Origin of the sequence: Desulfuromonas sp. TF (assembly GCF_000472285.1) — a bacterium.
Classification (GTDB): domain Bacteria; phylum Desulfobacterota; class Desulfuromonadia; order Desulfuromonadales; family ATBO01; genus ATBO01.
This window is the reverse complement of record NZ_KI421416.1, coordinates 93,214-145,810: the sequence shown is the minus strand read 5'-3', so window position 1 is coordinate 145,810 and position 52,597 is coordinate 93,214. Positions and strand designations below refer to the sequence as shown.

The window sequence follows — 52,597 nt, the reverse complement described above, 5'->3', positions numbered from 1 at the left end:
CCCCCCCGCCGTTACCACGGTCTTCTGGTGGCCGCTCTTCCGGCCCCCTCCGGCCGGGTGGTCATGCTGGGGCAGGTGAAGGAAACGCTGCGGCTGCCCGGCGGCGCCGGGATTCCTCTAACCTGTGAGGAGACCGACCCCCGCCAGGCCTCCTTCCCAGGCCAAGGCTGTCTGGAGGAATTCCGTCTCGAGGACGGTCTCCCGGTCTGGCGGTTCACCAAGGCGGGATTCGTTCTGGAGAAGCGCATTCTCCTTCCGCACAAGCAGAACACGGTCATGATCCTTTACCGGCTGCTGGAGGGGGATTCCGCCGTCCAGCTGGAACTTCGACCCGCCCTTCATTTTCGTCCCCATGAGGAATCCGTCGATTTCCCCCTTGACCATCCCTATGTTCTGACGGTCATCGGCGACCGCTACGAGGTCTCCGGCCGGCCCGGCCTGCCCCCGCTGCGGCTTAAACTTCAGGCGGAAAAACCGACCCTGACTGTTGAAGAGGATTTCCGGCGCGAGATCTTCTATCGGGTGGAGGCCGAACGGGGGTATGAATCCCTGGGCAGTCTCTGGAGTCCGGGGTATTTCTTCACCGAACTGCATTCCGGCGGCTCCGCCGCCCTGGTCGCCTCCACCGAGCCCTGGTCCATCATGCTCTCGATCAGCCCGGAGGAGGCCCTGCGGCTGGAGGAGGAGCGCCGTCATCGCCTGCTTCTTTCCGCCGGTCGCCAAGTGCGCGAAGATTTCGCCCGGGAGCTTGTCCTTGCCGCGGATCAGTTTTTGATCACTCCTACAACGCGCCCCGAGGAGGCGGCCCGGGCCGCGGCAGGAGGCGACGAAGTGGGGACGATCATCGCAGGATATCACTGGTTTACCGACTGGGGCCGGGATACCATGATCAGCCTTGAGGGGCTTACTCTCACCACCGGCCGCTACCGGGAGGCCGGCTGCATCCTGCGCACCTTCGCCCACTACATTCGGGACGGGCTCATCCCCAACATGTTTCCGGAGGGAAAGAGCGAGGGACTCTACCATACCGCCGATGCCACGCTCTGGTTTTTCCAGGCACTCGACCGCTACTTTCAGCACACCGGCGACCGGCTCACCCTGCGAAACATCCTTCCGGGGCTGCTGAGCATCGTCGAGCACCACATGAGGGGCACCCGCTTCGGAATCCGGGTCGATCCGGCCGACGGACTGGTGCGGCAGGGGGAGGCCGGCTATCAGCTCACCTGGATGGATGCCAAGGTGGGGGACTGGGTGGTGACTCCCCGTCGGGGAAAAGCGGTGGAGATCAACGCGCTCTGGTACAATGCCCTGCGTCTGCTGGAGGGATGGATTCGGGAGGAGCAGGGGGAGGAAGCCGCCCGTCCGCTGGCTGAAAGGGCTGAGCAGACGCGGCAGTCCTTCAACCGCCGTTTCTGGAATCCGCGGCGGAAATTCCTGTTCGATCTGGTGGACGGCGAAAACGGCGACGATCCGGTCTGCCGGCCGAACCAGGTGCTGGCCATCTCCCTGACGCATCCTGTCCTCGACGAAGAATACTGGGAGCCGGTGGTGGCTGCGGTCAAGGAGCATCTGTTGACCCCCGTCGGACTGCGCTCCCTTGAATCCGGTGCGCCCGATTACAAGCCCCGTTATTTCGGGGATATCCACGCCCGGGACGCCGCCTACCATCAGGGGACGGTCTGGGGCTGGCTAATCGGTCCCTTCGTCGACGCCTGGCTCAAGGTTCATCCGGAGGACAGGAAAGGCGCACGGCGGTTCCTGGAGGGGTTCGTCTCCCACTTCGAGGAGGCGGGCGTCGGCTCGATCAGCGAGATCTTCGATGCCGATCCCCCCTTTACCCCGCGGGGGTGCATCGCGCAGGCCTGGAGCGTGGCGGAGGTGCTTCGCTGCTGGGTGAAGACGGGGGAGTGAGAGGAAAATTGCCGCCGGCAGCGTCATCAGCCTTCTGAATCATCCCAGGCGGAGCCGGTGCAGGCTGGCCCGCGCCTCCCCTCCGCCGGTCTCCGGGATGATGATCAGTTCAAGGGCTCTGACGTCGCTGAGGTCGACCTGGAAATCCTCCTCCTCCCGGGTCGTCCCTGGCGGACTGAAATGATACTGCTGGCGCACGATCTCCCGGTAGGATCGGCCGTCCGACCAGCGAAGGACGAACTCCTGGTGGCGGGTCCGCTCCTCTTCCTGGAAGGACAGTTGAATCCTCCGCAGGCGCAGGGGCTGATCGAACAGCAGGCGGATGGCCTGCTTCCCCGCTTCTCCGGCCCGCCAGCCGCCGTTTCCACCAGGGGTCAATGCGGCTTCGATGGGATGCGCGGCGTCTTCCGAAGTGATTTCCACCTCCGCCAAATGCTCCAGGTCCAGCCAATCCTTGTCCTCGGGGCGTTTTGCCGTTCCGGCATGCAGAATCCGTTTACGCATGGGTGTTCTCTCCTTTTTCCCACCTGAAGTAATCATGCTTCCTTCGGACAGTCTAGCAGCGGAGGGCAGAACTTCCACCCGATCGCTGTAGAAGGGGGCGGCCGCGCTCCGAGGGAGCAGGTGGATTTTGCTACGCTGCCGTCCCCCGCTGCAAGGATTTCTCCTGCTTCTCCGGCGCCAGCCGCCGGCAAAGGAGGCGGAAGAGAGAGGGATAGAGGACGCTGGCGAGAAGGGCGGTGAGGATGAGGGCTCCGGCGGTGTCGCTGTCGATGATCCCCATCTTCTGCCCCAGGGTTCCGGCGACCACGATCATCGAAAGCGGCGCCGAAAGTAGCACCGACATGCCGGCGGCCTGCAGCAGGGAGAGCCGCAGGGGAGCGGCCAGCAGCAGCGGATAGAAATTGCTCAACAACACGGCGGCAGTCAGGAGCAGGGCGGTGGTTACGGTCTGCGGCGTGGTCAGCAGAACGGGATCGAGCTGGGAGCCGACGCCGATGAAGAAGAAGGGGATGAGGAAGCCGAAGCCGAGGGCATTGACCTTCTCCTCGAAGCGCCCTTTGCTCTTGAAGACATGGCTGAAGATCATGCCGGCGAGGAAGGAACCGAGGATCGGCTCGGCCCCGGCAAGGGCGGCGAGAATGCCTCCGGCAAAGGCCACGGTGACCACGGCGCGGATCCCCTCCTCAACCGGGTCCTCGCTCTCCATCACTTTCTCGACCCGCTCCGGGTTCCACCAGGCCAGCAGATAAAGCACCTTGAGGACCAGCATGGCCAGACCGAAGAGGAGCGTCAGCTTGACAAGCTCCAGACCGGCGTGCCAGGAGAGGCCGTGCTTGTGATAGGCGTCTAACAGGGTGAGCACCAGGATGGAGAGGAGCTCCCCGGTGAGGGCGACGCCGATGATGTCCCGCCCCAGCGGGGTGCGGCTGAGACCCAGTTCCTTGAGCACCGGGATGACGATGCCGGCGGAGATCATCGCCACCGCGACGCCGAGGAAGAGCGGCTGCCCCAGGCTGACGAAGAGCAGAGGCGTGAGGGTCAGGGAGAGGAGGCTGACCAGGACATACCAGAAGGTCTTGCCGCTGCGGCGAATGGCCTGCAGGTCGAGTTCCATGCCGGCGATGAACATGAGGTAGATGAAGCCGATCTGCCTCAGCAGCTCGAACCAGTCGGGGCGCTGGTGGAGCAGAACATTGAACAGCAGCATGCCATAGACGATTTCCAGGGCGGCGGAAGGCACCCGGATGCGCCGGGCCAAAAAAGGAATGACCGCGACGCCGAGGAGAATCAGGAAGAGTGCGATCTGCTGATCGAGCATGCTATATGACTGCCTCCAGCGGCGGGATGAGGAGTGTGGAAACCGGCGATTTTCGAACCACGTGCCAGGGAACGTCGGGCTGCAGCAGACTCTGCCAGAACTTCTTCTCCTCCCAGCGGCCGATGTCATTCACCGACAAGTTATAGCCGGGGAGGGCGGAGAGGACCGTTTTTATCGGGTTCCCCTCGAGCTCGACGGTTCGGATGCTGGTTTTATAGATGAGACTCATGTCCGCCACCGTCTCCCGCATCCGTTCGAACTCCTGCGTCTGTTCGTCCGAGGCGATGTAGCGCGAAAGCCGAGGGAAGAGGGCGCTGATTTCGTAGTTGAGCGCCACCGACATCTCCAGTGCCGTCTCCGTGGCGTGCTGCAGTCCCTGCAGCTGCAGACAGGGGACGGCGACCCGCTCGTAAGGGAAGGTGCCGGCCGCCAGGAGGATCGGACAGGCGGCGGCTTTGGCCAGCTCAAAAAGGTAACGCCGGCGGCGGCCGGCAAAGGGAATGGTTTTCGCCAGAGCGGACCGCGACAGGACGATGATGCCGGGACGCCGGCCATATTCGCGAACCGTTTCGAGCAAGGCGGGGAACATCTCCTCCGAGGTCACCTCCGTCAGCGCCTGCTTGAACTCGTACTTCTCCACCATCTCGGCGATGCGCGCGGCCAGCCCCTTGCGATCCAGATGCAGGAAGATGAGCTCCTCCAGCGGAAAAACGCTGAAGAGATAAGCGATCTCCTCGAAAAAGGCGTCCGGCTCCTCTCCCTCGACATAGGCCATGATCGTATCGCCGTATTCGAGGGGGAAGTGTTCGAAGCGGAAGGAGAGCATCTCGGCTACCGTCTTGAGCACCGGCGGATCGCCGAGGATCACCACCCGGTCGTTGGGCTTGAGGACCGTCTCGCCGCGGGGGACGATGAGATTTTCATCGCGGTAGACGATTCCTACCCGCCAATTGATGGGATTGATCGAGGCGAGGGTCTTGTAGGCCAGGCGGGAGTGGGCGTGGACCTCGACCTCAAGAATCTCGTTCTTCCCCAGACCGATGCCGTGCACCGTCTTGGTCTTGAGCTCGAGGCGGTTGCGCAGGCCGGTGGCGCTGACGGCGAAGATCCTCTCCACTTCGACGTCGAGCTTTTCCAGTTCATCGATGCCCTTCTGGGTAATGCCGACGGCGATCACTCGCGGCACGGTGAAGTGGTCGCACAGAACCCGCGCCACCTCGATGTTGACATCCTGCGAAGTGGTGGTAATAACGACCGTATCGGCCTCGTTCACTCCCGCCTTCTCCAGCACCAGGCGGCTGGTGGCATCCCCCTCGATGGTGAAGGTCGATTCGCCGCGCAGTTTCCGGACCGTTTCGAGAATTTCAGGATTTTTGTCGATGCAGACCAGTTCGAAATCTTTGGAAAGCATCTTGACCAGCGGCAGGCCGATGTTGCCGAGCCCGACGATGACGTACTTGCCTGAAGGCATGTGCCATCCCCCCATACATGAGAACAGCTTCGGGCGGCAAAAAAAGTCCGCCCGTCGCCAATGATCTAACAATATACCTGACATCCTTGAAAACAAAAGGCCCGGTTCGCCACCTGGCGACCGGACCTGTCTGCTCCCCTGACGTCGCTTGCCCGCCGGGTATTGCTATTTTTTAGTGCTCGCCTTCTCCAGATTGACCCGCTGGATCTCGGCCGTCTCCAGGGCTTTCCGTGATGCCTGATGCCGGGGGCTGAAGGCCTGGATCATTTTCCATGTGCTGATTGCCTCGTCGAGATCACCGGCCCGATAGGAGGCCAGGCCGCGTTCCATCAGCTGTCCGGCGCAGTCCTCGATGCCGGCGAGAATCTCGGAAGGTGTCAATATGACCTTCCTTGCCACTGCCTCCGTTTTCGGAAATCGGTCGTGGGCGCACCGGAACAGCTCTCCGGCTTTATCCGGCAGTCCTTGTTTTCTATACAGCTCCGCCTTGGCGAGGATGCCGTTGATTGTTTGACCGTATTCCTCGGCAATGGCCGCTTCCGGCAGCCCTCTCTTGATTTCCTTGCACAGCAGGTTCAGGGCGGAGCGGTAACTTTCCGTCTCCAATTGCCGATGGATCGTCGGCCGAAGAGTCGCCGTCCGCTCCGGGATGGAGGGGGCCGGACTTTCTGAGGACGCCGGACGCTTGGGCGGCTCTACGTGACGGACCTCCGCCGGGGCGCCGGCGCGCCTGGGAAAATCGACCGTTCCGCAGGCGGTCAGGCCAAGCATAATCGCCGGCAGAAGGAGACCGCCGCACCAATGCGTTCTCACAGGGTGCCTCCCATAAACGACAATTCTTCCTCCGTCTCTTCCTTCAAGGCTTCAATGAACTGATCCGCAACCCGGGGTGCGAACTGTTTCCCCCGGTAAGCCCTGATCTCCTCGATCGCCTCCTCCAGCGAGCGTCCCGGCCGATAGGGGCGGGACGAGGTCATGGCGTCGTAGGCATCGGCGATGGCAACGATCCGGGCAAAGAGCGGGATCTCCTCGCCTCGAAGTCCCTTGGGGTAGCCGCTGCCGTCATGCCATTCGTGATGGTGGAGCACCACCGGCACGTACTTGTGAAGGGATTGGGCAAGACCGATAATCTCCGCTCCGTGCTCCGGGTGAAGGCGGATGAGGCGGGCCTCTTCCGCATCGAGGGGGCCGGGCTTGTTGAGAACGATATCGGGAACGCGGATCTTTCCGATGTCGTGGAGAAAACAGGCTATCTCCAGATCCCTCAACTCATTCTGCTCCAGACCGAGCCGACGGCCGACGCGCAGCGAAAGCGCCGCCACCCTGGCTGAGTGGTTCAGGGTATAGTTGTCCCGCGCATCGAGGGCCGCCGCCAGGATGTGGACAGTTGAGATGTAGGCTTCCTCCAGCTCGCGGGCGGAGCCTTCCAGGCTTTCCTTCTGTGCTCCGATGGTTCGGGCCATGGCGTTGAAGCTGGTCGTCAGCTCGCCGAGCTCGTCCCGGGAAATGGTCTCCACCTGCACGTCGTAATCGCCGCCGCGGATGCGCGCCACCCCTGTGGCCAGCCTTTTGATCGGCTGGGTGAATCTGGTGACCAGCAGCAGGGTTCCACCCAGGCCGACTCCCATGGCCAGCAGGGAGATCAATGTCATCCGGTTGCGGGCTGAAGCCTTGGCGGCTCGATAGGGTGCGGAGTCGATCCCGACCACCACCTCCCCCAGCCGGCGGCCGGCGAAACGGATCGGAGCCAGGAATTCGAACGTCGACCGGCCGTCCCTCTTGACTTTCTGCACCGAAAAGTCGGGAGTCTCCGTTACCTCTCTTCCGGACAGGCTCTCGAAGCGACCACCCGCGGCCTCCAGGCGATTGTGGGCCAGCACCGTCTGCTCCTGGTCGAGAATGGCCAGGTAGATCACGTCTTCCTGCGCCTCGGTGAGTTTGGCGGCCAGGTTGTCGAGAGCCAGGATGTCGCCGGAAAGAATGCTGTAGCCCGCCGGCGTCGCGGCGCCGACAGCCAGGGAACTCCCCCGCTGCACCAGCGAGTGCAGCAGGGCTTCATCAAGGATACGGATGGCGACAAGGGAGGATCCGGTGGTGATCAGAGCAATGAGCGACAGAGTGAGGAAGGCGAGCTTGAAGCGAATCCCGCCGGGGAGTTTTTCGAACCAACGGTTCAGCGTCGACCGGAGCCCTCCTCGCGACCCCTCTTCTTCTGTCGATGACGGATAATGTCCCTCGTTGCGAAGGTATTTATGCCATTGCATTTTCTTCCAGGCGGGCGAACAGCGGCCCCGCACCCCTTTTGTTTTTGCAATCCATTCGGGCGGTTTTTCCGATGACCGCTGTAACATGCCATATCTTCAAAAATTTTTCTACCTGGTAAAACGGTTCATTCCATTGACTCCAGCTTACTATGCGAGATTAAACTATTTTTTCGACACCATATTTTCCCGGCCCGCACTTGGTATCAGACCGCGGAAAAAGAGAGAGATCCGATCCAATGTCCTTTAAAGCGGAATCAGGGGCGACAACAAAAAGGACAGAGCACCCGAAGTGACCTGTCCTTTTTGATATAGCCAGTGCTTTCGCTAAATATTTTCTTCTTATCTGACCTTATGCGGGCTATTCCTTGACCATGAAAGCCAGCAGGTCGATCACCTCCCGGGCATTGTAGGTAACTGGAACAACCTGCGGCTTTTCCCCGAAATAAGCCTTGATCTTCACTCGGGCGCCGACTCCTGTCAGCAGGCGGATACCTGTTTTCTCCACCCGGTCGTCTTCAATGGCGAAATAGTCGAACTTGTGCAGCAAGGTCGTCTCGGCACAGCGGTAGAGCAGGTAAGTTTGCACCCGGTCGCGGGAGACTAAAGGTCCTCCCTTGAACTCGACAGTGAAAGTATTGCGGTCGATCTGTTCTTCCCGGTAGCCGCCGCCGAAAATTCCCTTCTTCGGAGTGTAGGAGGTGGTACATCCTGAAAACACCAACAGAAAAGCGAGACTGAATGCCGCCCATGCGTATTTCATAGACTTCCTCCTTTGGATGGGAAGCGACCCGATATCGCTTCACTGCCGTGGAGCGTTCATCGTTCCCAGGCTACGGCCAGGGATTCCATCAGATCGAGAGCCAGGTCGCGGCCCGTGATATAGGGATCCTCCCCCTGAGACTCGAAGCCGTGGGAGGTTTCCTCATAATGATGACTCCGCATCCTGTTGTCCGGGTAGAGAGTCGTGGCGTTGGCAACGATCCGGCCGCTCTGCACGTCTTTCACAGATACCTTGAACTCATAATTACCTCCCGTCTGATAACGGTTGGCGACCAGGATTTCGACCAGCAGGTCGGCATACTCTTTAAGGGCCGCCATTTCGACCTGCTTCACCGCCGTCTGAGCATCACCCCCTTGACCGGCTGCGGTCAGCCGCAGAATCGTGGCCCGGTCGACCAGCCTGGACCCGGCGGTAAGGAAAGGCTGGGAGAATCCGTCCTCGAATGCCCAACTCCATGTTTCGGGTCCGGTCGATCGCGCCGCATCCTCGACGTGGACCTGTCGGGAAGCGCTGATCTCCCCGGCGGCAGCATATTTCCCCTCCAGGGTCCGGGTGTCGGCTTGCGGATTGCCGTCGGCGCCGATGACGATCAGATCGCCGCTGGGCCGCTCCCCGGTCGTCGATCCGGCCAGGGCTCCCTGGGCCTTGACCTGGCTGGCCACAACGATTCGCTCATTGGTTTTCCATTCGCGCACTTCGTCGCTCAGAGCGCGGTTGAGATAGAGGGCGATCCGCGGCTGGCGCGCCTTGTCGTACGCCTTCCGGAACCGCTCGGCCACGTTCTCGGCCTTCTCCTGCCCTGTGGCTGCGGTATTCGCCTGATAGGCTCCCTGCAGCCCTTGTTCCACTCCCGGAGGCGGCATGACTCTGGCCCGGGGAACGGCGCCGGCCGGGGTCTCCTGTTCCAGGTAGACCGTCTTGACGCAGCCGCCGAGGATGAACAGAAGAAGAGCCGCCAAAGCCGCTGTGATCGAGTTCTTCATTTAGCGACCCTCCCGAATTTCGATATAGTAGAAGGCAACTTCGTCCATGCGAGTGGACAGCTCCTTGTAGGCTGCCACTCCGTTGGGAGGAAGCATCACCCGGCGCCAGGCGGTCGGCTTCTCCGCAGGAACCTCATACTGATCAAAAAAGGTGGTGCGCCCCTCGATCTGCAAAGGGTAATCGGTTCGGTTGCGCAGCACTCCCCAAACCTCGAGAGTGCCCGTGGGAGTGCGACGGCTGTTGGTGGACTCAACGGAGATCTTGCTCCACCGCTCCGATTCCTTTCCCTGCCACTTCTGCAGGCCGTCGTCGATGATCTGGACGGTGTTGAGCCGGATTCCGGCTTGGGGAGCTTTTTCATCCTGCACCCGTACCCCGGGAGCCGCTCCTTCCCGGACGATTGTATTGCATCCGGCAAGGACTGCCGCCAGCAGTCCGATGGTCAGCCAGTAGCGCATGATCTACCTCCGTGTAATTGCAATCTCGTTAATGATGCCGGAGCGGGAACGAGCCCAGATGAGACGGCTCCCTTCGACATCGGACTGCGGCGTGAGGCCGATAAGAGGAAGATCGACCTGAGTTCCGTCCATGGTGGTAAAGACCGGCTCCAATTCCTCTCCCCCGGTGCCGCTCAAGGTGGCGACATGGATGATGTCCGGCAGATTCTTCCAGTATCGGGTGTCTGCGTGGGGCTTGGCGTTGATGGCAATGATGGTGACCACACCTCCGGCGGCACCGATCGCCGCCCCGACGTTAGCCATGGAGTTGGAGTGGCTGGTCAGCACGGTGGAGCCGAGGATGACGCCGGTCGCCGTGTCGGTCAATGCCGTTCCGATATCGAGGCCTCTCTGGAGAAAAACGGCCTTTCCCTCGAGAATTTTATCGATCGGGCGGCCGCCGCGAGTGCGGGCCTGGTAGAAAATGTCCTCCATCGGATACGCCGAGAAGGTCTCTCCGCCCCGTTTGAGAATCACCCGTTCTTCCCTGATCTGCTTACCGCGGCGGTATTTCAGCTCCGCGTGTCCGACCCCGTCCGCGATCTTGCGCGGGGCCGTTCCGGTCTCGATCAGGACCAGGGTATCGTGGTCGGGTGCCGGCCGCACGAAATCGGGACGGAATTTTTCCAGCTCGGCGTAGGCGGACTCGGCCAGATGACTGTCTCCCAGGCGCTGGGAGGTCCAGCCCTCCAGAAATAGAAGCAAGGCGAAATCGCACTGGCTCTGCTCCTCTTCGGCGAAGGCATCCTGAAGGATGCCGCTCTTGAAGCAGGCTCGAGCGTTTTCATAGTCGCCTTGCCGGATATACAGGAGGCCACGGTAGTAATAGGCCATGGCTCGCTCGTAGGGCTCCCCCTTGAAATCCTTGGCCCCTTCCTCGTGCCATAGGCTGCGGGCTCTGGCGGCCTCCTCGTTGTTGGCATAGACCGATTCGATGTGCAGCAGCGCTTGATCGAAGGAACTTTCGGCCAGCGCGTAGTCGCCGATCTCCATGGCCGCCAGGCCGGCCTGAAGGTAGTTGAGCACCTGGTTTCCCTTCCCCTCGGTAAGCACCTTGGCATACATGCCGCGCAAGGGGGCGGGCTTGTCACTCAGATACTGCTCGAGAACCTCGGGCGGCACTTCGGGGACGGTCCTGCCGCCGGTCGTTGCGCAGCCGGCCGTGAAGAGCAGGATGAAAAGCAGGAGAAGGGAAAGGCGTGCCTTTCCCTTCTCCCTAGCGGTAAACGACATCGTCCTGTGCCGACTTCTTGAATTCATACATGCCGCTCCAGACGATGATCCCCGTCTCGAGATCGATCATTTCGAAGGTGATCAAATGATAACGTGAGGCCATTCCCGAAGAGGCGCGTACCGCATCCTGGGTCGTGATGCGGCCGCCCAGGCGGAAGTCGGCGCCTGCCTGCGCCTTGGCACTTCCGATGGTCCCTTCGGTCACCATTCCCTCACGCTTCAGTTCGCGCTCCTTGGCCACCATGTCTGAAAAATGCCGCCCGATGAAGACCATCCTGCCGTTCGCGGACCGGTTCAGGTCGATGCGCATGCGGTCGGTGATCATGTTCTTGTTGATGCGGGTAGAGCCTTCATTGTGGAAGTACTCGGCATCGACGATGACCCGGGGGGCCGGGTTGCGCCCGGCGAGTATCGGGTTGGACAGCATATCCCGCACCATCTGGTCCGTCATGCTGGTGATGTCCTGGGATTCCATACCGATCCCGGCCACGGCGCCTGTGGAGGTCGTGTCCTCGTAAATCGTCGGCCGGCCGGCGGCATTGTTCACCCGCGTGGTGTAGGTGCACCCGGTCTGAATCAGCACCGTCGCCGCAATAAGCAGGATTGCAAGCTTGTTCATCGTTGTTCCCTTATCATTCTGTGTTTCGGCTTATCGGATTCCTTTTGACGCATTCGCCAGGGCGACATAGTAGCGCTGCTCGAGTTGGGGATAGATGCCGAAGCTGGCCTTCAATGCATCCTGGTAATGCTCATGGCTGGAGTGCTTGACGTAGAGGTAGACGGCCATGTCGTCCAGACTGTTGAAGGAGAGGTCTGAGGAATTGCAGATGAAGTCCATCCCCCCGGCGCATTTGATGGCGATTTCCTTGCCGATCTTGTTGCCCACCTTCTCACCGAGAATGCCGCCGATCAGGGGAACCTGCTCCAGGGCCTTGGTCCCCGCATAGGCGCCAATGGCGCCGCCGATCTTGCCCGCAGCCCGGGCCTTGATCGCATTGTCGACCCATTCGGCCAGGACCTCATCCGAGGTGTAGGGGGACATGTACTTGCCGGTGTTCCCTACGACCGGCTCGGGAGCGGTCAGTTGGTCGGGGCGGGCCATGTGGGGGGCGCAGCCGGCGGAGACCATCAGAAGGACGACGGCTGCCAAGCCCAGGAGCATCTTTACAGTTTTGGACGCTTTCATGATTCTCTTCCTCCTTGCAATCGAATAAAAATACGGGAAGCCGGGGAAATCCCTTTTTCCCAGGTGAACAGGGCAGGAGCCGCTTCAGACGACGACCCGCCCGGGACAGTTATTTACATGCCGCCGGTCCACTTGGGGGCGAATAAGAAAAGCCGCTTATCAGCAATCTGCTGACCAAAGCGGCTTTTTGAGACGTATCCATCTTACCCACCCATGCAAAAGCCGATCTCCGGCGATTCAATCAAAGGTCATTAAACAATGAAAATTAAACGGATTAATAATTATGAAATTCGGAGGGGGATGTCAAGCAAAAATATGGCGAGAGTTGATTTTAGTGAGATAATCATCGTCCTAGAGGTAAACCTCGTTCAGTCATTTATCGGGGGCCGGGAAAACCGCTCGCCGTAATCGGTGAACTCCCTGAGGGCTTCTTCCTCCAGGCGGATGCGTTGCCGCAGGACGACGAGGTTGGCCAGAGAGAAGACGACCAGGGTGAGGGGGGCGCGCATCAGCAGGGGGATGACGGCGAATTCGAGGGTCACTGCCAGGTAGTTTGGATGGCGCAGGAAACGATAGGGCCCGCGGCGACTCGCCTCGGCTCCGGGAACGAGGATGATGCGGGTGTTCCAGTATTCGCCCAGACTGACGATGCACCAGTAGCGCAGGCTCTGGAGGAAAACCAGGAAGATCAGGCAAAACAGAGTGAGAGAGTCGAGGGGCACCCGCCAGGGGAAGGACTCCGCCAGCAGAGAGGCGAAGAAGAGGGTATGGAGCAAAACGATGGTCCGGTAGCTTTCGGGGTGGAATTCCCTTCCTCCCCGGGCCACCAGCCGTCGCCGGTTTCTTCTTGCGAGAAGGAGTTCCAAGAGGCGCTCACCGAAATAAAATCCGAATATCCACCAGAGGGACATTGTTCACACCCTGAAGAGTACGAGTTCGGCGGAAAATCCGGGACCGAAGGCCGACAGCAGGCCGTGCCCCGGTCGGCTCGCCCGCGGCGAGTTCAGCCATTTCTCAAGAATGACCAGCACCGTCACCGACGAGATGTTGCCGTGACGGCGCAGGACCTCGGCGGAGAACTCCAGTTCCTCCGGTGCGAGCGAGAGGCTTTCCCAATAGGCATCGAGGACCTTGGCCCCTCCCGGATGGGTGACGTAGTGAACCAGGTCGCAGCGTTGCAGGCGCTGTTCCTCCAGAAAACGATCGATCAGGGCCGGCAGGGCCTGCTTCACGATCGATGGGAGTTTGGGGGAGAGAACCAGCTGCATCCCGTCGTCCAGAAAGTCCCAGCCCATAATCCTGTAGCTGTCGGGAAAGAGGTGGGAGCCGGTGGCCAGAATCTCCGGACCACTCAGGTCGACTTCGTCGCCGACGACGAGGACCGCCGCCGCGCCGTCGGCAAAGAGCGCTGTGGCCACCAGGTTCTTCTTGCTCAAGTCTCCTTCGCAGAAGGTCAGGCTGCAGCATTCCAGGGCGCTCAGCAGAACCGCGTCCCGGGGATGGGCCCGGCAGTGGTCGAAGGCTCGGGCGAGTCCCGCCGCTCCGCCCGCGCATCCCAACCCCCAGATCGGCAGCCGGGTGGTGGAGGGGCGCATGCCCAGCACATTGATCAGCCGGGCGTCGAGGGTGGGGGTGGCGTGTCCGGTGGAGGAGACGAAGATGAGGTGGTCCACCCGGTCCGGACTCATGCCGGCCGCGGCCAGGCAGTTCCGGGCCGCCCGGTCCAGCAGCTCCATCCCATCCTCCTGGTAGACCCGGTTGCGTTCAGAGGGGGTTCTGGCAGCCAGGTACCATTCGAGGGGGCGCATGAACTGGCGCTCCTCGATCCGGCAACGGTCGAAAAGCGCCAGGAGCTTTTTCAGGTTGGCGATTTTCCCGGTAAAAAGGTGCTCCGCTGTTTTTCGGACCTCCTTCTGGGAGACGACGTGAGGCGGCAAGGCGTGGCCGGCAGCGATGATTCTCGGCATTCAGCGGGTCCTTTCTCGACGGTCCGTGGGCTTCTCCGGTTTTCTGACAATTTCGAAGACGGTGATTTCCGGGGGGGCGAGGATGCGCATCGGCGGTCCCCAGGTTCCGGTTCCCCGGCTGGTGTAAAGGTGGCTGCCCCCTGAAAGGCTGTAGAGACCATTCTGCATGGGGTATTCAAGGCCGGTCAGAAAGTTGAAGGGGAAAATCTGGCCTCGATGGGCGTGGCCCGAGAGCTGCAGGTCGAACAGGCTTTGGGATTCTTCCTCCAGAACCGGACGGTGCTTGAGGAGAACGGTAAAAAGGTTCCCTGGGACGTTTTTCAACAGAAATGTCTCGTCCTGCGGGGAGCGGGCGGCGGGATCGTCCACGCCGACCAGGGCCAGGGTGTCCCGAAGCGTGGCGCCTTCGTTGCGCAGAACGGTGAAGCCGCTTCTCTCCAGAAAGGCCAGACTCTGTTCAAGTCCGGCATAGACTTCGTGGTTGCCGATCACGGCGTACTTGCCGAGCGGCGGATCGAGGCGCCGCCACAGGGTGCTCAGACCGTCAAGATGGCTGATCTGAGCATCGACCACGTCACCGGTCGCCACCAGGAGGTCCGGCTCAAGTTCGCTGATCAAAGCGGCGATGGGGGCCAGGGCCTCTTCCCGGTGAATGAGGCCGAGGTGAAGGTCGGAGATCTGGACGATGCGCAGCTTTTCCACATTGGCGGGCAGCTTGGCGCTTTCGAGAGTTACTCTCTCGACCCGCCGCGCCGATGCTTCGAAGAGGCCGTACAGACCCGCGGCAAGCACCGTCACCAGGACCAGCAGAGAGGTCACGGCGCCGTAGAGCGATACGGCGTGAATGGCGAGATAGAACCGGGCCAGCGACCAGATCAGCAGCTCCCAGACCCCAAGCAGAGCAAAGAGGCTGAAGGCCAGGAACAGAAGGCCCATCCAACTGTAGCCGACCCATGCCAGGGCCCGGGCGAAAAGAGGGTGGCCGTGATGGTCGAGGACGCGGCACGCCACCGGAGCGACGATCATGGCGCCCATCCAGAGGCCGGTGAGAGTCGGCAGGGCAGGATGACCTGAGAGCAGGGGGTAAAAGCCCCAGAAGACCAGTGCGTGCATGGCCGAATAGATGGCCAGGAATGTCAGCGCGAAGATCAGCATGTGTTTGCATCAGCTAGGGGGAGTCGGTTTCGGAAATCCATGGGGATTCCGAAACAAGTTCATGGAAGCACAGGACGATTATAACAAAAAACCCCCGACCGTACGGCCGGGGGTTCGATGCTGATGCGAGAAGGAGTTACTCGACAATGATTTTGGCATCCTCGACGATGACGGCGTACTGATAGCCGTATCCGAAGTCCTTGTCGGTGTTGAGGACACCGCTCACCAGGACCGTATCGCCGACATTGACCGTGGAATCGGTAGTGACGGTCAGGTCGTTGCTGCCGTTGTCGCCGGTGCCGTCCTGAAGGTGAATCCAGTTTTTGCCCATGATCTGAGGGCTGAACTTGACCACTTTACCGCGTACGGTTACTTCTTTTCCGGCCAGTTCGCTTTTAGCCGAAAAGATCTCGGAGACGGTATTGCCACCCTCAGCTTTTTTGATGCCGGAAACGTCCACCCCGTTCCCTTCAGCTGCGGTGATGGGGGGATGCCCTTCGGGCATGGTGGATTGACCGGCGGCAGCCTGCTCTCCGCCCACCATGACGGAGTCGACGAAATAGACCACCTCGAAATCGCGGTTGAGAGTTTTACTGTGGTAATTGGCCATGGGCATCCCTTCGGGGACCACAACCGGGTCTCCCACCTTCACCGGGAATTCGGGTGCGGCGGCCCAGATCTTCTCCGTGCCGGTGTCGACCTGAAGGTAGGTGTATCCACCGGAGTTCATGGTTTCCACGACTGTCCCGGATTTACCCTTGGCGGCCGGAGCGGTCGGAGCGGCTGCGGCCGGTTTCTGCTGTTCGGTGACTTCGGGGGTTTTTTCCTTGCACCCGGCGGCCAGAGCGAGGGTCATCAGGCCGGCCAGGATAAGAGTGAGCTGCTTTTTCACGGTTGTCCTCCACACAGGGTAGTGGGCGAATCTTCGCCCGTTTATGGTTTAGGCGTGATCAAAATCTGACCGATGCGTACCTTAACATATCTTTAGATAGGGATTCAAGGGGGTTTTGATTATCCTGCGAGAAAGGAGGGCGTTTCCTCCCAGGGGATTCGTCCGTAGGTGCGGCACATTCCGGCGAGGCGCTGCCGCAGCTCTTCGGTCAGGACGTTGGGGAGATAGCGCCAGCTCCAGTTTCCCGCCGAGCTGCCGGGCGCATTCATCCGGGCACTGGCGCCGAGGCCAAGGACGTCCTGCAGAGGAAAGATGCTCAGGTCGGCAACGCTGAGCATGGCCAGGCGGATGAGGTCCCAATGAATATCCCTGCCGTCCGTGCCAAGATAGGAGCGCACGGCGTTCTTTTCGTCTTTGCTGAGATCCTGCCACCATCCGGGAGTCGTGGTGTTGTCGTGAGTCCCGGTATAGATGACGCTCCTGCGCTCCAGGTTATGGGGGAGATAAGGATTGCCGGGGTCGGGATCGGGGCCGGAGCCGAAGGCGAACTGCAGCACCTTCATTCCCGGAAAACCGAACCGGTCGCGCAGTTCTTCAACTTCCGGCGTGATCAAACCCAGATCCTCGGCGATCACCGGGATTTCTCCCATGACCTCGACCAGCGTCAGAAAAAGCTTTTCCCCGGGCACCGGTGTCCAACTGCCGTTGACGGCCGTCTCCTCGGAAACGGGAATGCTCCAGCAGGCCTCGAAGCCTCGGAAATGGTCGATACGCACCATGTCCGCCTGGGAAAGGTTCCAGCGGAAGCGGGCAACCCACCAGGAGAATCCGCTTTCAGCCATGCGGTCCCACCGGTAGAGGGGATTGCCCCAGCGCTGGCCGGTCGCGCTGAAATAATCGGGTGGGACCCCCGCCACCACTGTCGGACTTCCGTTTTCATCCAGGTGGAACAGGTGCGGGTTGGCCCACACGTCGGCAGAATCGAAAGCTACGAAGATGGGAATGTCCCCGAAGATCTTGATTCCCCGACTGTTGGCATAACCTTTCAGAGCAAACCACTGCTCGAAGAAGATGAACTGTGCGTACTGATGGTAGTAGATGGCATCGCCCAGTTTCTCCCTCCAGTTCTGCAGGGCCTTCTCTTCGCGCTTCCGGATGTCCGTAGGCCACTGGTTCCAGGACTTTTCGTCGAAGTGGCTGCGCAGGACGCGGAAAAGGCTGTAATCGTTGACCCAATACCCCTGAAGAGCGCAGAATTCCTCGAAAGCCGCCCTGCGTTCGGCGCTTGCCCCTGTTCGAAACCGGTGCGCCGCCTGGTGCAGGAGGCGTTCCTTGAAGCCGTGAACGAAGCCATAATTGGCTTTGCCCTCGGGAAAGGATATTCCTTCAATGTCTTCCGGGTTCAGATCCCCGGTTTCCACCAGCCGCTCCAGACAGATCAGCAGCGGGTTGCCGGCGAAAGCCGAAAATGCGCTGTAGGGCGAATCGCCATAACCCGTAGGCCCCAGCGGAAGAATCTGCCAGACCGATTGCCCCGCATCGGCTAGAAAATCGACGAACTCATAAGCCTCGGCCCCGAGCGCTCCGATTCCGAACCGGCCGGGAAGGGATGTCGGGTGAAGGATGATGCCGCTGGATCGCTTGAGTTGCATGGAAGACCTTTCTGAATCCGTCATGTTCATCCGGAATTTCCGGATGGTTCTCATTATGCCATAAAGGAAGTATTTGCAAAGGGGATTCCCTTCATACACGTTGACCCGGGCGGGTAGTTTAAGCTATTATTGAAATCTGCAAACGGGCCGTCCAGCCCGCTTTTTTTGTGTGCGGGGTGCATGCCCCCCCCCCGTAAATCGATCACCGCCGGGAAGAGGTTCCCTCCAACATTTTTGACCATCATAATTTTCCTTTGAGGTTAACTAAGTGAACAAGCACCACCAGCAGGAAGTCGACCGACGCCGTACATTCGGCATCATCAGCCATCCCGACGCAGGCAAGACCACCCTTACCGAAAAGCTGCTGCTGTTCGGCGGAGCCATCCAGATGGCCGGGGCGGTCAAATCCCGCAAGGCCGCGCGCCACGCCACCAGCGACTGGATGGCCATGGAACAGGAACGCGGCATTTCGGTGACCTCTTCCGTGATGAAATTCAACTACCGCGGTTTCGAGGTGAATCTTCTCGACACCCCGGGACACCAGGATTTCTCGGAGGACACCTACCGGGTGCTCACCGCTGTCGACAGTGCGCTGATGGTCATCGACAGCGCCAAGGGGGTCGAGACCCAGACCAAGAAATTGATGGAAGTCTGCCGGATGCGCAATACTCCCATCATGACCTTCATCAACAAACTCGACCGCGAGGGGAGAGAGCCGCTGGAACTTCTCTCCGACATCGAGGAGACGCTGCAGATCGAGTGTGCTCCACTGTCCTGGCCGATCGGCATGGGCAAACGATTCAAGGGGACCTACAATCTCTACAAAAAGCAGCTGACCCTTTTCAAGCCGGGGCAGGAAACCCGGCCCCAGGATGCTGTGGTCATCGAAGACCTGACCGATCCCCGGCTCGACGAGATTCTCGGCAGCCAGGCCGACGAACTGCGGGGTGACATCGAACTGCTTGAGGGGGCGGCAAATCCCTTTGAGCTGGAGGAATATCTCAAGGGGAACCAGACGCCGGTCTTTTTCGGCAGCGCCATCAACAACTTCGGCGTGCAGGAGATGCTCGACGCCTTCGTCGAACAGGCCCCGCCGCCGCAGCCCCGGGAAACCACCAGCCGTGAGGTTTCCCCCTATGAGGATCCGTTCTCCGGGTTCGTCTTCAAGATACAGGCGAACATGGATCCGGCGCATCGCGATCGCATCGCCTTCATGCGCATCTGTTCGGGGACCTTCAGTCGCGGGATGAAACTGCGCCACCATCGCATCGGCAAGGACGTGATCGTCGCCAACGCCACCATTTTCATGGCCCAGGACCGAACCAACGTGGAGGAGGCCTACCCCGGCGACATCATCGGCATCCACAACCACGGGACCATCAAGATCGGTGACACCTTCACAGCCAGGGAGCCCCTCAAGTTCACCGGAATCCCCAATTTCGCGCCGGACCATTTCCGCCGGGTGCGTCTAAAAAATCCCCTCAAAACCAAGCAGCTCGAAAAGGGTCTCACCCAGTTGGCCGAGGAAGGGGCGGTGCAGCTGTTCCGGCCTCTGATAAACAACGACTACATTCTCGGCGCGGTCGGGGTTCTGCAGTTCGACGTGATCGTGGCCCGACTCAAGACCGAATACGGCGTAGACGCCCTTTACGAGGGGATCGACTACGCTACGGCCCGGTGGATCAGCTGCGGGGACCGGAAAAAGCTGGACGACTTCGAAAGGAAGAACCAGGCCAACCTGGCTCTAGATGCCGAGGGGAATCTCGCCTATCTCGCCTCCAGCGAATGGCGACTCGGACATACCATAGAGCAGTGGCCGGCTATAACTTTTCACAAAACCCGGGAGCATAATTGAGCGATATCAGATCTTCTTGACAAAAGGAGGGACGGAGCTAAGTTTTATTAAAGTGTCGAATTTACTTCTTGCTGGAGGAGGTGGCTGATGTGCGGAATGGACATCTTCAGGAGGATGCTCACGGAAGAAAAGGGTGCAACGGCCACCGAATACGTGGTCATGATCACCCTCATCCTTCTGGTCGTGCTTGCGGCCGTTGTTTTTCTCGGCTTGCAGGTGGAAGGGGGTTTTAGCACGTTTGTTTCCGCGTTCACCGCGGCCAGTTCCTGAGCAGGGGAGCGATTCAGATTTGAGCGGAATTTTATTCGTCGAGTCTTGCGCCCGGTGCGACTCAGACGGAAAAAGAGGATGTGTGTCTTCTTTTTTTTTGTAAAAAAAGCATGAAAGTTAGCAGTATGAAGCTCGATAGAACCCGGATAAAGGATGCGCTGGGCGCAGTCTGCGGCCAGGAGACCATCTCCGTGAAGGGGTGGGTGCGCACGGTGCGGCGCGGCAAGGAAGTCACCTTCATCGCCCTGAACGACGGCTCCTGCTTCGCCTCCATTCAGATCGTACTGTCACCGGATATGCCGGGCTTCGAAGAAGTCTCGGGGGTGGGGACGGGCGGCTGCCTGGCGGTGAGGGGAACGCTGGTGGAATCACCGGCGTCCGGGCAGCGATGGGAAGTCCAGGCCCGGGAGATCCAAATCCTCGGCGATTCAGATGCGGAATACCCACTCCAGAAAAAGCGTCACTCCTTCGAATACCTGCGCACCATTGCCCACCTCAGGCCGAGATCAAACACTTTCAGCGCCGTCTTTCGGATGCGCGGCGTTCTTTCATATGCCGTGCACCGGTTCTTCCATGAACGCGGGTTCCTGTATGTCCAGACCCCGATCATCACAGCCAACGACTGCGAAGGGGCAGGGGAGATGTTCCGGGTGACCACCCTCGCTGCCGAGAGGCCTCCCCTGGCGGACGGCCGGATCGACTGGAAACAGGATTTCTTTGCAGAGAAGACGGGACTCACCGTCAGCGGTCAGTTGCAGGGAGAACTGTTTGCCGCGGCTTTTTCAGACATATATACCTTCGGTCCGACCTTCAGGGCGGAGAACTCCAATACCAGCCGACATGCCGCTGAATTCTGGATGATCGAGCCTGAGATGGCCTTTGCCGATCTCGCGGAGGATTGCCGGCTGGCCGAGGATTTTCTGCGGTATCTCGTGACGTACGCCCTGGAGAACTGCGCGGAGGACCTCGCCTTTTTCAACGAGCGCATCGAAAAGGGGCTGATCGCGAAGCTTGAATCGCTGGCCGGCGCCGAGTTCAAAACCGTAACCTACACGGAAGCGGTGAGGATTCTGCAGAATTCGGGAGAGCAATTCGAATTCCCCGTGGAGTGGGGTCTCGACCTTCAATCGGAGCATGAACGCTATCTTACCGAGAAGGTGCTCCGGGGGCCGGTCTTCGTCACCGATTATCCGGCGGGGATCAAGGCTTTCTATATGCGTCTCAACGAGGATGAGCGGACGGTTGCGGCTATGGATCTTCTGGTTCCCAGGGTCGGCGAGATCATCGGCGGCAGTCAGCGCGAGGAGCGCCACGATGTGTTGACTGCACGGATGAGAGAGATGGGGATTGCGCCCGAGAGCCTGTGGTGGTATCTCGATACCCGGCGATGGGGAAGCTGTCCCCATGCCGGATTCGGTCTCGGCTTCGAGCGTTTCCTGATGTACGTCACCGGGATGGAGAACATCCGCGACGTCATTCCCTTCCCCCGGACGCCGGGCAACGCCCGGTTCTGATCGATTGAAAAACGAAAAACATATATTTCACGCGAAGCCGTGAAGAACGCGAAGAAAGAAAACAAAAAAAAGAAGATATTGAATAATATTGAATGTAAGGTGGACATGCCAAGCGGCAAGTCCTTACGGATTGATCCTACTTCGCGTCTTCGCGGCTTCGCGTGAGACCTGCTTATAAAAAGAAATTCTATTCACCGTTGTGCAAAAAAAAGAAGGCGAGCCCCGGCTCCGCCTTCTTTTTTTTCATCCCTGCGCCGCCGGTTGTTTCGGCTTCCACCTCAGCAGCACCTTGACCAGACCGAGCAGCCCGACGGCCAGAAAAAAGAAGCCGCGGTAGCGGGACGGCTCCTTCCCCTCGCTGATGAAGATGACGTCATCGGCCGCATCCATTCCGACATCCTTGGCCAACTGCATCAGCTTGTCGCGGTTCCCGCTGGCGACCAGGCCGCCGACTATCATGCCGGTGACATCCCGGGCGGAGTGGAAGTCCGCAGCATGCTCGCGAAGATATTTCTCCTTGGCGAAGGCCGAATCCTGCTTGAAGTGATAAGCCTTGAAATGCTCCATGAGGCCAGGGTGACGGGTTTCCAAGAGGACGCGGACATTATCTTCCCGAGTGGAACTTTTGAGGGGGATAAGAAGGGCGTCGATATCGACGCTGCCCGAGGTGCTGATAGCTTCTTCAAGATCCTGGATCCCGTCCGTGAGATGCAACCATTCCCGGGGAGCGCCGCTTCGCTCCAGTTCGGAAATTTCGATGGTCAGGGGGGAAGGGTTGCGCAGGTAGAGTGAGACGTCGTTCCACCCCAGGTAGAGCAGGAGCAGACAGACCGCCAGGAGGGTAAAGCGAAAACGTTTCATCGGCAAAACCTTGGAAAAGAATCGGGGCCGCCCGGAGGCGGCCCCATGGTATGGCAGATCTCGATCGTATTCAAGAAAATCAGGCTTCCGCTCCCTCGACCGCGATGTCGGGCACCGCCGACTTCTGGGTTATCAGGCTGACCACCACCAGGGCGATGAAGCTCAGGGGGATGGAAATCAGGCCGGGGCTGTTGAAAGAGATCGGGGCGTCCGAGGGGAGCAGTCCGTAGCGCACCCACATGTCCGGGGAGATCAGGATCAGCCCCAGGGACGAAACCAGGCCGGTCAGAATGGAGGCGGCAATCCCCTGGGCGGTCGTCTTTTTCCAGAAGAGAAGCATCAGGATCGCCGGCAGGTTGGCAGAAGCCGCCACCGCAAAGGCCCAGCCGACGAGGAAGGAGACGTTCATCCCCTCGAAGACGATCCCCAGGTAGATGGCGATGGCACCGACGGCGATGGCGACGATCTTGCCGGCGCGCACCTTGCCGGTGTCGCTCATTTTCATCCCCAGGAAATTGTCCATCAGGTCGTGGGCGACCGCCCCGGAGGCGGCGACGATCAGGCCGGAGACGGTGCCCAGGACCGTTGCGAAGGCCAGCGACGAGATGACGGCAAAGAGGACGACGCCGAAGGAAAGAGCCAGCAGCGGCGCGCTCATGTTGTTGTCGGTCATGTTGATGACGCCGCTGGTCATCGCTCCCATGCCGAGGAACAGAGTCAGAACATAGAAGAAGCCGATGGCGGCGATGGCGACGATGGTCGATTTGCGGGCGGCGGCCTGACTCGGGACGGTATAGTAGCGGATCAGGATGTGCGGCAGCGCCGCGGTGCCGCAGAAAAGAGCCACCATCAGAGAGATGAAGTTGAACTTCTCGGTGCCGGTGGCGTTGTCGACCTTGAATTTCAGGCCGGGACGCAGCACGCGGGCGCCGGGGGTCGGCTTCTGATAGTAGACGGTATACTTGGTTTCGCCGTCCATGATGTACTTCTTGCCCCACAGCACAATGGTGCTGTCCTTGAGGGCGGAGAGGTAGGCGAAGGGGCCTACCGGTCCGGTCTGGGCCACTTCCTGGCCATCGATGCGGAGTTCCTTGATGTGACCGACGGGGAAGAATTTGCCATCTTCCTTTTCGGCGCCGTTGTAGAGTTTGGCGCCGCTCGGCAGTTCGGCGGTGAAGAGGGTCTCCTCCAGGAGATAGCCGCCCTGTGGATCTTCCTGTACATGCCAGACCGTCTGCTGTCCGTCCTTCGCAAGCTTGACGAAGCCTGCCTCCCCGAAGGCGGAATCCTTCCCCTCGATGACGGCGTAGCCGGGCTCGGAGATTTCCATCGAGCTGGTGGCGTGCAGGGTCTTGAAGTCATGATAGGGATTGCCGTTGTTGTCCGCCGGGGTGGTGGACAGGCCCCGCGCCAGCACCGAGGCGACGACGATTGTGGACATGATCAGCAGCAGGGCGCCCTTGAAGAACTGGACATAGGTGGTGGAGGCCATCCCGGCGGTGGCGACGATGATCGTCACGACGATGCCGACGATGCATACGCCGACCCAGTGCGGCAGGCCGAGAAGCGGCTGGACCAGTACGCCGGCTCCGACCATCTGTGGAATCAGGTAGAAAACCGAAACCAGCAGGGTCGAGATCGCCGCGGTGAGCTGGATCGCCTTGGAGTTGAATTTAGAATCGAGGGCATCGGTGAAGGTGTATTTGCCGAGGCGCTTCATCGGCTCAGCGACCAGGAAGAGGGCGACGATCCAGCCGGCCAGATAACCGATGGAGTACATCCACCCGTCATAGCCGGCGGTGGCGATCATGCCGCAGATGCCCAGAAAAGAGGCGGCTGACAGGTAGTCGCCGGCAAAAGCGATGCCGTTGGTGAACCAGTGGATATTGCCGCCCGCGGCATAATATCCCGCGGCGGAGGTGGTACGGCGGGCCAGGTAGAATGAGAGCCCCAGAACGAACAGGACGAAACTGATGAAAAGGCCGATGGCCAGGGGCGACTGAGTATAGACCATGATCTTCCCTCCTTACCTGTTCATGCGGGTTTCAGCCGCAGTGCAGAAATGGTTGTAGACCACGGCCATGACGAGGGCCAGAATGATCAGTCCGAAGCCGAAAACGACGGCCACCGTCTGCCCCATCACGACCTTCTGCATGAAGGAGGGCTTGATAGTGTTGACCGCCACGAAGCTGAAATAGACCGCCGTGTAGGCAAAGAAGCACCAGATGCCGAGTCTGGTCTTATAAGCGGAAGCGTTGTCCTTCCCAAGTTTTACTGCGGGTCCGTGTCCCATTTTGTCACTCCTTCTCTCTCCAGAAAATTCGGATTTCCCAAAATATAAAAGTGAATGCATGCGTTGCATCCATGAGCTGCATCCCGGCTCGGCTGCAGACGGGGAAATGGATCACTTCACCTCCTCTCGCCATGAGATCGCCGCTCCTCGAGGGAAGGATCGGAAATCCCCTTTTCAACTCCTTTTTTGTCCGTCGGGGTCCGCGCCGATGCTTGCGTGGTAATTTATGCCTTATGTTGGTTCCGGTTTTCGAGCACATGATACGATGTTCTAATATCATGTCAACTAAAAACTTTTATTAATACTTTAGTTTTGCAGGGTGAAAATTGATAAAGTATATGATATTTATTGCGATTTCGGTTCGGTAAAAAATAACTGATCGTGTGTTTAAAAAGGTGTTTTAACTTATCGGGTAAAACCTTCCCGATCTGGAAATTAATGCTTTTCCAAAGGATCAGCGATCAAAGATTTGGCGCTCGTTCACACTGTATGGTAGGTTGAAGGCATGAATCTAAAGGAAATACTGGAGCAGGTTCTCGCCACCCGCTCCTCCGCTTTTCTGGCCAATGATCCCCTCTCCTTTCCCCGCCGTTTCCCGGATCCCGCGGATCGAGAGATAGCGGCGTTCTTCAGCGCTTCACTGGCCTACGGTCGGGTGGCCATCATCCGCAATAATCTGGAGGATCTCTTCCGGCGCATGCCGGAAGGGCCCGCGGCTTTTGTTCGAAGCTTCGACCCCCTCAGGGACGGCGGGCGGTTGAACGGCTTCAGGCATCGCTTCAACAGCGGCCAGGATCTGGCCTGTCTGAGCTGGCTGCTGCACCGCATGCTGGAGGAGGCGGGGAGCATCGAAGGGTTTTTTCTGGAGGGAGATGATCCGGCGGCCGTCGATATGGGACCGGCGCTTGTTTCATTCTGCCGGAGAGCCCTGGCGATAGATGTTTCTCCCTTTTACGGTCGCCGGGATCTGCCGCCGGAGGCAACCGTCCGCTACCTTTTCCCCAGTCCCGCCGGCGGAAGCGCCTGCAAGCGATTGTGCATGCTCCTGCGCTGGCTGTGTCGACCGGATGACGGAGTCGACCTGGGGTTGTGGCGCGGTATTTCGCCGGCACGGCTAATTATGCCGATGGATACCCATACAGCCCGTATTTCCCGACTCCTCGGAATGACCCGTCGGCGCACCCCGGACTGGCGAATGGCCCTCGAAGTGACAGAGAGGCTGCGCCATCTCGATCCGAAGGATCCGGTGCGATACGATTTCGCCCTGTCGCATCTAGGAATCAGCGAAGGATGTACAGGAAGGCAAGGAGAAGCATGCATCCCCTGCGCCGTGGCAGGGTTGTGCGGGGTGGTGGTGAGGGACGAGGGGCCTTGGACCTGACTCAGACCGCTATCCGCTTCTTTTTGCAATAGGCGCGGACGACAATTTCGGCCTGATTGAGGCGGGAGAGCTTCATGTTCTTTGCTTTCACCGCCAGGACATCTTCCTGGGAGACCTGCTCCTGGCGAATTTCCCGGGCGACCATGCCAAGGTTGGCCAGTATCGTCTTGAGGTCTGCGGGAGTGTAGGCTTTCAGCATGGGAGGAGAGAGCATCATGTACCCTCCGGCAATATCCTGCGCAAGCTTTTTGGGACTTCCGGCAATGGGCATGGTGAAAACCTCGTGAGGAGTGAGGGGTGAGGAGTGAGGAGGAAAGTTTATGCTTCGCTATAAGGTGGTCGAAACGTCCCTGGTGACTGACGAAGAACTGGAGAAGATCCTCAACGAATGGGTTTCCCAGGGCTGGCGCCTGGAGGGGATACAGTTCGCCATGCGCGAGGCGAGCAAGCGCCCTGCCATGGCTTTCATCCTCTTTACCCGACAGGGTGAATGAGAGATCTCTTTCGCCTCACTCCTCACCCCTTACTATTTTTTCAGTCCTCCCAGTCTTCCACGTCCCGGTAGATCACCGTCCGTTTCGGATCGGATGAGGGAGTCGCACCGCAGCGCTTGCAAAAAGGTTCGGCTTTCTCGCCTTCCTCCCCCTCGAGGAGTTCCTCATAGCTCAGTTCGACGGGTTTGTCGGTACAGGTGCAGAACCATTTGCGGTAGACGCTCATAGATCCTCCCTCTTCCAGGTTTCAGGAGTCAGGAGTCAGGCTTCAGGTTTTAAACCTGACACCTGATATCTGATGCCTGTTGACTAGAGTATGCCAGAGCATCGGGGGGGAAGCAAAACTGTAAACCTGGAAAGAGAAGCTAATACGCAAGCCCCGCCTTTTTGCGGACCTTGCGCATCGTCTTATTTGCCGTGTAACGTGCCTTTTCGGCGCCCCGGGCCAATATGGCGCGGATGCCGTCGGGGTCGGCCAGCAGTTCCCTGCGACGCTCGGCATAGGGAGCGAAGAAGTCCCGCACCGTTTCGAACAGTTCCTGCTTCACCTCCCCGTACCCCAAGCCGCCGGCCAGATAGCGCTGGCGCATGGCGTTCTCCCGCTCCTTGTCCAGAAACAGCCGGTAGATCTGGAAGACGTTGCACTTGTCCGGGTCCTTGGGGTCTTCCACCGGGGTCGGATCGGTAACGATGCGCATCACCTGCTTGCGCAGCGCCTTCTCCTCAAGGAAAAGGTCGATGGTGTTGCCGTAGCTCTTGCTCATTTTCTGCCCATCCAGACCGGGGACGGTCGCCACTTCCTCGTCGATTTCCGGCTCAGGGACAGTGAACAGCCCTCCGTGGGTGTTGTTCACCTTGATGGCGATGTCTCGGGCCACCTCCAGGTGCTGTTTCTGATCCTTGCCGACCGGCACTTTTTCACTCTGGAACATCAGGATGTCGGCGGTCATCAGGACGGGATAGGCGAAGAGGCCATGATTGGCGGCGATCCCCCGGGCGACCTTGTCCTTGTAGCTGTGGCAGCGTTCAAGCAGTCCCATCGGAGTGAAATTGGAGAGGAACCAGGTCAGTTCCTGCACTTCGGGAAGGTCGGACTGCACCCAGAAAGTGCTCTTCTCCGGATCAAGTCCCAGGGCCAGGAAGTTCGCCGCCGCCTCGATCGTCCCTCTCGCCAGGGACTTGCCGTCCAGGAGGGAAGTCATGGCATGGTAGTTGGCGATGAAGCAGAAGAGATCCTCGTTCTCCTGGTAGTCGATCATTTTTTTCATCATGCCGAAGTAGTTCCCCAGGTGCAGGGAGCCGGAAGGCTGGATGCCGGAAAGAATGCGCATTTTGAACCTCGTCTTGTAAACTGGTCTCGATAATCGGCCGTGGCGTTCTCCCAGGTTTCACCTTGAAAGCTGAGGCATCCTGTGGCTGATAATTGACTTCAAATGAAAAAACCGCGGGGTCGCCGCGGCTTTACTGCTGCCTGCCGCGGATTTCCGCGGCGTGTTTTCAGCAAAAAGCGGCGCGCGGGCCGGTCATGGTCCACCGCCACCAGTGGCGTTTTTTTATAATGTCGGATAAAAGCTTCCTCATGGCGGGATAACCTAGCAGTTCCGGCCTTTTTCGTCAACGGGGAAAGTGCGGATAACCGAGGTGCTTCCGGCACAAGTTTCCAAACTCTTTTCCTGCTTTTGCCTCAATTCTTCAAGAGTTTTTCTACCTTCGCCCTCATCGCCGGAATCGAAACCCGAACGGTATCCCAAACAATATCCAGGTTGATTTCAAAGTAACCATGAGCCATTCGGTTTCGCATCCCTCGAATCTGCTTCCACAAGACTTCCGGGTGTTCCGCCACAAACTCAGGATACTCGTTGGCGATCTGCGTGGCAGCCTCACCGATTACCATGAGGTTCAAAATCACAGCCTGCTGAGTTTTTTTGTCATCCCGAAACGCCTCAATATCCATATCTTCAACGTAACCGCAGGCCAGCGAAGAGGCCTCGACCATGTGTTGGAGGTAATCGGACAGTCTCAACCCTTGTTGTTTAGCTGTCATATCGGTTTCGCTTCCCTAAGCACATGATCGCGAAATTTCGTGGGCAGGTCTCCGGGGGTGAGCACTTCGACCGGAACCCCCAACCTTTCCTCCAGGTCGATCTGTAGGCCGCCCAGATCGAACAGGGTCGTCCCGGGCAGCGGATCGACCAGGATGTCAAGGTCGCTGCCGTCTGTATCCTTGCCATGGAGGGCAGACCCAAATACCCGGGCGTTGCGGAGCCGATACTGCGCCACAAGCCGTCTGATTTCGTCACGATGCGCCTTGAGGGCTTCTGAGGGTTTCATAGGACTCTCCGTTATCAGGTCAATTAAGGCTTGCGGGATCGATTATCGCTTAGCGTGAGAACAAAGCCAATGGGAAAACCTGGATTTTCGAAATCGAAGCATTGCCTTTGAGATCAGCAATACCTACTCGGTGTCAAATGAACCGTAGGCCGGGAAATTCGTTTCTGGTATGGGGTCGAGGCAACCATGAGTCGGATATCGGAACCTTCCTCTTCGACCTGGAGATTGACGATGATCTTGATGACATCAGGGGTGCCTGGAAAGTTTTTCGCCGATCAGCAAATCCATTTCGTGTTATTTCGTGTTGCAACTTGTCGCGTTGATCGAGAGGGAACCTTTCGAGGTAGCTTGCGATGGCGGAAGGGCGTTGCGACTCCTCCAAATGAGCGATGTTCCATGCCGTAGCGGCAATATAGCTATGAAAACTGTGGTACTGAGGGCTCTTGACCTGGGTGATGAAATCACCGGCGAGGTCCATAAGGATTTCCGATATGCTCTGTTTTTCACTCGGCGCTGGCACTATCGCGGGCTTTGCCTGCGCGGATTTTTTCAGTCTCTTCAGGAAGCTGCTCATTGGCTCGCATTCAGAGCGTAGGCCGGGATAAGGCCGGAGGCCGTTCCCGGCATTGCCCTGATAGGATAGGGGAGATGCCCCTCATTTCATGTCCTCTGACCATTATCAGTGCTCACACATGTCGAGAGCATGTAGACAGAACTCTTTGTCAGCAGGATATTCTATGTATTTAGCTTTTACTCCTAATATGCTCAAGATGAATTTAGCATTTAGGTTTGTAAGTTGGAAGACGATACTTGGATCTGGTGTTCCAAATCCAATTGGCTCATTAGCAAATTGAGCCTCATGGAGCAAATTGTTTCTCAGATTAGACAAGTAGCTATTTTTATTTGATATCACCGCCCAATGGGGTACAGACATTTCAAAAAGTTTACATAGAGCAACTGGACGACCCGCATGATTTTTACTTTTTATCCCGAAAGCCTCTTCGACAATTCTATAGCATGTATCTAGCACCTTGTATTGACAATCGAATCTCTCAAAGTCATGAAGGTAAGAATGGCTAAACATGTGCCAGTGAATTGCACCAAACAAGAGATTGTTTAAATTTTTGTTAATATTTTAAAATAATATTCACACCCAAGATTTAAAATTTCGATGACCTCATGGGTTCTACAATGGAAACCAACCAACTTGTTTGGATCTACCGCAACTCTATAAAAGTGTAACCACTTCTCTGGAATTAGTTTCAGACCCCTGATAAAACCAAATAAATTAATGATGAATTCGCAAAATTCATCGTTTTGTTCACCAATGATTTCAATTCTGTGGGTAGATGGAAGGCCAAAAGCAACCCAAGGAATTTTTGGTGCTTTTGTAAGGTTATTTATATTCGATAAAGGTTTCTCTGCTGGGGGGTAAAACCACCCATCATGAATGAAACCATCTGATGTAACCGCTTTAACGATAGTCCAGATTTCATCTAAGGGCTCAATTCTAAAGAAGTCAGTTTTATATGACTGATTTTCAGGTAGATACCCAAATTTCATCTTTTTCGAGCCCCTACAGATATTGACTGAAGTTCGTTGATATTGGATGCCGCCCCTGAACTTCGGAATATCAATGAATTCAAAACTCGACTCCTGCCTGTCTCACTTGGGTATTCACGCCACAAAACTTTCCTCCCCCACTTCCCCCGCCTGCCCCAACGATGCAAGGGTTTCAAGAAGTTCCAGCACCTTATCAACCCGCGCCCGCTCGAATCCCTTAGCCAGGTCCTTGGCTGTGACTGGCCGGTCGTAGGCGGCGAGGGCCGCGCGGATGGCCAGGACCTGCTCGGGAAGGTTCTTTGGCCGAGGATGTTTGGCTTTGGGCGCGGTTTCGGCGGCTTCCTCCTCCATCCCCATCTCCACCTGGACTCCGGGCGCGGCCCCGTGCGGTGCCTGGAACTCCGGCCGTAGCCAGCGCACCAGCCCTTGCTCCTCTTCCCTGGCTCGCTCCCGGTTGAGGGTAACGAGCCGCTCCAGGATTTCCTCATCAGAGAGAGTCGCTGGCCAGCCGTAGGCAGCGAAAACGGCCGCATCGAGATCGTCGTGGAGTTGTTTGAGAACGGAGACCAGCCCCTTTTCGTGAATCTCGCGCTCCTTGGACGAAAGCGTCTCTCCCGTCCGCAGCTTCTCCAGCACGTTATATATGCCAGTCATGGTCAGATCGGGGTAGAAGCTCTTCTGGCGCTTTCGGTGTGCGTCCAAGGTCTCGCCGAGAGTGCGAATTTGGAATTTCTGCTCCTCCTCACAAGCTGGGAAAGGAAAGGTTTCGAAGCAACGGCTTTTGTTGTATCGAGGATCGTTGCCGACCCCCAGCCGGCCACCGGCCGCCAACGCCCAGGTGATGTGAATACGGCTGGAGAGGACGCCGAGATGATAAGGGTCTTCACTTGCAAAGCACACAAGTGTTTGATCTGGGAGAACCGAAACGTCCAAGAATGAAAAGACCCGGTGCTTCGCCGTGAGGACCGTAGCAATGAATCTATTCAGACCGAAGAGGCTTTCCCGCATTCGCGGTTGGTTTTCGCCAAGGAGCCACCAGTTCTCTCGGTAACTTTGGCGCGCATTATAGTCCCGCTCCGGCTTAACGCGTTCATGCACCCATTGGTAAACTTCCGGAAAGCGTGACCTCACCTCCTCGACACCGAGACCAAACAGATCAATAACCAGCACACCGCGTGGCGTGCTGGTCAGATCGCGGCCGTTCAGGTAGGGGCGGATGTGTGCTTCGAGACCAGGAATCCGGCCAAACCCAAGGCGCTGGGCAGCATCCGGGGTAATGACGAAACCGGTGCCTATCGTTTGGATTCCACGATTTCCTATGTCGGCGTTTGATCTTAACGTACCAGCGCCCGCCACATTGGCTCCAAGTTTGAGGTCCGAATGGAGAGTTCCCCGCCGGGTGGCAAGCTCCACGGCTACCCCTTCGCTACCACCCTCACTTTCGGCAGTGAGGGTGGTAAGTACCCCTTCGTCGTCGCCGACATTCACGGCCAACCTGCCCACTGTCATCGCAATACGGACGGCAGCGCCGTCAGCCGAGTCTACCCACGGGTGATCGGGAATGGCGAAAGCAAGTGACAAGGGCTGCTTGGCCGCAAGGTGATTTTGGACCACATTTCTATTGAATACCTGCGTTAAGCTGTTTGTGGTGATGAAGCCAAACCGGCGAACCCTACCCTGGCGGACCAGTCCGGCAGCATGATGCCACCAATACATGACGAAGTCGGAGGAGTCAGGAACATCATTCCACTCTCTGCGCAGTGCTTCGGTATATCCATCACCCAAGGCTGCGCGCATGCTTTTTGCCCCGATAAACGGCGGATTTCCCACTACGAAATCCGCCTCCGGCCACTCAGCCTTTCTCGGATTCACATAACCATACAGCGCAATCCGTGCCATCTCATCCGGCACTTGCTCACCGGTCACCGGATGTGGCTTGGTCGTGCGGCCATCCCAGATTGTGACCGGATTGCCGTTCTCGTCTATTAGCGGCTCCTTACGGTCATAAGCAAGTACCGCATCACGGCATTCGATGTTGCAAAACTTCTTGATCACCGGCTCGGGGGGCATCACATTCCCCCTGGTGCGGAAGTGCCATTGCAGGTAGCCGATCCAGAGGACCATGTCGGTGATGGCGGCGGCCCGGGGGTTGACCTCGATGCCCAACAGTTGGTGCGGATCGACGACGCTGCCGGCCAGATCGAGGACCGCCTGGGTCTCGCCAAAACCCTCCAGGGCGTTGAGGACTTCCCCCTCCAGGCGTTTGAGGTGCTCGAAGGTGACGTAGAGAAAGTTGCGCTGCCGCAGGCCGGGTCGAGCACCCGAACGGAGCAGAGTTTCTGATGGAACGCCTTGACCTCAGCCACGGAGTCCTTAAGCTTCCCTTGCCGGGCCAGAGTGACGGCAGCGGCGAGGACCGCCTCCCGGTCGGCGCGCAGAGGCTCGACGACGGTGGGGAGAACCAGCCGTTCGACGTACTCGCGGGGGGTGTAGTGAGCGCCCAGGTTGTGCCGCTCGCGGGGGTCGAGGGCGCGCTCCAGCAGGGTGCCGAAGATGGCCGGTTCGACGTCCTTCCAATCGGCTTTCCCTGCCTCGATCAAAAGCTCAAGTTGGGGCTCGGAGAGTGGTAGCGCCTCGGCTTCCTCGAACAGACCGCCGTTGAAGCGCAGGAGCCTCTCGCGAAGCACCGGAGAGAAGCCGCCGTCCCGCATGGTTTGCCAGAGGGATTCGGCCAGCGGCGCGAACTTCTCAGCCTCCCCTTTGAGGCTCTCCAGAAGTCCGGTGAAGCTCCCTTTCGGGATGAGGTTGATGTCCTCGGCGAACATGGTGAAGAGGCAGCGTTTGAGGAAATTGCCGACCGCCTCGGGCTTGTGCCCGGAGCGTTCGAAGGACTTGGCCAGCCTGGCCAGCCGATCGGCAACCTCGCGGGTGACCTTGGCGCTGTGCCGGGCGGGATCAAGTTGGTGCGGGTCGGTCCAGACCAGGCGCAGCCGTTCGCGGACATCCTCCCGGGAGAGGTCCTGCAATCCGATGCGGTGCGAACGGGGGTCGGGGAAAGGCAGGTAAGCTTTGCCAGTACACGAGAACTCGCTGTAGAGCTCGATTGAGTGTCCCACATCGACTACAACCAGGAAGGGGGGGCATCCTTCCTCAACCGGCAAGGCGCGGGCATACTGCTCGGCCTGACCGCGGGCGGCGAGCATGGCGTCATCCCACCCTCGGGTTCCGCGCACGGCCGTCCCCTTGCGCCGGGGTCCGACGGTCTCCCGAACCAATATATCGGAGGCGGGCCGGTCGCTCCCCTGCTTGGCCTCCAGAATAAAGCAGCCGCGTTTGTAAAGATCGATGCGTCCGATGCTGGAGCTGCCATCGCCATGGCGGAAGGTGACGGCCCGTTCAAAGACGTAGGCGTTCTCCTGATCGTCGGGGCGTGTTGGTTCGGGGCGGTGAACATGGAGCTGGTCGCACAACTCGGAGAAGAAGAGCTGATAATTGGCGCGCTCGGCTGCGCCGGAACTCTCCCAGCGGCGAATGAATTCCTCAATGCCTGCGTAGCTGCGGGCGTAGGTTGCCGACGTCTCGGTCATTCTCTGTCCTGTCTTCCATGTTGCCGGCAACGCTGCGCTTATGCCGGCCTACGCGATCACCGGATGAATCGTAGTCCGGGATAAGGCCGAAGGCCGTTCCCGGCATTCGTTTATAGGCAGGGGGATGGGCAAGGTTAGCTTTTTCTTTGCACGCTGGCAAGCTTTTCGCCTCTCACGGGAATTTTGCCGGCTCCGGACAGCTGATCGCCGCGGCTCTGGCAGGGAAAACACTCTACGGAACGCGCCGGGGTGGTTGCAAATCGGTCCTCAGCCTGTAAACTATCGGGAACTATTTTGCGCAACCATTTTCCGAAGGAGGAAGACATGCCCGTTCCATACCCCGACCTGCCCTATCCCAAAAATGCGCTCGAACCCCATATCAGCGCTAAAACCCTGGAGTTCCATTATGGAAAACACCACAAGGCGTATGTGGATACAGCCAATTCGATGATCGAGGGGACCGATCTGGCCGGCAAGGAGCTGGAAGCCATCATTCAGTCCGCTGCCAAGGACCCGGAGAAAAAAGTCCTCTTCAACAACGCCGCGCAGGCATGGAACCATACCTTTTTCTGGCAGTGCATGAAGGCCGGCGGCGGTGGAAAACCGAGCGGCAAAATTGCCGAAAGGATCAAAGCCGATTTCGGCAGCTACGAGGAATTTGTCGAGAAATACAAGACAGCCGGGGTCAAGCTCTTCGGCAGCGGCTGGGCCTGGCTGGTGGAGAAGAACGGAAAACTGGAGATCATGCAGGGCGCCAACGCCGAAACTCCCGTCGCGCAGGGGATCAAGACTCTGCTCGTGGTCGATGTCTGGGAACACGCCTACTACCTTGATTACCAGAACCGTCGGGCCGATTTCCTTCAGACCTTTATCGATCACCTGATCAACTGGGATTTCGTAAACGCCAACCTGGGCTGAAAAAACGGATTCCGAGCAGTAACGCAAAAAGCCGGGAGCTCGCTCCCGGCTTTTTGCCGTTCCGCATCCGCTCTTCTAGTGCTGCTTGTCCTTTCGCGGCAGAGGAATGATTTTCGCCCCCTCCCCGGTCCGTTCCTTCTCCTCGACCGCCTTCAGGGGATCGCAGACTGTTTCTTGGAACTTCAGGAACTGCTCCCAGAACAGCTCCACCATCTTGTTCATTCTGGACACCGGGTCCCTGCACCGGCTGAGAGCGGTATCGATCCGGAACTGAAGGCCGTAGGCGCGGCGACGGCTCTCTTCCGGAAATCTCTCGATGGTCTGCCGGATCAGCTCCTGACTCTGCCTTTCGAACTCCTCGGGGTCTTTCTGGTAGAGACCGGTAAGCCTCGCCAACTGCTGTTCAGTATTTTCTCTCGGCTTGTCCATGACGACCCTCCTCTCTGCGGAGTTCTCTTGATTTCTATTATAGACGCTTTTACGGATTAAGCTCTTCTTATCCGGTTGAGGGCCGCCGCGGTCTCGTGGAGGCGGGGGAGTGCGAGGTCTCCGCTTTTCCAGGGGGGGAGCAGATCGAGTCCCCGCTCCTCCACCTCTTTCAGTGCGCGCCTCAGCCCTTCCACCATACCGGCGGAGGTTCCCGCATGATTTGCGGCGAAATAGCGGATCAGCAGACCGATGGCCCGGGTTTGGCCGATGTCCACGAGCTGTTCGACTCGGGAGAGGTCGATCTCGTATTCACCGTAGAGGAGTGTCGACAGTCCCCTGACGTCGATTTTTTCCTTGTGTCCCCGTACCGGATTCAATTCGCGGGCCGACCTGCGGCGGGGGGCGAAAATGCCCAGGGGAGCACCGGATTCCGTTTCGGGGAGGGTGTGGTTTCCCCCGACGATGCGGCGGGCCTCGAAGGTGACGTCGCGGACTCTATAGTTGTCGAGCATGATCACTGTGTCGGCCACTTCGAGATAATCCCCCGAACCTCCCATGACGATGACGGTGGAGATGCCGTTGCGCCGATAAAGCTCCCGCACCCGGTGCAGCAGGGGAGTGATCGGCTCCTTGTCGTCGGAGACCAGGCGCTGCATCCGGGCGTCGCGGATCATGAAATTGGTGGCCGAGGTGTCCTCGTCTATGAGGAGCGCTTCGGCGCCGCACTCCAGGGCCTCGATGATGTTGGCCGCCTGGCTGGTGGAGCCGCTGGCGTTTTCGGTGGAGAAGCCTACGGTTTCCCGGCCCAGGGGGAGATTGGCGATGAAAGGGCTGATGTCGACCTCATGAATGGCGCGGCCGTCCTCGGCGCGGATTTTGACCGCCGAAGCCTGGGTGGCGATTTGTTCCCGGCCGTCCCCGGGAATGTGATCGTAGACTCCCCGCTCAAGGGCATGCAGGAGGGTCGATTTGCCATGGAAGCCGCCGCCGACGATGAGGGTCACACCCTGCCGGATGCCCATCCCCCGCACCGGCCCGGCATGGGGGAGGACGACGGTGAGGGCAAGGCTCTCGGGAGCTCGGAAGGGGACGGCCTCCTCATCCATGGGGCGGTCGTCGATCCCGGAGCGACGCGGAAGGAGGGCGCCGTCGGCCACAAAGGCGACCAGCCCCTCCCCGGCGAGGAGGCGGCGCAGGTGGTCCTGGTCCTCGGCCGACTCGATATGCTGCTTCAGCCGCTGCGAATCGAGGCTGCGGTGGAGCAGGGCCTGCCGCACCACCCAGGGGAGCTCCTCCAGCACCATCTCTTCGGCGTCACGTCCGCGGATGGTGCGGCCGGACGCCGGCAGTCCCGCGGTGAGCCGGGCCTCGACTCCCGTGCCGGTGACCAGCACGGAGTTGCGCGTCAGGATCTGCTGGCCGCTGGTGGCGATATCCCACTCCCCGCTCTTGCCGATGCCGCGGCGGCCGCGGGCATGTCGGCCGATGGCGGCGGCGACGGCCCGGCCGAGAAAATCCTCCAGGGCGACGCGGCGCACCGCATTGCTCCGGAGCCCCGCCGGCAGTGCCGCCTCCGCCGCCGGTACAGTGACTGATAGGCGTGACGGAGCGGCGAAGGGGTCTCCCTGGACGTGGTCTATACTCAGATGGAAGAAACCGAAGTCGTAGACTCCCGTCAGGTCCTTGTAGGCCTTATAGCCCTTGCCGTCGATGCGGCGGAGGATGGCTCGGAGTCGTTCCATGGGGAAATGGTAGCCGAGGGAAGATGGAAAGGCAAACTTCAAAGCCGCGGCTTCAAAACCGCGGCTCCAAAACCGCGGGCGCTGCGCCCCGCACCCCGCCTTACTTTTTGTCCAGGCGGCAACAAAAAGTAAGCAAAAAACGCCTTTCCCCTGCGGGGGGCATCCGGTTGCGGTCTTTCGGTGGCTTTTTTGGATCGTAGTGCCGAGGATAATGTCGGTGCTTCGTGGGATCGGTTGCTTTTGGTGGCCGGGGTTTCGGTTCGGCAGTGGCTTTCCTCTTCGGAGATCTCGTTGAAAGGCTTCTAGTATAAAGGCGGAAACCTTTTGGCGAAGCCCCGGAAGCGTAGGAGTTTGGTGTCCACTATTGACGACCGCCCCTAGACATACCGGGGGGAGATAAGAGATCCCGATGGACTTATCATTGAACTCCGACAATGGAAATAGTGGTCCAGTTCACACTCCCGCCGTTTATCGACACCTCGGCTGATGAAACAGATACGAAAGTAGGGCCCGCAAGGGCCCCTTTTCCGTTAATGCGCAAGATATTGTTTTCTCGAGCCATTCATGGTATGAAATCCCAGTGACGGCCCTAGTTCAGAATCTGGAGTGGAAGTACTGATGTACAATGCCTATTTCGGTTTGAAGGAAGCCCCGTTTTCCATCGCCCCCGATCCGCGGTATCTCTATCTGAGCAGCGCCCATCGCGAAGCGCTGGCGCACCTGCTTTACGGATTGCGGGGAGACGGCGGATTCGTGCTGCTGACCGGCGAAGTCGGGACCGGCAAGACCACCATCTGCCGATGTCTTCTCGAACAGGTTCCGGATCAGGTGCAAGTGGCTCTGGTGCTGAACCCTTCCCTGAACGTCCCCGAACTGCTGGCGACGATCTGCGACGACCTCGGCGTCCCCTATCCCATGGGGAACGTGAGCAACAAGATCTTCATCGACGCCCTGAACCGCTTTCTCCTTGACTCCCATGCCCGGGGGCTGACCACCGTACTTATCGTCGACGAGGCCCAGAACCTCTTCGCCGAAGTCCTCGAACAGCTTCGGCTCCTCACCAACCTGGAGACCGGCAGCCGAAAGCTTCTGCAGATCATCCTTATCGGACAGCCCGAACTGCGCGAGCTGCTGACCCGCACCGATCTGCGCCAGGTGGCCCAGCGCATCACCGCCCGTTACCACTTAGGGAAATTGGAGCGGGCTGATCTTGCCGAGTATCTGCGGCACCGTCTGGCCGTCGCCGGGGTTCGAGATCCCATCTTCACCTCCCGGGCGGTGGCCGCGCTGTATCGCCTGAGCCGCGGTATTCCGCGGCTGGTCAACGTCCTGGCCGATCGCGCTCTTCTCGGTGCCTATGCCCGGGCAGAGAACACGGTCGGCGCCCGAACGGTGAAACAGGCGGGAAGGGAAGTGCTGGCCCCGCTCTCTTCTTCCCCCCGCTTCCTGCGCTGGGCGATGGTCTCGATTCTGGTTGTTGCCGGGCTGGCTGCTCTTGGTCCCAGCCGCTGGCTCGAAATAGCGAATCCGACAGGGGAGCCTTCCGTGTCCTCCGGCAGCAGTGCTGCTTCAGAAGCCGCGCCCGCAACTCCGTCGACCTTGTCCGCTGATCAGGCCGTGCCGATTTTTCCGGCCGGACAGGGCGAACGCCGCCAGGCGGAAAGAGACCTCCTGCGCCTGTGGGGCCTTGAAGCGGCGGAGGATGAAGAGGTATGCGGGATCGCCCAGGCCGCCGGTCTCGAATGTCTCGAAAATATCGGTTCCCTGGCTCTTCTCGGGCTTCTTGACCGGCCGGCGATCCTGCGTCTGCACACCTCCGGGGGTGAACCCTTTCATGCCAGCCTGGTCGGGCTTGAAGGTGAAACGGTGGCGCTGATGATTGAGGGGCAGATTCATGAGCTGCCCGTCGCCGAGCTGGAGCGTTACTGGCTTGGCGAGTTCACCCTCCTGTGGCGGCCGATGCTGCCGGCAGCCAAAGTGATTCGGCGGGGCGACCAGGGGGGGGCGGTGGAATGGCTGGCGAGGTCCCTGCCGGATCCGCCCGGCATTGCAGGGGAGGGGACGTCCGGCGGAGTCTTCGACGACCTCCTGGAGGAACGGGTGAAGCGCTTTCAATTACGGCACGACCTTCTGCCCGACGGCATTGCCGGACCCAAGACGCTTATCCTGCTCAACCGGCGTCTGGATATGCCCGGACCACGCCTGACCCGACGCACGATGGAGTCCTGATCCATGTCATTCATTCTTGATGCTCTGAAAAAATCGGAAGCCGAGCGGCGGCAGGGGGAAGTCCCCAGCCTGCAGAACGATATCGGTTCCGCCGCCCCTCGCCGGCGCTCCATCTGGCCCTTAGTGCTGACCTTCGCCCTTCTTCTCAACGGGGCGGTGCTCGGCGGCTGGCTGCTCCTTCGGCAGGAGAAACCTCCCGTGGCGGCGACGTCCTCCGGAGAGCCCGACCGTATCCTCGCTTCCCGTGCCGGCCACGCCGAATCGACTGGAGACCTTACAACAAAGTCCGCTCCTGTGGCCAAAGAGACCGAGCTGTCCGCCGCGGCGGTGAAGCCGATAACGATAACGGATCCGCCGGTCCAACCGGCGCAGGCGACTGTCTCAACCCGCGAATCTGTTCCGGTAAAGCAGGCAGGCGTGACACCGCAGGCGAAACCGAAGGCCGCCGCGCCCGCCTTCAAGGAAAACCCCGCTGCCGCCTCGGAGGAGATCGGATCCTATAAAACCCGAGCGGCACAATCCGTTAAATCAGTAAAACCGGAAAAACCCGCGCAACCGGCACAATCGCCAACGAAACGGGCAACTGTAGCCGCGCCGGCTCCGGCCGAATCGTTTCCTCTTATTTCCGAACTGCCTGCCGACCTCCGCTCCGGTCTGCCCGGGCTGAACCTGCAGCTCCACTTTTTTTCCCCGGATCCCGCCCGCCGTCTGGTCCGTCTCAACGGCTCCAATCTGCGGGAAGGGGAACGGGGAGGGGACGGCCTGAGCGTGGTGGAGATCACGCCCGACGGAATCCGGCTCACCTGCCGGGGAGTCCGCTTCTTCCTTCCGACCGTCCGCCGCTGACCGGCGAGCCGTTTCTAAGCAAATCTGAAAAGTCTTCGCTTGAGCCGCTGCGTGAAGTACATGATTTCAGTTCAGCGGTATCTCCGCTAGACGCTTCCCGCTTGGATTGACGAAGACAGCGGTCTCGAGACCGGGCTGCCACTCGATGCGGATCAGCGCGTAGGGTCGGGTGATGACGGTCGCCTGCATCCGTTCGGAGTCCGGCTCGATGGACCGGACCTCCACCACGAGTCTCGAACCCTCCCGAACGACTTGGCCGATCTCCAGGGCATAGCCGGCGGTCGGTTTCTCACCCATGGCAATCACCAGAATGAACGATTTGCTGAAATCCACCGGAGGCGGTTCCGGTGGAGGAAGTACTCCGGAATGAATCTTGCGATACAGCCCGGAGAACTCCTCTTTCGTGTTCACGACCGCGAAATGTGAATCCGAAAGAGCGGCGCCGGCTTGAATCCCTCGTTCCAGAACCTGATGTTCGATCTTCCGGGATAGACAACCGCACAGGGCGATCAGAAGAATCCCCGCGATAAAAATGGCTGATCGGTCCCCCATCGCGTCACCTCAACCGAATCAGATTCTGGAGGGGAATTCGTTCCCTCAGGCTTGCGGTTTGCGGCGCTATGAGTTCACCGATGGTGAAATTCAGATTCCTCTGGTCGCTGCCGGCGTTCACGGTGACCGAAAGGGGATAAAAGCCGCAGGCATCCTCGATGTCGCAAATTATGCCATCTTCGTCCCGGTCCGTGCCGGCCACCACCAGGAATGAGCCCGGGCTGATCCCACCGATCGAATAGGCATAGCCTTGGGAAAAGTCTGTTTCAACCTGCGCGACGGTCTGCTGATTGGCCTCATCGATGAGCAGGACAAAAATATTTCCGACATTGCCGAACACGACCTCGCCGACGCTCATGAAGACCTGGACGGTAGCGGAGGCCGGGCCCTGGGCGGCATCGGAAGTGATGGTTACTGTTCCCTGGTAATTTCCCTGAGAGAGGCCGTTGCGGTTGACGGTGAGACGGACCGTCAGGGGTGCATTGCCTTCCGTGGGGATGACGGAAAGCCATGGTTGATCGGAGGAGATATCGGTGATGTTGAGGACGCCGGATCCGGCATTGCTGATCTCGAAAGTGAGACCGGTGAGGTAGAAGTCGAAATCGAGAACCGTGGCGGAGATCGCCAGCCGGGATTCGGGTTCGCCTCCTCCTCCTCCCGGTACCTCCTGGGCTGCGAGTATCGCCTTGGATGCGTCGATCAGCCCATGGCCGTACAGATCGTCCCTGCCGGGGGTGCCGAGATCCCGGGTGATCTGGATGCCCGTTTCCGGATGTGTTCCGCTGACTAATTGGTCGATATCGGCGGGTGAGAGGGAAGGATTCACTCCGAGCATCAGGGCAACGACCCCGGCGACATGGGGGGCGGAGAAGGATGTGCCGGACTGGAAGCGATAGAGGAAGTTTCCCTCGATGTCGCCGTCCGTACTCAGTATCCCGTCCGGATGCCCATCGCCATTCAGGTCGCGGCTGCTGTCTCCGCCCGGAGCCGCCAGGTCGATCTGGGGGCCGAAATTGGAATAGGGAGCTCTTTGCGACGCCAGATCTACCGCGGCAACGGCCAGAACGCCGGCGTAGGAGGCGGGGTAGAAGGGGATGCTGTTGCTGTTATTGCCGGCGGCCGCCACCAGAACGGAACCGGCGGCGCGGGCGTCCTGCACGGCATCGTTTACGGTCTGGCTGAATCCGCTCCCGCCGAAGCTCATGTTGATGACATCTGCGGGGCGTTCAGGGAAGGTGCCGGAGTTGTTAGGCAGTCCCGCCGCATAGCGGATGGCCTGGGCGATATTGGCGTCGGTTCCGCCGCCGATACCCAGGACCCGCAGAGGCATGAGCCGGGTTGCCCAGGTGACTCCCGCCACGCCCGCAATATTGTCTGTTTCGGCCGCGACGATGCCCGCCACCAGGGTGCCGTGAAAGCTGCTGCTGAATTCGTGGAAACCGTCACCCGGATCGGTGGGGTCGGGATCGATTCCATCGCCATCGTTTGCCAGATCCGGATTGCTGACGAAATCGTAACCGGACACCAAACGGTTTTGCAGATCGGGATGGCCGGGGAGTATCCCCGTATCGAGAACCGCCGTGGTCACTTCCGAGCTGCCGATGGTCCGGTCCCAGGCCTGGGGAAGATTGATCAGAGAATAGTGCCATTGCAGATCGAATAAATCATCGTTGGGCAGGCGCGACGGTTTTCGAATGTAATTGGGTTCGGCATATTCGACGAAAGGATTGCGCTGAAGTTTTCGGATCTCGTCGATCATACGGGCCTTCACGGCATTGGAGCGGCTCTTCGGAAGGTCGAGCTTGGCTTCGGCTGCGGAGACGGGATGCTCGGCGATCTGCATCTGGTGCAGCCCCCGGGAAAATTCCTTCATCGCCTTCAGCCGATGGCCTGACGCGAGGCCGTAAACCGCCCCGGAAGGGGACCCCTCCCGCATCTTGACCAGAAGTTCGTCGGGCACGAATTCACCCTCGCCCTCAAACGCCTGTGTCTGCAGGCTTCCCAGTCCGCCAATCGGCGACAGCGAGAGGAGGTAGGCGCTTGCGCCACTCGCGGCCCGCACCCCCGCCAGAAAGATTCCCGGTCCCAAGGTCTCGACAAGCTCTGTTGAAGCAGAGCCGTTCGAAGCATCCAGGAGGATACCGTCCGCATTCATCAGGATCAGATCGAGATTGTTGGAGACCGGGTCATTGGCTGCAAGGGTGAGAGTGATTCGGACCGGTCCATCGGCTTCCAGGCGGTAAAGGTCCTGTACGGAAATTCCTTCCTGGCCAAGGAGGATAAATCCCGGATCGGCGACTGAGGCTCTGCCGGCCACCTTCTGCACGTCCGACACCAGCTGGGCTGAAGCTGCCGTTTCGTTAGGTTCGATTTCAAGAGTATGGTTCGGAGGGACGATCAGGGTACCCGAAATGATCCCCGTAGTCGGGGAAGGGGTGTCTCCCCCGCCGTCGTCCGGCGCGGGCGTGCCCCCCCCACCACCGCCTTCGCATCCGGCAAACAGAAATAGGACCAGTAGAAGAATCGGAATAAAGGGGTTCATTGTCTTCTCCGCCCAGGACAGGCTCTCCTGATTCCGTTGCAGCAGCGGCCGCTCTTTTTTTCAGGTTTATCAGAACACGGGATGTTTTCAAACAGGCGTCCAAATAAAAACGATCCTTTATCTCGAGTCCCGATCAATGGGAAATGCTGGAGCGGAGGCTGGAAAATCCATCTTTCAGGTTAAGGGGCATTTAAGTATTTATTGCTTGTTTCATGCCGGGAATTACCCTTATAATCCGATCACTTGTTTTGTTGAGTAAAGACCTCGTCCCCGGGTTGAGAGGTTTTGATTCTATTTCATGTAATTTAATGTCATTTCGGCCGTGTCTTTCCGGATGGAGGAATATGAATCTGTATATCAAAACTTCATCTAAAAGGTGGGCCGCAGACGTGGGTATCCGAATTTCTGTCATGCTTCCGGTTTTTTTTCTTGTCTTTCTCGTTTCCTCTTCTTTCGCGAGCATTCCTGTCCGGGGCTTGGTCCTAGATGCAGCTACCAGGAAGCCGGTCGCCGGAGCCAGCGTCACCCTTGACGGCATCGCTGTCCGTACCGATCTCAACGGTGAATTCGATTTCCCGCATCCGGTGGAGCGGATCGCCGCGCGGGCTCCGGGATATCGCCGTGCCGAGATTGTTCCCGGTGACAAGGCTCCGATCATCGAACTGAAGCCTTTTACTCCCAAGGGGCTATATCTCTCTTTCTGGGGGGCCGGACATGGAGGCTTGCGCGGAGCGGCCCTGAAACTGATCGAAGAGACCGAGCTCAACACCCTCGTCATCGATGTCAAGGGGGATCTGGGACTCCTCTCCTATCCGAGCGCCATCCCGATGGCGGGGGAAATCGGGGCCCAGAAGACCATTACCCTGAAAAAACTCCCCGCACTGGTGAACTCCCTGAAAGAGAAAGGGATCTATACCATCGCCCGCGTCGTGGTATTCAAGGATACGCCCCTGGCCTCGGCCCGCCCCGAACTGGCGGTGCGCCGGACCGACGGGACTCCGTTCACCGACCGGGAAGGGCTGGGATGGGTCGATCCCTTCTTCTCCGAAATCTGGGATTACAATATAGCGGTGGCCGAAGAGGCGGCCCGGATGGGCTTTGACGAGGTCCAGTTCGATTATGTCCGTTTTCCCGACACCGCCGGCCTCGTTTTTTCACAGGAGAACACGGAAGAGAGCCGGGTTGCGGCGATATCGGGTTTTCTGGCTCGGGCCAGTGAGCGCCTCGCCCCCTACAACGTCTTCACCTCTGCGGATATTTTTGGCTATGTCTGCTGGAACACCAACGATACTTCCATCGGCCAGAGCCTGGACGAACTCGCCCCCCACGTCGATTATCTGGCGCCGATGCTCTATCCTTCCGGTTTTCAGCACGGCGTGGGCGAGTACAAAAATCCGGTGAAATACCCCTACGAGATGGTTTATCTCTCCCTGCGCAAGGCCCAGCAGCGCAGCGGTCTGCCGGCGGTTCGCTTTCGCCCCTGGCTGCAGGCTTTTCGGGATTACGCTTTCGACCGCCGGCACTTCAAGGAATTCGAAATTGCCGCGCAGATTGAAGCGAGCAGGGATTTCGGGTCCAATGGCTGGATGCTCTGGAATGCCTCAAACACCTATCGAAAGTACGGCCTGATTGTGAACTCGCCGTCCGTCCCCGAGAAAGATGAGAACCTGCACCAAGCCGAAGAGGACCTGCGCCAGGCTGAAGAAAATCTGCGTCGGGCTGAAGAGCTGAATCGCAAATCGAAAACCTCCATCGGTTCGAGTTGACCCGTCTGGAACAAACAGAACGAGCTGAAAATTGGGCTGTTTCCCTCTGGGGAGCAGCCCTTTCTTCTTCGCGACTCCTCCCCCCGCTTGCCTCCGGAAACAACCCGGCTACACTACCCATAAAAATATTTGCCGGCGCCCAGACTGACCCGGAGGCCTCCATGAGACGACTCAGTGAACGGACCATTCTGATCACCGGCGCAACCGACGGACTTGGAAGACGGGTCGCCGAAGACCTTGCCGCGTCAGGCGCCGTGATCCTTCTCCACGGACGCAGCCCGGAAAAGGGCCGCTCCGCCCTTGCGGAAATCCGCCGAGCCACGGGCAACGATCGGCTTCATTACTTCAACGGTGACTTTTCCTCGCTGGAGGCGGTCCGCCGCCTCGCCGCCGAAGTCGCCGCCGGAAATCCACTCCTCGACATTCTCGTCAACAACGCCGGACTCGGAGCCGGATCGCATCCGAAGTCCCGGGAGACGAGCGCGGACGGCTGGGAGCTTCGTTTCGCTGTTAATTATCTGGCCCCTTTCCTGCTCACCCGTCGCCTGCTGCCGCTGTTGCGCCGTGCCGCCGGAGAGAGCGGGGAAGCCCGCATCGTCAATGTCGCCTCCGCCGCCCAGCAGACGATCGATTTCGACGATCCGATGCTGGCGCGGGGATACAACGGGATGCGCGCCTATAGCCAGAGCAAGCTGGCGTTGGTGATGTTCACCTTCGATTTGGCCGCGGAGTTGGAGGGAAGCGGAGTCACGGTGAACGCCCTGCATCCGGCATCGCTCATGGATACGAAAATGGTGCGTGAATGGTTCGGCAAGCCGAGGACTTCGGTCGGTGAAGGAGCCCGCGCCCTGGAGCGGTTGGTGCTGTCGGAGGAGGTCGAAGAGATGACGGGGGCGTATTTCGAAGGTCTCCGCCAGGGACGGGCCGATGCCCAGGCCTACGATCCGGAGGCGCGGCGTCTGCTGCGGGAAATGAGCATGCGCTGGATCGAAGCTTGAGGAGAAATGCAGGGTCTGTCGTCTACCCGTTTCTGTTCCGCAGAAGCGTGGGCGGCGGTATTTGACAAGGGCGGGTTTCACTCTATTCTGTCTTCATCTTTCCGAACTCGGGCCAAAGACTCTTGCATAAAGGAGACGAGAAATGGAACAGAAGGAAATCCAGAGAAAGATCAGATCTCTCATTCAATTGGATATCGATGCCACCCATGCCTATCAGCATGCCATCGAAAAAACCGAGCATCGCGGGGTTCGGGATCAACTGATCCTGTTCCAAAAAGATCATGAGCGGCATGTGCGCGAGCTCTCGGCAAAGCTCGTCGGGATGGGAGAAAAAGCTCCCGATTCCCCCGATCTCAAGGGATATCTGATCGAGGGCTTCACGGGACTGCGCAGCAGCACCGGCACCAAGGGGGCACTGGCCATGCAGACCAACGAAAAGTTGACCAACCGCAAGTACGAGGAGGCCGCGAAAGAAGATTTTCCCCCCGAAATCCGGAGTCTCATCGAAAGCAACCGGCAGGATGAGATAAAACACCTGCGATATGTAGAACAGGTGCTTGCGGAAAAAGTATGGGAAACTCAACAGCCGACAAGGAGCGCGACCATGCACGATCAATTGTTCAAGACGCTGAAGAAGGATCATGAGGAAACGAAGAAAATCTTTACCCGAATGCGGGAGTCGGAGAGCGCGGCGGAGCGAAGAAGTCTGGTCGAAACGCTTCGCAAGGAGATCCTTCCCCACATGATCGCCGAAGAGAAAATGGTCTACGCCTCCCTGAGGGAACGGAAGGAACTCTGGTCCGACGCCCTCGAAGGGCTGGAAGAACATCATGCGGCGCAGATGGTCCTTCGAGAACTTGCTGAGATGTCGCCCGAAGACGAGCGTTTCCTGGCCAAGGCGACGGTGCTCAAGGAAATGGTCGAGCATCACATTCGGGAAGAAGAAAACAAAATTTTCCGGGATCTGGAGGAAACCCTGAGCGAAAACAGGGCGGGGGAGGTGCTGGACGGATTCCATCGGGAAAAAGAGCTGGCGCAGTCCAAATATCCCGATATCCCGTCGGTCACCTCGGAACAGCCTGAAATCCGCGTGCACTAAACTGTCGATAAAAAAGAAGCGGCGCTCCGGCCGGGGCGCCGCTTCAGTCACATTTGCTCTGTTTGAGCTGCTATTCTATAGATATGACTCCCTTTCGCAAAACATTGCGGCACCTCAGTTCCAGCCGGGCAGGCCACCGTTTTCAGAATGTCCATTCGACGGAATCGCAACAGAGAAAACCGTGGATGAAGACGGTAAAACTGCTACTGGGAATCCTCCTGATTTCGGTCGGGATTTTTCTGCTGGCCGTGCCCGGTCCCGGATTGCTCGTGGTCTTTGCCGGTCTGGGGGTGCTGGCCTCCGAATCACGTGGCGTTGCGCACCTGCTCGACCGTTCGGAGATTTTTGCGCGAAACTGGTGGCATAAGACCAGGAACCGCCGGAGAGAGGTGCCCCCCGGAAAAAGCATTCATCCACGAAGGACACGAAAGGGGCGCTAAGAATTCGCGCTGTTGCGGGCCTGTTGATTATCTCCTACGTGGTGAAAATCCTTGTCCATGAACGGCCTGATTCATTCGTGTCTCTTCGTGCTCTTCGTGGACGGTCGAGGTTTTTAGAAAAAAACACGGCCGTTCAGTGGGTTGCATGAAATCGGTGAGCAGTGGTATTAATAGAGGGGTTTATTTGTTCAGGGAGGGATTCTTTCAGAGCGCCCCGCCGCTTCGCCCGCCCCACTTCATTCATCGACACTTATCCGATATCGAGAGAACATGCGAAAGCCTAGATTCCGCCTGTACAGCCTTGCCCTGCCGCTGATCTTCATGACGGCTTTCACCATCGCCAGCCCGTGGGACGCTTTCCAGATGGAAAGCATTTTCGGGCAGGTTCGGGACGCCGATGCAATTTCGGAGCGACTCCCTTACTGGAGGGATGATCCCGCTCCGCCCCGGCTGGTGCAGCGCCCGGATCTGCCGCCGTTGCGGGCGCTCACCTACAATCTTCATTCGGGCCTCGGCTCCGAATGGCGCCTGTTCGCCACCCGCAGGGAGGTCGAAGCCACTCTTCGTGCCATCGCCCGACGAATCGTCGAGGAGGCGCCGGCGACTTCTCCTGTGGATGTCATCGGTCTCAACGAAGTCGATTTCCATTCGCGTCGCAGCGGCTGGACCGATCAGGCCGCGTTCCTGGCCGATGAACTCTTTTCTCTCACGGGTCATTTCTATCGAGTGGTGCGCGGCGAAACCTGGCGCCGGACGGTCCCGGGGCTGGAGGTTCAATTCGGCAACGCCGTCCTTGTCCGGCATCCGGTCATGGAAGACCATGCCTGCGAACTCGGTTCTCATTGTGAATCCGGGACCACGATAGACCCCGCCGGGCACCTGCTCTCGCGTATTCTCGGCGAGAAGCGCGGCATCGTGAGGGTGCGAATCGATTTTCACGGCCAGCCGGTGGACGTGCTGGTGACTCATTTGGAGGCCTTCGTCCTGAAACAGCGGGAGGTCCAGGCCGCTGAAATCCTGCGCAACTACGTCCGCCCCGAGGTTCCGACCGTGCTGCTTGGCGATATCAATGCCGTCCCCTCGGATATGACCGCCGCTCGCGGGCCTTTTGCCGCCGACCGGACGCACGACATTTTGACCAGCGGCAAACTGGTCGATGCCCGGGTGCGTATCGCTGCACTTGAGGGTTTGAAAGATCTTTCGATCTGGTCGACCTATCCTGCCCTCCAGCCGGAATGGCCCCTTGACGGCGTTTTTGCCACGGCCGATCTCCTTCCCCAGGCCGTGCGGGTGGTCGGCGCTGATGAATCCGACCATCGCGGGCTGCTCGTATCCTACGGCTGGCTGGATGAGGAGATGGCGGCGAAATATGGACGCTGGCACGACACCATGCGCCGTCGCCAGCTTGGTATAATTATGAACGGCGACCTGGCTTCCCCCGAACCCGGAGTGGATCGGCGGGCGGCCTGGCTTGCCTCGGCCACGGGTTTTGGAGAAATGATTGCGGAACTGATGAAGAAACCTGTCGCGCTGTAAATCGCCATACAGCTGAGAGCCGCACCGGGCGGCGATGAGGGGACCTATGAAGGGCTTTGGAAAGTCGCTTCTTTTCATCATGGGAGGTCTTGCCGTCGCCTGGATGGCGGGCAACCTGCTGCTCGAAGTTCAGCTTCCGGACCGCAGCGGCCGCCGTGACGGCTTTCCCGATCCGATGAATCCAGATCTCTCTCTTCGCGAGGTTTTCGATCTCCTCCCGGACGGAGGTGGAGAAGAGATTCGGGTGAGTCTGCTGGACGAAAATTCCATGGGGTGGGTCGAACGCTGGCGCCTCCTGGCGGCGGCCCGCGAGCGCCTTGACATCGGTTATTTCATCCTCAAGCAAGATATATTTGGCATGGCTTTTCTCGGCCACATTCTGCACAAGGCTCATGAAGGGCTTGATATCCGTATCCTTCTCGACGCCATGGGCACCAGGATGTCGCGCACCCTGCGAGGAAACGATTACCTCGATACTCTCGTCAATACGAAGAAAATAACGGTTCGCATCTACCGCCCTCTTCCTTTCAGGTATCTGGACGCCTTTCTGACCTTGAATCCGGCGGCCATCTTCGTCAGCAATCATGACAAAATTCTTCTCGCCGACGGGATGCGTGGCATGATCGGCGGCCGCAACATCTCCAGCGAATATTTCACTTCTCCGGATGACGATCCGCAGGTCTTTCGCGATACTGACATTCTTCTTGTCGGACCCATGACGGGCGAACGCCTCGAAACCATTTTCGAAGCCCAGTACATGGGGGGGGAAGCGCACAGGGTGGAGCGGGAGGAACTCGACCTGAAGGACTCTACGGATGACCTGCTCCTGGCTTATCGAGTGATGGATGCCTGGCTGCGCGGTGGGTCGATCCCTTCGGAGATAGAGGAGCGGATACAAGAACGTGACTTTCCCTGGCTTGAAGAGCTCCGGGATATGCCTCAGCTTCGCGGGGCCCTTGTGGAATCAGAACCCGAGCGGACTTCCGCCGAAGTTCGTCTGGTCGACAGCCGCTGCCGGCTGATGGAGGCGGACGATTTCATCACCCGCAGTCTGATCCGTCTGGTGCGCTCCGCACGCGAGGAGGTTTTCATCCAGAGCCCCTATCTGGTCCTGCCGGAAGAAGCCGCGGACATCCTGGAGGAAGCCGCCGCACGGGGAGTGAAGATCACCGTTCTGACCAACAGCCCTCTGTCCAGCGACAATGCCATGAGTCAGGGGGTATTCCTGGAGCAGTGGCCGGAGCTGCTGGCCAGGGTTCCGGGCCTGCGCATCTATGTTGCCGGAGACCGGCACAATTTGCACTCAAAACTGGCGGTCTTCGACGGTCGGCTGGCGCTGGTCGGGACGTACAATCTCGATCCGTTGAGCATGGCCCTCAACAGCGAACTCGTCGCGGCCGCCTGGTCTTCTCCCCTTGCCGGGGATCTTCTGCAGAATCGGCGGGGGTTCATCGCCGAAGGCTCCCCGCTGATCTATGAATACCTCATCAAGCGCGATGCGGAAGGGAATCCCCTTCGAGACGACAAAGGTCGCGCGATCGTCGATTTCGGTCCCGAGGACCATATCCCACCCGAAGAGATGAAGGGAGCGCTGCGATACCGGAAAATGTTCCACTGGGGCTGGCGCCTCTTCAAGGACTCACCTCTTCTGTGATCGGAGGGAACCCCGTTTTGTTCTCCTTTCGGCATCACCTCTTTGCGATGATCCAGACCGCATGAACGATGCCTGGGATGTAGCCGAGCAGCGTCAGCAGGATGTTCAGCCAGAAGGCCCCTGCGAACCCCACCTGCAAGAAGACGCCGAGCGGCGGCAGCAGGATGGCCAGCAGAATGCGCAAGAAGTCCATATGGTCGCTCCTTCGAAATGGATGGAAGAGGAAGAGCCGCAGCCGATTTATCTGCCGACTGCCGGCCTGTGAGTTGAATGCTAGCAGGTTTTTCGATCGAGGGGAGACCGACCCCGTCCGTAAGACCTTGCAGGGGATGTTTCAGGTTCCGGCGCGCGGCAGGGACCAGTTGAAGCGGATCGCCATCAGCCGCAGGGCGACGACGGCCAGGGCTCCGGCAAGGAGCGAGAGGTTGTGGGGAAGGGGCGTCTGGTGAAGGACATAAAGGAGGGCGGCTCCGGCAAGGCAGGCGGAAGCGTAGATCTCTTTTCTCAGGATCAGGGGAACCCGGCTGGACAGGATATCGCGGAGCATGCCGCCGGCGGTGGCGGTCATGACTCCCAGCAGCACCGAACCGAGAAAACCGATGTTGAAGGCAAGGGCCTTGCTGGTGCCGATCACCACGAAGGTTCCCAATCCCACCGCATCGAAGTAAAGAAGCGGGTGCTGAAGAAAACCTATCCGCCGATGGAAGAAGAAGACGGCCAGCGAAACGGCGATGGAGAGATAGAGATAGGTTTCGTTCTGGAGAATGAAAGGGGGCGTATCCCCCAGGAGCAGATCGCGCAGGGTGCCTCCGCCGGTGGCGGTGACCAGTCCCAGCACCATCACACCGAAAAGATCCATATCTCGCCGGATGCCGGCCCAGGCCCCCGAAGCGGCAAAAGCGGCGGTTCCAAGCAGATCGAGAAAATACAGCAGGGTCACTTCCAGCCTCCTTTGGCCGAGAGCTTACCTTTGTACCGTCTCGAATGCAATCGGGATGTTCAACCCGAAGGGGAGAATCCACAGATTTTCGGGGGGCGGTGTGCGGCTGGTTTCCCGTGGCAGTTCTGATCCGGAAAAACTCAGTTGGCCTTGCCGGAGGAAGCCGACTTCCTCTCGCGGATCTTCTGTTCCATCCGCTCCAGCAGCCGATCGATTCCTTCCCTGCGCACGATTTCATCGTAGGTGCTGCGGAAATTCCGAACCAGGCTGACTCCTTCGATCTCCACATCGTATATCAGCCATTCCCCTTCTTTCTGAAGCATCTTGTAGCTGATGGGGAACTCCCGGGTATCGGTCACCAGGAGAGTCTCCACAAGAGCTCTGCCATCCCTGATGGTTTCCGAGCCGTATTCCACATGTTCATCCGAATACTCCGAGATGTAATCTTCCATACGCCCCCGGTAGTTCGCCTCCAGAAGGTCAGCGAAGAGCCCGCTGAACCGGGCCTTCTGCTCCTCGGAGGCCCGCCGCCAGTTTACGGCCAGAACCAGTCTGGACATGGCTTCGAAATCGAAGCGCCGCTTAACCAGAACCGTGATCCGATCGGCCTTTTCTGCGGCTTCAAGGCCCCTGGTTCTGAGAATGGAGACGATTGCATCGATATCATTGCGGAGCTGTTCCGTCGGTCCTTGCGGGGGTTGCGCCGCGGCAGGGCCGGCGAGAGAAAAAATGACTAGCGGAATCAGCAGATATCTGAAGGTCGATTTGGCTCTCATGCTTATACCTTTTTGGAAAATTGTTTTCTTTATCATTATCAGAAAACGCGGGGTAATCCAATAGGAAGAGGCACGGGGTGTTTGACTGCGGTTTCTTCAGCGCTACAATGGCTTTATAAAGCTAAAGGTGCTTGCCGCTTGCCGATTCCGGAAATTTTGCGTAACC

General features: G+C 59.0%; 48 protein-coding genes and 1 pseudogene. 15 read left to right on the top strand and 34 right to left on the bottom strand.

The annotated features are described in order from the left end of the window. On the top strand, positions 1–1,911 hold a 1,911-nt coding region (locus DTF_RS22470), incomplete at its 5' end, for an amylo-alpha-1,6-glucosidase (RefSeq protein ID WP_051361108.1). A gap of 39 nt (positions 1,912–1,950) precedes the next feature. Here the strand turns inward: DTF_RS22470 and DTF_RS0107455 are convergent. From DTF_RS0107455 to malQ, 16 genes are all read right to left on the bottom strand, one after another. Continuing rightward, positions 1,951–2,415, bottom strand: a complete 465-nt coding sequence (locus DTF_RS0107455) for a hypothetical protein (RefSeq protein ID WP_027714817.1) — start codon at positions 2,413–2,415, stop codon at positions 1,951–1,953. Between the two features lie 130 nt (positions 2,416–2,545). Further along, on the bottom strand, positions 2,546–3,733 hold the full coding sequence (locus DTF_RS0107450; protein ID WP_027714816.1) for a cation:proton antiporter: 1,188 nt from the start codon (positions 3,731–3,733) through the stop codon (positions 2,546–2,548). Position 3,734: 1 nt separating this feature from the next. Further along, entirely contained in the window at positions 3,735–5,204 is a 1,470-nt protein-coding gene (locus DTF_RS0107445) for a TrkA family potassium uptake protein (RefSeq protein WP_027714815.1), read from the bottom strand. A gap of 165 nt (positions 5,205–5,369) precedes the next feature. After that, on the bottom strand, positions 5,370–6,017 hold the full coding sequence (locus tag DTF_RS0107440) for a lipopolysaccharide assembly protein LapB (protein ID WP_027714814.1): 648 nt from the start codon (positions 6,015–6,017) through the stop codon (positions 5,370–5,372). Beyond that, the gene (locus tag DTF_RS22465; protein ID WP_051361106.1) at positions 6,014–7,468 is read right to left on the bottom strand and encodes an HD domain-containing phosphohydrolase; all 1,455 of its coding nucleotides are present in this window, start codon (positions 7,466–7,468) and stop codon (positions 6,014–6,016) included. The genes DTF_RS0107440 and DTF_RS22465 overlap by 4 nt, the downstream gene beginning before the upstream one ends. A gap of 358 nt (positions 7,469–7,826) precedes the next feature. Beyond that, positions 7,827–8,228, bottom strand: a complete 402-nt coding sequence (locus DTF_RS25340) for a hypothetical protein (RefSeq protein WP_027714813.1) — start codon at positions 8,226–8,228, stop codon at positions 7,827–7,829. 56 nt (positions 8,229–8,284) lie between these two features. After that, entirely contained in the window at positions 8,285–9,232 is a 948-nt protein-coding gene (locus tag DTF_RS0107425) for a hypothetical protein (RefSeq protein ID WP_027714812.1), read from the bottom strand. After that, on the bottom strand, positions 9,233–9,691 hold the full coding sequence (locus DTF_RS25335; protein WP_051361101.1) for a hypothetical protein: 459 nt from the start codon (positions 9,689–9,691) through the stop codon (positions 9,233–9,235). Between the two features lie 3 nt (positions 9,692–9,694). Next, complete coding sequence (locus DTF_RS0107415; RefSeq protein WP_155890747.1) at positions 9,695–10,990, bottom strand: tetratricopeptide repeat protein; 1,296 nt, start codon at positions 10,988–10,990, stop codon at positions 9,695–9,697. Continuing rightward, on the bottom strand, positions 10,947–11,582 hold the full coding sequence (locus DTF_RS0107410; protein ID WP_027714810.1) for a membrane protein: 636 nt from the start codon (positions 11,580–11,582) through the stop codon (positions 10,947–10,949). Before DTF_RS0107410 ends, DTF_RS0107415 begins: the two co-directional genes overlap by 44 nt. Before the next feature lie 30 nt (positions 11,583–11,612). Further along, the gene (locus DTF_RS0107405; RefSeq protein ID WP_027714809.1) at positions 11,613–12,149 is read right to left on the bottom strand and encodes a hypothetical protein; all 537 of its coding nucleotides are present in this window, start codon (positions 12,147–12,149) and stop codon (positions 11,613–11,615) included. Positions 12,150–12,517: 368 nt separating this feature from the next. Further along, positions 12,518–13,060: an isoprenylcysteine carboxyl methyltransferase family protein gene (locus DTF_RS0107400; protein WP_027714808.1), complete on the bottom strand. Its 543-nt coding sequence runs from the start codon at positions 13,058–13,060 to the stop codon at positions 12,518–12,520. 3 nt (positions 13,061–13,063) lie between these two features. Continuing rightward, entirely contained in the window at positions 13,064–14,116 is a 1,053-nt protein-coding gene (locus DTF_RS0107395) for a type III polyketide synthase (protein WP_027714807.1), read from the bottom strand. Further along, entirely contained in the window at positions 14,117–15,271 is a 1,155-nt protein-coding gene (locus DTF_RS0107390) for a metallophosphoesterase (protein WP_027714806.1), read from the bottom strand. It lies immediately after the preceding gene. Between the two features lie 136 nt (positions 15,272–15,407). Further along, positions 15,408–16,163 carry a hypothetical protein gene (locus DTF_RS0107385; protein WP_051361099.1) on the bottom strand — a complete coding sequence of 252 codons (756 nt, stop codon included), beginning with the start codon at positions 16,161–16,163 and terminating at the stop codon, positions 15,408–15,410. A gap of 119 nt (positions 16,164–16,282) precedes the next feature. Beyond that, positions 16,283–17,815 carry a 4-alpha-glucanotransferase gene (malQ, locus tag DTF_RS0107380; protein ID WP_027714804.1) on the bottom strand — a complete coding sequence of 511 codons (1,533 nt, stop codon included), beginning with the start codon at positions 17,813–17,815 and terminating at the stop codon, positions 16,283–16,285. Positions 17,816–18,083: 268 nt separating this feature from the next. Here malQ and DTF_RS0107370 point away from each other — a divergent pair, with 268 nt between their 5' ends. The 3 genes from DTF_RS0107370 to asnS all read left to right on the top strand — a co-directional run bounded on the left by DTF_RS0107370 (position 18,084) and on the right by asnS (position 21,454). Continuing rightward, entirely contained in the window at positions 18,084–19,670 is a 1,587-nt protein-coding gene (locus DTF_RS0107370) for a peptide chain release factor 3 (protein ID WP_027714802.1), read from the top strand. Positions 19,671–19,757: 87 nt separating this feature from the next. Continuing rightward, the gene (locus DTF_RS22450; protein ID WP_035056103.1) at positions 19,758–19,940 is read left to right on the top strand and encodes a Flp family type IVb pilin; all 183 of its coding nucleotides are present in this window, start codon (positions 19,758–19,760) and stop codon (positions 19,938–19,940) included. A 125-nt stretch (positions 19,941–20,065) separates the two neighbouring features. Then, positions 20,066–21,454, top strand: a complete 1,389-nt coding sequence (gene asnS / locus DTF_RS0107360; protein WP_035056099.1) for an asparagine--tRNA ligase — start codon at positions 20,066–20,068, stop codon at positions 21,452–21,454. A gap of 243 nt (positions 21,455–21,697) precedes the next feature. On the opposite strand, the gene DTF_RS0107355 is transcribed toward asnS, so the two are convergent. The 3 genes from DTF_RS0107355 to DTF_RS0107345 form a co-directional block, all read right to left on the bottom strand. Next, entirely contained in the window at positions 21,698–22,315 is a 618-nt protein-coding gene (locus DTF_RS0107355) for a hypothetical protein (protein ID WP_027714800.1), read from the bottom strand. A gap of 79 nt (positions 22,316–22,394) precedes the next feature. Continuing rightward, positions 22,395–24,329 (bottom strand): cation acetate symporter, encoded by a 1,935-nt coding sequence (locus tag DTF_RS0107350; protein ID WP_027714799.1) that lies wholly within the window; start codon positions 24,327–24,329, stop codon positions 22,395–22,397. A 12-nt stretch (positions 24,330–24,341) separates the two neighbouring features. After that, the gene (locus tag DTF_RS0107345) at positions 24,342–24,608 is read right to left on the bottom strand and encodes a DUF485 domain-containing protein (protein ID WP_027714798.1); all 267 of its coding nucleotides are present in this window, start codon (positions 24,606–24,608) and stop codon (positions 24,342–24,344) included. A 505-nt stretch (positions 24,609–25,113) separates the two neighbouring features. On the opposite strand from DTF_RS0107345, the gene DTF_RS0107335 reads away from it, so the two are divergent. After that, positions 25,114–25,989 (top strand): TIGR02757 family protein, encoded by an 876-nt coding sequence (locus tag DTF_RS0107335; protein ID WP_027714797.1) that lies wholly within the window; start codon positions 25,114–25,116, stop codon positions 25,987–25,989. Between the two features lies 1 nt (position 25,990). On the opposite strand, the gene DTF_RS0107330 is transcribed toward DTF_RS0107335, so the two are convergent. Continuing rightward, positions 25,991–26,260: a hypothetical protein gene (locus tag DTF_RS0107330; RefSeq protein WP_027714796.1), complete on the bottom strand. Its 270-nt coding sequence runs from the start codon at positions 26,258–26,260 to the stop codon at positions 25,991–25,993. Positions 26,261–26,309: 49 nt separating this feature from the next. On the opposite strand from DTF_RS0107330, the gene DTF_RS26020 reads away from it, so the two are divergent. After that, complete coding sequence (locus DTF_RS26020) at positions 26,310–26,483, top strand: DUF4177 domain-containing protein (RefSeq protein WP_081702852.1); 174 nt, start codon at positions 26,310–26,312, stop codon at positions 26,481–26,483. A 40-nt stretch (positions 26,484–26,523) separates the two neighbouring features. On the opposite strand, the gene DTF_RS0107320 is transcribed toward DTF_RS26020, so the two are convergent. From DTF_RS0107320 to DTF_RS27740, 7 genes and pseudogenes are all read right to left on the bottom strand, one after another. Beyond that, the gene (locus DTF_RS0107320; RefSeq protein ID WP_027714795.1) at positions 26,524–26,709 is read right to left on the bottom strand and encodes a hypothetical protein; all 186 of its coding nucleotides are present in this window, start codon (positions 26,707–26,709) and stop codon (positions 26,524–26,526) included. Between the two features lie 139 nt (positions 26,710–26,848). After that, positions 26,849–27,814, bottom strand: a complete 966-nt coding sequence (gene trpS, locus DTF_RS0107315; protein WP_027714794.1) for a tryptophan--tRNA ligase — start codon at positions 27,812–27,814, stop codon at positions 26,849–26,851. Between the two features lie 353 nt (positions 27,815–28,167). Then, entirely contained in the window at positions 28,168–28,527 is a 360-nt protein-coding gene (locus DTF_RS0107310; protein WP_027714793.1) for a DUF86 domain-containing protein, read from the bottom strand. Next, positions 28,524–28,814: a nucleotidyltransferase family protein gene (locus DTF_RS0107305; protein ID WP_027714792.1), complete on the bottom strand. Its 291-nt coding sequence runs from the start codon at positions 28,812–28,814 to the stop codon at positions 28,524–28,526. The genes DTF_RS0107310 and DTF_RS0107305 overlap by 4 nt, the downstream gene beginning before the upstream one ends. Positions 28,815–29,930: 1,116 nt before the next feature. Beyond that, the gene (locus tag DTF_RS26445) at positions 29,931–30,377 is read right to left on the bottom strand and encodes a hypothetical protein (protein WP_155890746.1); all 447 of its coding nucleotides are present in this window, start codon (positions 30,375–30,377) and stop codon (positions 29,931–29,933) included. A 114-nt stretch (positions 30,378–30,491) separates the two neighbouring features. Further along, positions 30,492–32,612 carry a class I SAM-dependent DNA methyltransferase gene (locus DTF_RS27135; protein WP_369798555.1) on the bottom strand — a complete coding sequence of 707 codons (2,121 nt, stop codon included), beginning with the start codon at positions 32,610–32,612 and terminating at the stop codon, positions 30,492–30,494. Between the two features lie 470 nt (positions 32,613–33,082). Next, positions 33,083–33,964 (bottom strand): annotated as a pseudogene (locus DTF_RS27740) (type IIL restriction-modification enzyme MmeI); the annotation flags it as partial. A gap of 324 nt (positions 33,965–34,288) precedes the next feature. Here DTF_RS27740 and DTF_RS0107285 point away from each other — a divergent pair. Beyond that, positions 34,289–34,882: a superoxide dismutase gene (locus tag DTF_RS0107285; protein WP_027714790.1), complete on the top strand. Its 594-nt coding sequence runs from the start codon at positions 34,289–34,291 to the stop codon at positions 34,880–34,882. Positions 34,883–34,957: 75 nt separating this feature from the next. On the opposite strand, the gene DTF_RS0107280 is transcribed toward DTF_RS0107285, so the two are convergent. Continuing rightward, on the bottom strand, positions 34,958–35,311 hold the full coding sequence (locus DTF_RS0107280) for a DUF3135 domain-containing protein (protein ID WP_027714789.1): 354 nt from the start codon (positions 35,309–35,311) through the stop codon (positions 34,958–34,960). Positions 35,312–35,367: 56 nt separating this feature from the next. After that, entirely contained in the window at positions 35,368–37,053 is a 1,686-nt protein-coding gene (locus tag DTF_RS0107275) for an ABC-ATPase domain-containing protein (protein WP_027714788.1), read from the bottom strand. A gap of 618 nt (positions 37,054–37,671) precedes the next feature. Here DTF_RS0107275 and DTF_RS0107270 point away from each other — a divergent pair. Together DTF_RS0107270 and DTF_RS0107265 are read left to right on the top strand one after the other, a co-directional pair. Continuing rightward, the gene (locus DTF_RS0107270; RefSeq protein ID WP_027714787.1) at positions 37,672–39,282 is read left to right on the top strand and encodes an ExeA family protein; all 1,611 of its coding nucleotides are present in this window, start codon (positions 37,672–37,674) and stop codon (positions 39,280–39,282) included. A 3-nt stretch (positions 39,283–39,285) separates the two neighbouring features. Then, positions 39,286–40,128, top strand: coding sequence for a general secretion pathway protein GspB (locus DTF_RS0107265; protein ID WP_027714786.1), 843 nt, complete (start codon positions 39,286–39,288; stop codon positions 40,126–40,128). A gap of 66 nt (positions 40,129–40,194) precedes the next feature. Here DTF_RS0107265 and DTF_RS0107260 read toward each other — a convergent pair whose 3' ends face one another. Next, entirely contained in the window at positions 40,195–40,680 is a 486-nt protein-coding gene (locus tag DTF_RS0107260) for a protease complex subunit PrcB family protein (RefSeq protein ID WP_027714785.1), read from the bottom strand. A 4-nt stretch (positions 40,681–40,684) separates the two neighbouring features. Beyond that, the gene (locus DTF_RS22440) at positions 40,685–43,222 is read right to left on the bottom strand and encodes a S8 family serine peptidase (protein ID WP_051361097.1); all 2,538 of its coding nucleotides are present in this window, start codon (positions 43,220–43,222) and stop codon (positions 40,685–40,687) included. Between the two features lie 410 nt (positions 43,223–43,632). Here DTF_RS22440 and DTF_RS22435 point away from each other — a divergent pair, with 410 nt between their 5' ends. The 6 genes from DTF_RS22435 to DTF_RS0107220 all read left to right on the top strand — a co-directional run bounded on the left by DTF_RS22435 (position 43,633) and on the right by DTF_RS0107220 (position 50,715). Beyond that, positions 43,633–44,988, top strand: a complete 1,356-nt coding sequence (locus DTF_RS22435) for a putative glycoside hydrolase (protein ID WP_081702856.1) — start codon at positions 43,633–43,635, stop codon at positions 44,986–44,988. Between the two features lie 161 nt (positions 44,989–45,149). After that, positions 45,150–45,986, top strand: a complete 837-nt coding sequence (locus DTF_RS0107245) for an SDR family NAD(P)-dependent oxidoreductase (RefSeq protein ID WP_027714784.1) — start codon at positions 45,150–45,152, stop codon at positions 45,984–45,986. 142 nt (positions 45,987–46,128) lie between these two features. Next, positions 46,129–47,085, top strand: coding sequence for a DUF2383 domain-containing protein (locus DTF_RS25330; RefSeq protein ID WP_051361095.1), 957 nt, complete (start codon positions 46,129–46,131; stop codon positions 47,083–47,085). A 185-nt stretch (positions 47,086–47,270) separates the two neighbouring features. After that, a complete protein-coding gene (locus tag DTF_RS0107230) occupies positions 47,271–47,525 on the top strand; it encodes a PGPGW domain-containing protein (protein ID WP_027714783.1) in 255 nt (84 codons plus the stop codon). Between the two features lie 270 nt (positions 47,526–47,795). Further along, positions 47,796–49,061 carry an endonuclease/exonuclease/phosphatase family protein gene (locus DTF_RS0107225; RefSeq protein WP_027714782.1) on the top strand — a complete coding sequence of 422 codons (1,266 nt, stop codon included), beginning with the start codon at positions 47,796–47,798 and terminating at the stop codon, positions 49,059–49,061. Positions 49,062–49,107: 46 nt separating this feature from the next. Then, positions 49,108–50,715, top strand: a complete 1,608-nt coding sequence (locus tag DTF_RS0107220) for a phosphatidylserine/phosphatidylglycerophosphate/cardiolipin synthase family protein (RefSeq protein WP_027714781.1) — start codon at positions 49,108–49,110, stop codon at positions 50,713–50,715. Between the two features lie 34 nt (positions 50,716–50,749). On the opposite strand, the gene DTF_RS26015 is transcribed toward DTF_RS0107220, so the two are convergent. The 3 genes from DTF_RS26015 to DTF_RS0107205 all read right to left on the bottom strand — a co-directional run bounded on the left by DTF_RS26015 (position 50,750) and on the right by DTF_RS0107205 (position 52,431). Continuing rightward, positions 50,750–50,908: a YqaE/Pmp3 family membrane protein gene (locus DTF_RS26015; protein WP_035056092.1), complete on the bottom strand. Its 159-nt coding sequence runs from the start codon at positions 50,906–50,908 to the stop codon at positions 50,750–50,752. Positions 50,909–51,049: 141 nt separating this feature from the next. Continuing rightward, positions 51,050–51,655 carry a trimeric intracellular cation channel family protein gene (locus DTF_RS0107210; protein WP_027714780.1) on the bottom strand — a complete coding sequence of 202 codons (606 nt, stop codon included), beginning with the start codon at positions 51,653–51,655 and terminating at the stop codon, positions 51,050–51,052. Between the two features lie 140 nt (positions 51,656–51,795). After that, positions 51,796–52,431, bottom strand: coding sequence for a phospholipid-binding protein MlaC (locus DTF_RS0107205; protein WP_051361093.1), 636 nt, complete (start codon positions 52,429–52,431; stop codon positions 51,796–51,798). Between the last annotated feature and the right edge of the window lie 166 nt (positions 52,432–52,597).

Excerpts from the sequence above, each read along its gene's own strand:
- DTF_RS0107455 (WP_027714817.1), bottom strand. The coding sequence starts at position 2,415 with ATGCGTAAACGGATTCTGCATGCCGGAACGGCAAAACGCCCCGAGGAC.
- DTF_RS0107450 (WP_027714816.1), bottom strand. The coding sequence starts at position 3,733 with ATGCTCGATCAGCAGATCGCACTCTTCCTGATTCTCCTCGGCGTCGCG.
- DTF_RS0107445 (WP_027714815.1), bottom strand. The coding sequence starts at position 5,204 with ATGCCTTCAGGCAAGTACGTCATCGTCGGGCTCGGCAACATCGGCCTG.
- DTF_RS22465 (WP_051361106.1), bottom strand. The coding sequence starts at position 7,468 with ATGCAATGGCATAAATACCTTCGCAACGAGGGACATTATCCGTCATCG.
- DTF_RS25340 (WP_027714813.1), bottom strand. The coding sequence starts at position 8,228 with ATGAAATACGCATGGGCGGCATTCAGTCTCGCTTTTCTGTTGGTGTTT.
- DTF_RS0107425 (WP_027714812.1), bottom strand. The coding sequence starts at position 9,232 with ATGAAGAACTCGATCACAGCGGCTTTGGCGGCTCTTCTTCTGTTCATC.
- DTF_RS25335 (WP_051361101.1), bottom strand. The coding sequence starts at position 9,691 with ATGCGCTACTGGCTGACCATCGGACTGCTGGCGGCAGTCCTTGCCGGA.
- DTF_RS0107415 (WP_155890747.1), bottom strand. The coding sequence starts at position 10,990 with ATGAATTCAAGAAGTCGGCACAGGACGATGTCGTTTACCGCTAGGGAG.
- DTF_RS0107410 (WP_027714810.1), bottom strand. The coding sequence starts at position 11,582 with ATGAACAAGCTTGCAATCCTGCTTATTGCGGCGACGGTGCTGATTCAG.
- DTF_RS0107405 (WP_027714809.1), bottom strand. The coding sequence starts at position 12,149 with ATGAAAGCGTCCAAAACTGTAAAGATGCTCCTGGGCTTGGCAGCCGTC.
- DTF_RS0107400 (WP_027714808.1), bottom strand. The coding sequence starts at position 13,060 with ATGTCCCTCTGGTGGATATTCGGATTTTATTTCGGTGAGCGCCTCTTG.
- DTF_RS0107395 (WP_027714807.1), bottom strand. The coding sequence starts at position 14,116 with ATGCCGAGAATCATCGCTGCCGGCCACGCCTTGCCGCCTCACGTCGTC.
- DTF_RS0107390 (WP_027714806.1), bottom strand. The coding sequence starts at position 15,271 with ATGCTGATCTTCGCGCTGACATTCCTGGCCATCTATTCGGCCATGCAC.
- malQ (WP_027714804.1), bottom strand. The coding sequence starts at position 17,815 with ATGCAACTCAAGCGATCCAGCGGCATCATCCTTCACCCGACATCCCTT.
- DTF_RS22450 (WP_035056103.1), top strand. The coding sequence starts at position 19,758 with ATGTGCGGAATGGACATCTTCAGGAGGATGCTCACGGAAGAAAAGGGT.
- asnS (WP_035056099.1), top strand. The coding sequence starts at position 20,066 with ATGAAGCTCGATAGAACCCGGATAAAGGATGCGCTGGGCGCAGTCTGC.
- DTF_RS0107355 (WP_027714800.1), bottom strand. The coding sequence starts at position 22,315 with ATGAAACGTTTTCGCTTTACCCTCCTGGCGGTCTGTCTGCTCCTGCTC.
- DTF_RS0107350 (WP_027714799.1), bottom strand. The coding sequence starts at position 24,329 with ATGGTCTATACTCAGTCGCCCCTGGCCATCGGCCTTTTCATCAGTTTC.
- DTF_RS0107345 (WP_027714798.1), bottom strand. The coding sequence starts at position 24,608 with ATGGGACACGGACCCGCAGTAAAACTTGGGAAGGACAACGCTTCCGCT.
- DTF_RS0107335 (WP_027714797.1), top strand. The coding sequence starts at position 25,114 with ATGAATCTAAAGGAAATACTGGAGCAGGTTCTCGCCACCCGCTCCTCC.
- DTF_RS0107330 (WP_027714796.1), bottom strand. The coding sequence starts at position 26,260 with ATGCCCATTGCCGGAAGTCCCAAAAAGCTTGCGCAGGATATTGCCGGA.
- DTF_RS26020 (WP_081702852.1), top strand. The coding sequence starts at position 26,310 with ATGCTTCGCTATAAGGTGGTCGAAACGTCCCTGGTGACTGACGAAGAA.
- DTF_RS0107320 (WP_027714795.1), bottom strand. The coding sequence starts at position 26,709 with ATGAGCGTCTACCGCAAATGGTTCTGCACCTGTACCGACAAACCCGTC.
- trpS (WP_027714794.1), bottom strand. The coding sequence starts at position 27,814 with ATGCGCATTCTTTCCGGCATCCAGCCTTCCGGCTCCCTGCACCTGGGG.
- DTF_RS0107310 (WP_027714793.1), bottom strand. The coding sequence starts at position 28,527 with ATGACAGCTAAACAACAAGGGTTGAGACTGTCCGATTACCTCCAACAC.
- DTF_RS0107305 (WP_027714792.1), bottom strand. The coding sequence starts at position 28,814 with ATGAAACCCTCAGAAGCCCTCAAGGCGCATCGTGACGAAATCAGACGG.
- DTF_RS26445 (WP_155890746.1), bottom strand. The coding sequence starts at position 30,377 with ATGAAATTTGGGTATCTACCTGAAAATCAGTCATATAAAACTGACTTC.
- DTF_RS0107285 (WP_027714790.1), top strand. The coding sequence starts at position 34,289 with ATGCCCGTTCCATACCCCGACCTGCCCTATCCCAAAAATGCGCTCGAA.
- DTF_RS0107280 (WP_027714789.1), bottom strand. The coding sequence starts at position 35,311 with ATGGACAAGCCGAGAGAAAATACTGAACAGCAGTTGGCGAGGCTTACC.
- DTF_RS0107275 (WP_027714788.1), bottom strand. The coding sequence starts at position 37,053 with ATGGAACGACTCCGAGCCATCCTCCGCCGCATCGACGGCAAGGGCTAT.
- DTF_RS0107270 (WP_027714787.1), top strand. The coding sequence starts at position 37,672 with ATGTACAATGCCTATTTCGGTTTGAAGGAAGCCCCGTTTTCCATCGCC.
- DTF_RS0107265 (WP_027714786.1), top strand. The coding sequence starts at position 39,286 with ATGTCATTCATTCTTGATGCTCTGAAAAAATCGGAAGCCGAGCGGCGG.
- DTF_RS0107260 (WP_027714785.1), bottom strand. The coding sequence starts at position 40,680 with ATGGGGGACCGATCAGCCATTTTTATCGCGGGGATTCTTCTGATCGCC.
- DTF_RS22440 (WP_051361097.1), bottom strand. The coding sequence starts at position 43,222 with ATGAACCCCTTTATTCCGATTCTTCTACTGGTCCTATTTCTGTTTGCC.
- DTF_RS22435 (WP_081702856.1), top strand. The coding sequence starts at position 43,633 with ATGCTTCCGGTTTTTTTTCTTGTCTTTCTCGTTTCCTCTTCTTTCGCG.
- DTF_RS0107245 (WP_027714784.1), top strand. The coding sequence starts at position 45,150 with ATGAGACGACTCAGTGAACGGACCATTCTGATCACCGGCGCAACCGAC.
- DTF_RS25330 (WP_051361095.1), top strand. The coding sequence starts at position 46,129 with ATGGAACAGAAGGAAATCCAGAGAAAGATCAGATCTCTCATTCAATTG.
- DTF_RS0107230 (WP_027714783.1), top strand. The coding sequence starts at position 47,271 with ATGAAGACGGTAAAACTGCTACTGGGAATCCTCCTGATTTCGGTCGGG.
- DTF_RS0107225 (WP_027714782.1), top strand. The coding sequence starts at position 47,796 with ATGCGAAAGCCTAGATTCCGCCTGTACAGCCTTGCCCTGCCGCTGATC.
- DTF_RS0107220 (WP_027714781.1), top strand. The coding sequence starts at position 49,108 with ATGAAGGGCTTTGGAAAGTCGCTTCTTTTCATCATGGGAGGTCTTGCC.
- DTF_RS26015 (WP_035056092.1), bottom strand. The coding sequence starts at position 50,908 with ATGGACTTCTTGCGCATTCTGCTGGCCATCCTGCTGCCGCCGCTCGGC.
- DTF_RS0107205 (WP_051361093.1), bottom strand. The coding sequence starts at position 52,431 with ATGAGAGCCAAATCGACCTTCAGATATCTGCTGATTCCGCTAGTCATT.